Source organism: Bacteroidales bacterium, from assembly GCA_035342335.1.
In the GTDB taxonomy this organism is placed as follows: domain Bacteria; phylum Bacteroidota; class Bacteroidia; order Bacteroidales; family JAGONC01; genus JAGONC01.
In genome coordinates this window covers 59,932-117,602 of sequence record DAOQWY010000001.1, presented here as the reverse complement: position 1 = coordinate 117,602, position 57,671 = coordinate 59,932, and the positions used below count along the sequence as shown (strand labels likewise).

The window sequence follows — 57,671 nt, the reverse complement described above, 5'->3', positions numbered from 1 at the left end:
CCATTATTATTTCACTTGCCCTGATCGGTCTGGCAGGCATCCAGGTCTACTGGATCAACAACGCGATAAAGGTCAGGCAGACCGGATTTGACCGCAGTGTGAATGAAGCCGTCACAAAGGTCATTCATAAGCTTGAAAAAAATGAAATGACCGAACAGATCCGTCAGAAGGAGAGCTTTTATAAGCGGGGATCAGATATTTTCCGGAGCATTGATTCGATCAATCTGATTTATTACCAGGAACTGGAGTTGCTTCAGCATAAGGGCCAGGATCAGTCACTTCCCCCCGACAGTGCCGCAAGGCAACGTTTGATCAGGTTGCTTCAGAACAAATCTTCCCTGTTCAACGACGTCTTTGAAGATATGTACACCTTCAGGCATTATATGGATATTGAGCAACGGATCGATTTACACAGGCTTGACTCCATGATCCGGACGGAACTCAGGCAGACCGGGATCCGGACAGAATTTGAACTTGGCGTTTACAGCACATCCAGGAACCGCCTGGTCATCGAAAAAACAGGGAATTACAGCAGGGAATTGCTGGAAAAAAGCATCGGATTCACCCTTTTCCCAGGCGATGCTTCCTTCACACCTGATTATCTGCTGATCTATTTTCCCAGGGAAAAACAGTTCCTGCTCAATCAGATGGCCGGTATGCTAAGCATTTCCGTATTCCTCATCCTGGTCATCATCATTGCGTTCGTCCTGACGATAAAATCGGTGATCCAGGAGAAGAAACTCGCCAGCATGAAAACGGATTTCATCAACAACATGACCCACGAATTCAAAACACCCATTTCAACGATCTCTCTTGCCTGTGAGGCATTGGCCGATAACGACATAAAAAACATGGAAGGCATCTCTGAAAATTATATCAACATCATAAATGAAGAGAACAAACGTTTGGGTATTATGGCGGAAAAGATACTGCAGACTGCCGTTCTGGAAAAGGGAAAATTAAAGCTCTCGCTTGAAGAGGTGAACATCCACAAAATTCTGGTGGATGTAATCAACAACATTGCCATTCAGGTCGAGATCAATGATGGGACCATTGTAAAGGATTTCCGGGCAACTTCTCCGGACCTACAGGCTGATAAGATCCATTTATCCAATGTATGTTATAACTTGCTGGAAAATGCCAATAAATATTCGCCCAAAAAACCCCATATCGTAGTTACCACAATGAATGTCGAAGGGGGTATCGAAATAGCGATCAAAGACAATGGCATCGGGATCAGCAAGTCGGATCAGAAAAAAGTCTTTGATAAACTCTACCGTGTGCCCCAGGGTGATCTTCATAACTTCAAAGGCTTCGGCCTGGGATTGAGTTATGTGAAGGCCATTGTGGAAAAACACAACGGTCATATCCACCTCGAAAGCGAAGAGGGAAAAGGAAGCGTCTTTACGGTGTTTTTACCGTTTGACCAGTAATGAAGCTGCCATCTGCCAGCAGCAAGACTGGCTGGAATAGTAAAAACTGACCATTAATAACTGATGAATGATCCTGGCTGATTGATATTAAAATTTTCATCCTACATACTTCATTCTTCATAAAACAACCATTATATGACCATCACCCCCATCAAAGTCCTGCTTGCTGAAGATGACCGTAATCTTGGCAATATCCTGAAGGCATATCTTGAGGCCAAAGGGTACCCTACCCGTCTGACCGTGAACGGGGAAGAGGCTTTCAAAGCCTATCAGCGGGAGGATTTCGACTTTTGTATCATTGATATCATGATGCCGGTCAAAGACGGATTTTCAGTTGTCAAGGAGATCCGGAGCATTGATAACAAGATCCCGATCCTGTTCCTGACGGCCAAATCGCTGCCCGAGGACAAGCTGAAAGGATTCGAGCTGGGAGCCGACGATTACATTTCCAAACCGTTCAGCATGGAAGAACTGCTGGCACGGATGCAGGCAATCCTCCGCAGATCCCGCCAGGATAAGGATATAGCTTCAGGTGCATCCGTGTACTCCATCGGAGACTATCAGTTTGATTATCCCCGGCAGATCCTGACCTGGAAAGAGTCGGAGCAAAAACTCACCAGCAAGGAAGCTGAACTGTTAAAACTACTGTGTGAAGCAAAGAATGAAGTGCTGGACCGCCGGTATGCCCTGAATAAAATCTGGTTCGACGACAGCTATTTCAATGCGCGAAGCATGGATGTCTATATTGCCAAACTCCGAAAATACCTCAGGGAAGATCCGCGGGTGGAATTACTGAACGTTCACGGGATAGGATTCCGGCTGCTGAAGCCCTGATGCCAGTACCTTAAAAAAGGCAACCGGTTTGTACCCGGTTGCCTTCCTTGCTTACAACCAAAAAATAACCATGAAAAAGTTTACTGCTAATTGACAAGTGTCTTTCCTATAATATCTCTTGCGGCTATGGTCAATAAAAACAAAACAACAATCAGGATCAGGACCATGACTTTCGAATGAATAAGCCGGGGGAGTATCTTTTTAATGTTTAATGTCAATGACTTCACGTCGCCTTGTTTAGTTTAGCACTTAATTTTTTACTTAGAACATTCCTAAGATGCACTTATTTGGGGAAAGGTTGCGTGGGCTCAAAAATAATTCGATTTTTTTATTAAAAAACCTGTCGCACAACGCAACGAATGGATGCCTGATTTCATCTATACAACGTTGTCCGTTCTTTGAATCGTTGAGGAAAATCGCTACTTTTGTTTTCATTAGCGCTGAATCATTATCCTGTGGACGAAAGAACCCTTGAGGAAATCATAAACGGGTGTAAAGCCGGAAATGTCAAGGATCAGGAAAGACTTTTCAACCTTTACTCCGAAACGATGTTCGGCGTTTGCCTCTATTATTCGCGGGATACATCCGAGGCTGAAGATTTGTTGCATGACGGATTTCTTAAAATCTTTCAGCATATCCATACATTTCGCTATCAGGGATCCTTTGAAGGGTGGATGCGCAGGATCATGGTCAACACCTCCCTGGAGCGCTTCCGGAAGGAACGTCATCTGTATTCGCTGAGTGATGTGGAGAATACGTTGGAAGACGTCATGGAAGAAAACATCATTGGCCAGATCTCCACCAAAGATCTGGTTAAGTTGATACAGGATCTTTCACCGCGATACCGGATGGTATTCAACCTTTATGCCGTGGAAGGATACTCGCACAAAGAGATCAGCAGGATGATGGGGATCACCGAGGGTACCTCAAAATCCAACCTGGCAAGGGCCAGGGCGATATTGCAGCGGAATGTAAAGCATTTTTTCCTTACGGACAGCAAAACGATCAAATGAACAATGCAGTACGATCCTAAAAATCTGGACCAGTATTTTGCGGAATCACTGAACGGATTCCGGCAGAAACCGCCCGATGGTACCTGGCAAAGGCTGGAAGCGGATCTGCTGGCCGCCCGCCGTCACAGACGCCTGATCTTATACCGTTGGACCGCCGCGGCCGCGATGCTGCTCATCGCCCTGGCTGCCGCATTTTACTTTACAACCATCACCCCGGATCATCAGCCCGGCGATCAGCCGCTCTCCCAGGTGCAGGCTCCTGCCACCTGCCAGCCACCCATTCCGGCTGCTCCCGAAAATGACATTCTACAAAACATCACGCAAGAATCAACGCCAACCATTCCTTCTCCTTCCACCGGACAAACCGCTGAAATGATCACCAGAACCACAGGCCAGTCTGATGTTCCGTCCGTTCCCGTTCCGACCGGTGAGCCGGAAATCGCTGAAACCCTGGTGACGGATGAAATCCAAAAGGAGGTGACTCCATCGGAGGATGCTGAAATTGATGCCGCTCAACCATCACCGGGGGACAACCACGTTCCTGACATCCCGGAACCGGAACAGAAGAATATCCTGACCAAGCCACTGACCGATTTCACCTTTCAGGATCAGCCGGAAGTCATTAAAACCAACTCCAGATGGAGCATCGGCGGCAGTTTTGCACCCGTCTACGCTTACCGGAGCATCCGGATCGATGCCGAAGAGCTGCCCCCTGACGTGAATCCCGACATCAACTACTACAACAGCTCCGAAGAACCCGTTTACTCGTACTCGGGAGGCGTGGATGTTGCGGTGAATATGAGCGATAAATGGCAGTTCCGGACCGGGTTGTACCTTTCCAGCCTGGGGCACAGCAATCAGGAGGTGACCGCTTACGAAGCGGAAGGAGTGAAAGACCTGCTGAAGGTCTCTTCCTCCACCGGCGTGATCCGGATCACTACGTCCAAACTTCCCGAAGACTTTGTGGATAACTCCGTCCGACGCGACTCCATTACCGATGCAGTCTATATCAATTCCAGTATACGCCAGTCGTTCACCTACCTGGAACTGCCCCTGCTGGTGCGGTATGCACTCCTTGACAGGCGCTTTGGCCTGAACCTCACCGGAGGATTCAGCCCCGGAATCATGACCAACTATCAGGCTCAGTTTACATACGAAGGTGAACGCATTGACCTGGACAATGAAAGCGATTTTTACAGCATGATCCTGAACAGCCAGGTCGGCCTCGGCATCAACTACAAAATCACCGGATCCCTTACCCTCAGCCTGGATCCTGCATTCAAATATTCACTGAATTCCATCCGAAAGGACCACTCCATTGAGTATCATCCGTATTCCATTTCAGTATTCACTGGAATAAGGTACTCCTTCTGAATAACCAACATACAAACATACGAGGTAGAAGGAGAAGTTAGAATTCTGTAATCTATTCTTCATTTGCCCTCACTTGGATTCGGGATAGCCTCCATTGATCAGGAAATCAATGAGCTTCTCCCGTTCTTCAGTTTTAGTCAAGGTTCGGTCAAACATACCCAGACACTCCCTGATGAAAAGGTGAACAAATAAGTGGGCAGTTTGTCCGCTTTATGCCGTTCATCATCGAAAGTCAGCAATCAGCAGTCAGCGGGCGGCGGTCAATGGGAAGTTCGTGAAGAATTAGAACAATGTAACAGGATGCCGATATACCAATTGACAATTTGACAATTTTAACAATGGATCAAAATACAACAAAAAGGGGATTGCCCAAGCTGCGATTTCCCCCTATCTTTGCTCCATGCCGGATCAAACCGAAATAATATACGTTGTCATCGTCGAAGATGACAAAGAGATGCGGGAAGGGCTCGAATCCATCGTTAAATGGCATCAGGGGCTGGAATGTCTGGCTGCCTACGCCTCGGCCGAAGCAGCCCTTGACCATATCTACGAAAATATTCCCGATATCGTGCTGATGGATATCCACCTGCCCGGGATCTCCGGCATCGAGTGCGTGAAACGGCTGAAACCTCTGCTCACATCAACGCAGTTCATGATGTGTACAGTGTACGAGGACAGTGAAAATGTGTTCGACTCGCTTTGTGCCGGTGCTACCGGATACCTGCTGAAGAACAGCCCGCCCGGCAAAATCGCCGAAGCAATCATCGAGCTCCATCAGGGGGGATCTCCCATGTCGTCAATCATCGCACGGAAGGTGATCAATACATTTAAACCGGCTCCGGAACAATCAGCGGACCTGGACAAGCTGACTAAAAGGGAGCATGAGATGCTTGAACTGCTGGCCAAGGGTTACCGGTACAAAGAGATTGCCGACCAGCTTTTCATTAGTTTCGAAACCGTCCGAACCCATATCCACCATATCTACGAAAAACTTCAGGTCCAGTCCCGAACCGAGGCGGTGAACAAGTTATTCCCGAGGTAGTGCTGAGGGTTAAGTGCGCGAATTCTTTATCTTTACCCCGTAAACCAAACCTTTCCCGCCTTGAACGCTGTCAGTCGTTTTATGAAAACCGTTCCGCCCTGGGCATTTTTGCTTGTCCTGTTCGTAATCTTTGTATTATCTGCCAACATGTACCATGTCGGCCGGATACCGGTCAGCGGGGAAAGGGAAAACTGGTACGACGGCCACTGGATCATCGATTATGTCAAATCCGGAAGTCCGGCGGATAAAGCAGGGTTAAAGGTAGGAGATACGATCGTTTCCTGTAACCATTATACGCTGGAAGAATGGTTTGCGAAGGACCATGGCCAGAAAGCCGGAGATATGCTGATTTTTGGTATACTCATGAATAATATTGAGGTTGGCTATCCTGTTGTTACTACTTCGTATCTATCCACTAATCCAGGCATATACTGGTCTTCCTACTTATTTTTTATCCTGGTAAGCAGCATCAGCCTGTATATCTTATTCAAAAAGCCAAAAGAAAAGGCGGCAAAATTGTATTTTATTTATATACAGGGCTATTGCCTGGCCTCAATTGGAGGAATGTATCTTTTACAGGATCCACTGCAAATGTTGATTGCTTGGTCTTTCCTTCTCTCCGCTACATTCCAGCCTGCGGTTCTGTTCCACTTTCACCTGGTTTTCCCCAGGCCTGCCAGGTATTTCAGCCAGTTTAGTAAATTACCGTTTATCTTCTATGGAATAGCCATTGCCTTTTTTCTGTTTCAGGTCATCTGCATGGCTTACCAGCAGAGGTTCGGGTTATTCAACCTACCTTTCCTGGATCATTATCTGGAGGTAGGCCTCTGGTGGACTTTTATCGCATCGCTCAGTGCTATAGCACTTGCCATCTACCAGTTTGTGACCATAAAAGAAACCCTGGCCCGTGGCCAGTTAAGGATCATAGTGATCGGGACGGTGATCGGGACTGCCTTCAGTATATTTTTTGCTGCATTTTATGATTATGTCATGGGACTCTGGATGATCTATCCGAACCTAATCCAGTTTGCGACAAAGGCAAGCGGGCTGGTCGTAACGATCTGCCTGCTTATAGCTATATTCAGGTACCGGATCTGGGAGATGGAAATCGTCCTGAAAAAGGTTTTACTCTATCTTCTTGCTACCGCAATCATCATCTTTTCCTACCTGGCTCTTCTTTATCTGGTAGATTTATTTACCGTGGAAGAAACAAAGACAACCCGGTTTATCGTACTGGCGGTATCGGTATTTATTTTCCTGATCCTGAGAGACCGGATGCAGAGGCTTATTGAGCGGATCTTTCACCGGGAAAGTTATGATTCGGCGGCGGTTGTGGCGGAGTTTGAGGAAGGGATGGCGGGGGCATATAGGATTGAGGATTTAGGATATAGGATCTTGGATCGGATGGGTGATATTTTCCATTTCAAATCGGTCATCTTATGTTTGAACAAAGAAAAGACGACCTATGAAACGGGTTTTGCTGGAGGAAACGTTGACAAACAACTGTACCTTGAATTTCAGATCACCAATTAATTTGAGTATAAGCTTTTGAAGTCGAAGGTGTTTTCACCGGGAGAATTATCAAAGGATACGATTTTGCCTGGTCCGGAAAGGATTGACCTGGTGGTTCCAATGGTCAAAGATGGCAGGCCGTTCGGATTTTTTCTCTGCGGGCCGAAGAAATCAGAAAAGAGCTATTCGATGCAGGATATCCGGGTGCTTTCCCTGATTGCCAGGCGGGTTATCGCTTTGTTTCAAACGGCCAGCCTCTACCAGAGTGACCTTGACCGACAGCTCATGCTGGAACGGGAGCGGGCGCGGATCTCGCAGGACATGCACGACGATATCGGCGCAGGGCTGACGAAGATCGCGATGATGAGCGAAGCTTTTACAGGAGAAGAGATCCTTCGTCCCACTCTGAGGGACTCAGGACAAGCCCGGAACCAGGAACCTGGAACCAAGGACCGGGAAAAAATGCAGAAGGTCGCAACAACCGCCCGCGAAATGATCAACCGGCTGAACGTGATCGTGTGGGCGCTGAATCCCCGGTATGACAATCTGGAAAGCCTTGTCTCCTATGCCCGGAGATATTTTGGGGAATACCTCGAGAATTTCGGCATTGGTTTCCGAATGGAAGTGCCGGACGATATCCCGGATATGCCGGTCACCCCTGATTTCCGGAGGAATGCCTTCTATGCGTGGCAGGAAGCGGTGCACAATGTTGTAAAGCATGGCAAATGCTCCGAAATTAAGTTTGACATCAGGATCGACGGCCAGAAGCTCTTTATCACCATCGCCGACAACGGCAAAGGCTTTGACCACGCTTTGCGCGGATCGGGCGGAAACGGGCTGCTGAACATGAAAAAGCGGGCGGAAGAGATAGGAGGTACATTTGAGATCACCAGCGGCGTTGGCAAAGGAACGAAGGTATCTTTTATTCTAAACCTGGCTTGAAATTCAATTAAATGATATTAAGCAGTTCACAGTACTTCGAACTGGTGCTTAACCCGGACATATTTTCTTTTTTTGCTTTCCGTCTGTTTTTCATGTTTTTCCATTCCCGACTCCAGGAAGTCAACCGTGGTTCCGGTGGAAATTTTATCCAAAATTTCCGGTTCACTAATGACTTTTTCTGCAAAATCAAATGCGGTCGAAATATCCATTTTTATTTTTTCCCTGTTTGTCATTTCTTTAACTTCTTTAAAAATTGTTCTTTATACCACTCCCATTTGTCTTCTAAATCCTGTCGTGCGAAAAGAAGTGCATAATTTAAATCAGGAACATCTATAACTTTCTTTTCCTTTGATCCATCCGGCAATACGATATCGCGATGAAAAAATCCATGGGAACAATCATAGCGGACAACAGCTTTCCATTTACCTTCAACCAGTATTTCAAACTGAACAACAAGATCAACAATCTTCCCTTTGTCTTTTTTAAACCTGAATCTGAGTCGATCCGTCCTGTGAATTCCCAACTCAACAAAATATTCAACCTTATTCATAAAACAAATCGTGATAGTACAAAGATACATTAATTTTCACAGACTCCTGCTTACCATGGAAAGGAGGAAGTGTTACAAGATAAAAATCAACAAAATAATCTTTCCGAAACTTTGCGTAAAAGATCCATGGCTATTACCCGAAGGTCCAGGAAGAAGTCATGAAGGTCAGTTTTAATTTTTTAGTTATTTTGGATTTTGGAATTTGTTTGGAATTTGGTGCTTGGAATTTAGAGTTTCGCCCAATATCCCCCAAAATGCGTATTGATTTCACTTTCAGGCTGAAGTACATTTGAACCTCAAACCAATTCAAATCCTTTAGCAATGAAAACATTTACTATTTCATTTTTTATTTTTTATTTTTCATTTTTCATTTTTCATTTGAATGGTGAAGCCCAGATCATCCATGTACCGGCCGATTACTCAACGATCGAGGAAGGAATCATAGGTGCTGAACCTGGCGATACCGTGTTGGTGTCCGATGGGCTCTATTATGAAAACATAAGCTTCCTTGGTAAAAAGCCGCTGCTGGTAACCAGCTTGTATGCGATGGACGGCGACACTAACCACATCAATAACACCATCATCGACGGCAGCCAGTTTTCCGATATTGACAACGCGTCAGTGGTGGCTTTCAAATCAGGGGAAGATACCACTTCGATTCTCTGTGGATTTACGATCCGCGGAGGCAGGGGTACCTGGGACTTCGTCCGGAATAACCGCTGCGGTGGAGGAGTATATATTTCCGGATCAGGGGCCAGGGTCATTTATAACAAGGTCACTGAAAACACGGTTGATGATACGCAGGAAGGCAACGGCCAGGGGACCTATGGCGGAGGGATCGGGACCAGCAATGAAGATGCTGATTATTGGATTGTCATTTCTCACAACGCAATTTACGATAATACTGCCGTTACGAAATACGGCCAGGCCGCCGGGGGAGGTATTTATGATTCCTACAACGCCCGTGTCGAAGGAAATGTCATCGCAGGCAATTACAGCCTTGCCACGACAGATGGCTGGGGTTCCGGCGGTGGATTTTCAAGCAACGGTTTTGACGGAGGAGACCCTGTTACCCTGATCATCCGGAACAACAGATTTCAGAAAAATAAGGCGGAATCAGTATTATTTCTTGGGGTGGACGGTGCTGCAACCACTGTGAATGCTCACCTTATATTCACCGGTAACGAGGTGATCGATAACACCGGCATTACCGGTGTTGACTGGGGAGGAGGGCTCGGCGGCCTGTCGGTCATCAACCCGGCATCAGGCTGTAGAGTAACCGGTAACATGTTCCGTGAAAACCAGGGAACGATAGACGGAGGAGCAATTATTCTTGAAAATAATGAGCAAGCAACCGATCCTGAAATGGTTATTGTCTCTGATAACTATTTCCTTTTTAATGAAGGAACTTATGGCGGAGCGTTAAGGAGCAATGATATTCCAGTCCTTTTGGAAAACAATGTATTTAACGGGAACAAGGCAGCAAAGTCGGGAGGGGCCATTTATGTGGAAAGATGGTACGATCATTCTGACGACCATCTGTTTACGCTGATCAACAATTCCTTTTCCGGAAATTTTGCTCAGAACTATGGCGGAGCAATATGTTCAAACAAATCTATGCCCATGATCCTCAACTGCGTGTTCTATCGTGACAGCACCACCAGTGGCATCTGGGAGGAAATTTACCAGCATAATAACCTGGACACTGTCGACCTGGCCTATTGCAACATTGACCAGTCCCAGATAAATGGAAAGATCTATGATGGCGGGGGAAATATCTATAAAGATCCGGTGTTTCATGACCAAGAGCTGTTGACACCCGAAAACGGATCTTCCTGCAGGGATGCCGGAACCACCTCTTATGTCTGTCATCATGGATACACTCATTCCAGCCCTGATCATGACCTCCTCGGGGCCAAACGTCCCCAGGGCGGGACAGTTGACATAGGAGCCTATGAATTGATGCCGCTGGCAGTTGAGGATCCTTCATCTGAGGAGCTCTCAAATTGGCTGCAGATCAGTCCCAATCCGACCACGGGTATTGTCGATTGTCGATTGTCGATTGTCGATGTTCGAGATGTGACTTTAAAGATATATGATGGCCTGGGCAGGGAAGTGGCTACGGTGCTGGATGGCCCGTGCACGGGTAACCAGGTGGTTAGGTGGGATGCGACTGGCCTGCCGGCGGGGATGTATCTGGTGCGGCTGGAGACGGGGGAGGCAACTGAAACAACGAAGATGATCGTATTAAAATAAGCTGACTTACCCCCGGCTTAATGGGGCTTGAAAGAACACAAGCTGACTCACCCAGGATTTGAAGGAAGTTGAAAGAACACCAGCTGACTTACCCCTGGCTTCAGCCCGGGGATTAGCGACACTGAAACCGAACGGGGCTTTAGCCCAAAACCTGATAAGAAAATGAGAAACCCGAATACGCCGGTTCACTTTAGGGCTAAAGCCCGGGTTTCGTTGATTGGCCTTAATCCCCGCGCTAAAGCGCAGGGTAAGTCAATTAACCGGGTAAAGGATTACTTTCCTGTTCAAAAGCAGAGTTCAAGTTTCAGATCGGCAGTCAGTAGTCTCGTGTTAGTTTAACGGCAGGCATCTATTTCTATCGACAATCGGCAATCGACAAGCGACAACATCGTAAAGTACCTAAAAAAATCAACCATCAAGCAGCCATTTGAAAACAGGCATGATTTTGATTCGTCTACCCTGGATTTCAAGGTCCTTTTCGGCCTCATCAGTCAGGATCAGCCCTTCAGCAAGGTCATAGGTAACCATGGCTTCAAGCAGTCCATTGATTTCCCTTGTTTTTGTATCCGTGTCTTCCAGGTTATAGCATACCTGAACCGCACCGGTGATTTTATTTCCTTCCCTCAGGATAAAATCACATTCCCTCTTTCCCCTGTAATAAAATATTTCCCGACCTCTTCTCCGTAGTTCGATGAACACGATATTTTCAAGCATACTCCCTTTATCCTCTGAAAACATGAATCCAAGCCTGCGGATCAACGCATTGTCAATGAAATAGATCTTCCTGGCATTTTGCAGTTGCTTCCTGGCAGAGTAATCAAATTTATTCACGGCAAACAGCAGGTACGTGTCCTGGATATAGTCAAGATAATTTTTGACAGTCGTGGCATTCTTCAGTCCGATGGACGCCGCAAGCCGGTTGTTGGAATAAGGGCGCGCCACATTACTGGCCAGCAGGTAGATCAACTCTTTCAGTTCCCTTTCACTGGACAGGTTATGTTTTGCCATGATATCCCGGTAAAGAATGCTTTCATACAACGATTTCAGGTAATTATCATCTTTGTATTTAAGGTAATAGGGAAATCCTCCTGATCTGAAATACTCATTGTACAGCCGCCTGATTTCAGCTTTTTCTCCGGTGGAATAAATATCTTTCATTCCAGTCTTAAAATGACTGAAATCCACAAATTCCCTGAATGAAAATGGAAAAAGCTCATGTCTCACAAATCGTCCGGTCAGGTGAGTACCCAGGTCCTTGCTGAGCATGGTCGCATTCGAACCGGTTATAAATACCTTGTTTCCATAATCATACAGCCGCCTTACAAACCGTTCCCACCCTATGATGTTCTGAATCTCATCAAACCAGAACGTCTTTTGCTGCCCGAACAGTTCAATAAACGTTTCATGGAGCAGTTGAAAATGGTCCACCTTAAAATTCAAAAGCCGTTCGTCGTCAAAATTCAGGAAATAATCCTTCTCACTACTTTCTGACCTGATCTGGTGAAGCAAGGTGGATTTGCCGCAACGCCTGATACCTGAAATAACCACGATATCTTCTCCTTTCAGCAATGTTTCCGGTATTTCCCTCCTGTTGAATGACTCATTCCAGGTAAGCACAAGCTGGTCAGCGACAATCGTTTTAATCAGATCCTTCATAAAGAAGAAATTATTGTACAAAATTAAATAGTTTCTATTTATAATGCAAACTATTGATAAAATTTTTCCATTATTAATAGAAAAAAATCCATCCTGAAGGCAAAGCCCGAAGGATCGGCCATTGGCTATCGGCAATCGGCTGTCGGTAATTGACAATCGGCAATTGACAATCGGCAATCGACAATCGATAAAATCGTGCAACTTTAATAATCGATCGATCGCCTGTGGTTAAACCGTAACGCCAGCGCTGTGCCTCCCGCAAGATAAAATTCCCTCAGATAAGGCCTATTTTGCAAGGATCTTATGAGTTCCAGTGTTGAGGCATCGACTGCTTTAGGCGGTAGCATTTAAATGATGTAATAGAAAAACATGCCAATAGGGAGGTTAGAATAATTCTTATTTTTACTATCGAATCCAATCTCTTCACCTTGAAATCCTTCAGACGGTTCATAAGTACTGTGCCTCCATGGGCATTGTCATTCGTGCTTGTGGTGGTTGCTGTGAATTCCCTGTACTTATATTACCGCAGGGACTCAGAGGTTTTATGGCTTTTGATTGGGATGTATTTAATAACCCTGCTTTTCAGTTTGGGGAGTACCTATATTCTGTATAAAAAGCCAGGTGATCCTGCCGCCAGGGTGTTTTTTGTCTATCTCCAGCTATTCGCAATGGCTTCAAATGCAGGGAGAATAGAATTGCAGGAGCCCATAGCCACATTTATCAGCGTCGCATTCATAGCCGGCACAGTGGTCTCTGTTTCAGCACTTATACATTTTCACCTTATCTTCCCAAAACCATCTTTGCTTATTAAACGATATTCCTGGCTTCCCTGGATATTTTATTCGGTCGGTTTTCTCGAATTGGTCATCCACTCAAGATACTGGATCATTTCTTTATATAATCCTTCAGAAATAACATCTTCGACCTATATGATTTCCGAACGGCTATCACTGATCTGGGTGAATGTAGCAGTCTTAATTGCAGTCGGCATCGCATTCTATCAGTTGTATACCATTAAAAGCACCCTTGCCCGTAATCAGGTCCGAATTGTAATCATCGGTTCCCTGGTCGGTTTTATGACACCGATGCTGGATGGGCTATTTTTTAATTATATCGAGACACTTATTCCAAAAAATCCATGGGTCTTTCATATAGTCCACGGTCCCGCCATCCTCATCATGGCCTCATGCTTCATGGTTGCGATATTCCGCTACAAGATCTGGGGCACTGAGGTATTTATTAGGAAGGCATTGTTATACTTAAGCGCAACCTTTATAATCATCTGCACCTACCTTATTTTGATATTCCTTATTGACCGGCTGACCTCCGGTGAAACCGCTGCAACCCGTTTCATCAGCCTTGCACTCTCCGTCCTGATCTTCATGGTATTGAGGGATAATATTCAGCACCTGATCGAGCGAATGTTCCACAGAGAACCTTATGACTCAGCAACGGTGGTCTCAGATTTTGAAGCCAGGCTGTCAAGTATTTACCATATCGATGAGTTGAGTTCCGGGATTGTTTCCGGTCTTGATGAGATTTTCCATTTCAAGTCGTTCATTTTCAGCTTAAGGAAAAGCAATAATATCTACCAGCCCGCAGGTAGGATTGGACATGACCGGGAGGAAATCCGCAACGGCTTTTCAGCGACCTCCGAATTTGAAAACAAGCTTGTGAAAGCAACCGTTTTTTCGCCGGAAGAACTGGCTAAAATACCTGCCTTTTTTGAGCATGCTGACGGCGAACTTATCATTCCACTTTTGCAGGATGGCCGGCCATTCGGGTTTTTCCTCTGTGGGCCCAAGAGATCGGAACGAAGCTATTCCCTTCAGGATATCCGGATTCTTTCACTGCTGGCTCAGAGATCCGTAGCCTTATTCCATACTGCCGGTCTTTACCAGAAAGACCTCGACCGGCAGCTTATGTTGGAACGGGAGCGGGCAAGGATATCACAGGACATGCACGATGATGTCGGGGCAAGTCTTACCCGGATTTCCATGATGAGCGACCTGGTGAAGAACATGACCGGTATCAGGGAAGATGCCAGGCAATGGCTCGGGCAGATCAGTGGCACATCGAGGGAGGTGACGGAGGAAATGGACCAGATCATCTGGGCACTGAACCCAAAGAACGATAACCTCGAAGGGCTTGCCAGCTATATCCGGCGCTTCGCTTTTGAATACCTGGAACCTACGCCGGTCGAATGTGTTTTCGGCTTTCCGGAAGAGATGCCCGACATACCTTTGAGCGTGGAGATGCGGAGAAACATCTACCTGGTGATCAGGGAAGCGCTTCATAACGTGGCCAAGCACTCCGGGGCGACAAGAGTGGAGATAAGTTTGTCGGTTGCCGGTTGTCGATTTTCGATTTTAATCAAGGATGATGGGAAAGGATTTGAGCCGGAAAAGATTGAATTTCCAGGAAACGGGCTTGTGAATATGAAGAAGAGGATGAATGACATCGGGGGAGAACTAGAGATAATATCCACAACTGGTTCAGGCACAGGGATTTTATTGGTAATCTCTTAGTAATAAAATTTGGGCAAGCAGATTCCCGCTTGCGCGGGAATGACGACGACTGGCGATTATATGAAAGGAAAAGAGCGGTGCGGCGTGAAAGCGGATTCTACAATTCACACGGATCTTGAATGCCGCGCCGCTCTTTTCCTTTTTCAACCACGAACGCCGTCATTCCTGCGAAAGCAGGAATCCGTTTCTGCAATGTGGTGATGTAGCGATGTAGGGATGTAACGGTGTAGCGATGTGACGATGTAGCGATGTAGCGATGTAGCGATGTAGCGAAGTAAATATCGAATATCGTTACATCGTTACTTCGCCACATCAATATCCCTATAATGGGGGATATTTTTCCCATATGTTTTCATCGTAACTTAGCTTGACCATACGAACACCTCCATGACCTATTCTGAAATTCCCGTTAAGCCTCCTCTCCGCGTCGCGGTGGTAGAAGACGACCATACCGTCAGGGCCGTGCTGGAGATCCTGCTCAACGGCTCTCCCGGGTTTACCTGCGCCGCAGCCTACAGCAACGGCGAAGACGCTGTTACAAGGCTCCCTGAAGTGAATCCCGACGTGGTGCTGATGGACATCAACCTGCCCGGCATTAGCGGCATTGAATGCATCATCCGGCTCAGGGAAAAGGGCTTCTCGTCGCTGTTCATCATGCTCACCGTGTTCGAGAATTCCGAAGCTGTTTTTCAGTCATTATCGGCCGGCGCATCAGGATACCTCTTGAAGAATACTCCACCTGCAAAACTGCTCGACGCCATCCTGGACGTCTATCATGGCGGATCGCCCATGTCGCGGGAGATTGCCCGTAAGGTGGTTCAGTCATTTCAGCAGCCTGCTGCGAATCCTGCCACTGAAAACGGCCTCACCGGCCGGGAAGAGGAAATCCTTTCATGCCTTACCAAAGGCCTGCTTTATAAGGAAATTGCAGGCAAATTGTTCATTGATGTGGAAACCGTCAAAACCCACATCCGCCACATCTACGAAAAGCTACAGGTGCACACGCGCAGCGAGGCGATCGTGAAGTACCTCGGGAAATGACCTCACCCCCTGACTCCCTCTCCTTGAGGAGAGGGGGAATAGGGGGCAGGGGGTAAAGGGGGTGAGGTAAACGCTGACTGCCGACCGCCGACTAAATATCCCCCTTTTTCGGGATTGACTCTTCCCTGTGCTGTGGTGTAAATTTGTAAGAAATAAGGAGGCTACTATGAAAAAACTCATCATTTCAATGATCATATTGCTATGCATATTTTTCATTTCACATAAAGGGCTGGCCCAGGGATGCCTGCCAGAAGGGATAACATTTGGATCACAGGCGCAGATAGATAATTTTAAATCAGATTATCCTGGCTGTACGCAAATTGAAGGTGATGTATCAATCACCAAAGGATCGTGGGGGAACAATGCATATAATCTTGACAGTTTGAATATCTTGACCTATATCGGTGGAGATCTTACGATTACTAACACCGGGCTCATTAGTTTAAAAGGTCTTGAAAACCTTCAGATGATCAGCGGTACTATCACGATCACGGGTAACAGTATGCTTACCAGTTTGTCAGGGCTTGAGAATATCGATAAAAGTGCTGTCAGAGATTTAGTTATTCATAACAATGCCAGTCTGGCTGTTTGCGATATGGGATGGGTCTGCGAATACCTGTCCAGCCCGAATGGAAGTGTCAATATTTATCAAAATGCGCCCGGGTGTAATAATCCGCCAGAACTGGCTTCAAATTGCGGAATACAGCTTCCTTGCTTACCTTATGGCAACTATTATTTTTTCTCCCAGGCGGAAGTCGACAGTTTCCAGGCCAATTATCAGGAGTGCTCAGATGTGCAGGGGTCTGTTTCAATTACCGGCAGCGATATTGCGGACCTGTCCGGACTCAGCCAGGTTACCTCAATAAGTGGCAGTTTGAATATAGGCAGCTACTATGAGCAAACTGCCGTGGGAAATCCTTTGCTGTCCAGTCTGACGGGCCTCGAAAACCTCACGGAAATAGGAGGAACACTCATGATTATCCGGAGGAATGAAAGTCTGTCAAATCTTACCGGCCTTGACAACCTTACCACCATAGGCGGTGATTTGCTGATCGGAATCTCATATAGTTCTACTCCAAAAGGTCGAATAGATATAACAAGGCAAGAATGTGATTTGCTGAGAGGAATCTCATATGGTTTTACTGGCCGTAACAGGGTGGCCCTGACAAGTATCAGCGCTCTCAGCAATCTCACTTCGATCGGTGGTACACTCTATATCAGCAGCACCTGGCTTACAAATCTGGAAGGCCTTGAAAACCTTTCGTCCATCGGAGGTTCTTTTGAGATATGGGTTAATGGCTATCTAGGCAACTTTGCAGGCCTTGAGAACCTGACATCCATCGGAGGTGAGATGAATATTCATTTTAATCCAAACCTGACTAGTCTGACAGGTCTGGATAACCTTGGGGCAAACTCTATTTCATACCTTCACATAACCCACAATTATTCCTTATCCGCCTGCGATGTGCAAAGCATCTGCGAGTACCTGGCCGGACCGTACGGCCCGGAAGAGATTGAAGACAATGCCTCGGGTTGCAACAGCCAGGAACAGGTGAAAGCAGAATGTGCAGAAGGAGTTGATGAGTCGGCAGTCGGCGGTTGGCGGCCGGCGGTCAGTGTGGTGCCGAATCCCACCTATTCAAGATCAGAGATCAGGTATCAGGTCGGCGGTCGGCAGTCGGCGGTCGGCGGGAATGTTAAGCTCACATTGCATGATATTACGGGAAAACAGATTCGTATCCTCGCGGATGAAGTGCAGGCACCGGGGGAGCATGTTGTTCATTTTGACGTTTCCGGGCTTCCGGCGGGGATCTACCTGGTGCAGCTGCAGGCGGGAGAAGCGTTTGCGACGGAGAAGATGGTGGTAATAAGGTGACCTGTTTCGAATTATATAGAGCCCGGAGGGCTCAGATATGGGTAGAAGGCAGATGGGCAAACGTATTATTCCGTCCCGTACGGGACGGAATACGGATCGCGGATCAATATTTTCTACCCATATTTTATGCCTGACGGCACATCATGAAAAACGATTACCGATTACCCAGATAGCCTGTCCTGATGTAAATCAGGAAAATAGAGGTGGAAGGCGAGGCAGAGATATGAAAGGAAAGATGATATCAGTACTAAAATAAACTGACTTACCCCGTTCTTCAGCCCGGGTGCCGGAAAGAAAACAAGCTGACCTACCCCGGGCTTCAGCCCGGGTGCCGGAAAGAAAACAAGCTGACTTACCCCGGGCTTCAGCCCGGGTGATGGAAAGAACACTAGCTGCCAATCCCCGGGCTGAAGCCCGGGGATTGGCAGCACCCAAACCAAACAGGGCTTTAGCCCTAAACCTGAAAAACAAATGAGACACCAAGCAACTCCGGTTCAATTTGGGGCTAAAGCCCGGGTTTCATTGAGTGGCCTGAGTCCCCGCGCTAAAGCGCTGGGTAAGTCAAGAGTTTCGTTGAGTGGCATTAGCCCCCGGCAGAATTTGATAATACTCATGTACAGTTTTGGAGTCAACCCCACAATCACGGGCAATATTGGAATAATTCACCAGTTCGCCGTGAGTATATCCTATCGCATCATAAAATCTTGAGTCTGTACTTCATCCATGATCAAAGGATGCGATTGAATGGTTATTCACGGAGTCCTTTCACCCGCGGTATGCCGGGAATGAATTCCTTGAGGTAGAAGGGTTCAAAATAGGCCACATCCACGAACTGGCTTGTCCGGAAATGATCTTCTGCCAGCGGAACAAGATGAGCAGCAGATGAAAGGAAGGTTTCACGAAAGACAGCATTGGGATGCTTTTCGAGTACCGGCCTGCATTTTGCCGCACCGTCGCCGAAAAAGACCACCTTATGATCTTTTAAATGCTCCGAAAAGGAATTCTCTGTAATAATCTCAGCCCGTATTTCCCTTGTCTCCTGGTTATCCATGTCATACAGAGCAGTGTAAACTTCCATCCGGCGTGCATCAATCATGGGGCAGAAAAGAAGATCCCGGGATGAAATCCCTTGTTGAAGAATGTAATCCCTCATCCCCCAGGCCAGCGCCTGCAGGGAACCGACCGCAATCAAGGGCCGTTCCAGTGCATAGCATAACCCTTTGGCCGTGCTCACGCCGATGCGTAGCCCGGTATAAGAGCCGGGACCCCTGCTTACAGCAATGGCATCGACCGTTGGCAACCTTATGCCAGCCGTTGCCACGACCTCTTCAATGAAGGATATGATCAGCGATGAATGAGCGTTGGGGAGGTGGGATTCTTTCATCTGCCACAGCACGCCATCCCGTCCCAATGCGACGGAACATACCGCCGTGGCAGTGTCAAGGCATAAAACAGTTGCCATCAGGGATCACTCTTCCGTGAACAACTCAGATTTATCCACCTTATTGACTTTGTCACCATTTTTTAACATCTTGGTGATCGCCCGGTAAGGGGCAGTGATGACTTCTATCCCGGGCTCCAGACCTTCCACGATCTGAATATAGGTGTTATCCTGTATGCTGGTCTTGACTTTTTGCAATCTGGCCACCCCGTCATCATAAACAAAGACATACTCCTGGAATTCTTCTGCGGGTTTTGCTTTCTTTTGATCATCTTCCGCAGATCCGGGAGGAGGACCCCCGGGACCACCCTGTCGATTTGCTTCTTTCTTTTCAACGACCTTGCCCGTTGTATCTGAACGGGTAGTAACGGCCTGAATGGGAATCGTCAACACATCCGTCGCCCTTTCAGTCTGTATGTCAACCGTAGCCGACATACCGGGACGGAAAGGCGAAAATCCACTGGTGTCACTGGAGAGCAGATCTGCATAGGATTCAGGTAAAACGCGGATCTTGACCTCAAAGTTGGTCACCTGGTCAACACTGGATCCGGTAACATTGGCGGAGGTGGCAATTTCACTCACGATGCCCTTGAACTTGCGGTTCAGGTAGGCATCCACCTCTATGAGGGCCGTGTCCGATAAATTCACCCGCACGATATCGTTCTCATTCACTTCCACGTTGACTTCCATCAGATTCAGATTGGCAATCCGCATCAGCTCCGTTCCTGCCGAAAACTGAGATGCTCCGGCCACCCGTTCTCCTTTTTCCACGCTGAGCTTGGATACGGTACCATTGGTGGGAGCATAAATGGCTGTCTTTGTCAGGTTTTCCCTGGCCTCTTTCACGGAAGCGGCAGCACTTTTTACTCCAAAGTCGGACGCGGCAACGTTCTGTTCCGCAGCACTGACCTCTGCCCGGGCAACGTCATAGTTCGACCGTGCAGCATCCCATTCTGCATCTGAAATCACTTTCTGCTCCCAGAGCGTCTTGCTTCGGTTATACGACAGCTCGGCATTGACAAACTGAGCCCTGACCTGCTCCAGCCTGGCCTTGGCATTGGCTAGCCCTGCCTGCTGAGAATTGTAATTAGCCACCGTGCGTTCGTAATTCGACTGATACAGCTCCGGATCGATCATGGCCAGGAGATCCCCCTGTTTTACGTCCTCTCCTTCCCTGACAGTCAGTTCGACAACCTCTCCGGAGATGTACGGTGTGATCTTGACTTCTGTCTCAGGCTGGATCTTTCCATTTGCCGAAACTGTTTCGATGATCGTGCGGCTCTCGGTAAGCTCGGTGCTTACCTTGAGGGAATCATCGCCGCCAAGCAATCCCTTTTTCCTGGCAATGACCAGGGCAACAAGAAGCACCAGTGCAGCAAGGATGATGATGCGTATAACGGTCTTTTTCTTCATTTTAGAAACTATTTATTTCAGATCATAAAAATAGACAAATCCGTGGAAACCAGCCCTTGAAAATTTAAAAATAGGATCAGGGATGACAGGCAACCTATCGTTTCAGCGTCAGGGGCTTGCCCATATAGAAGTCAAGAGTGGTCAATTTGAAGACATAATCATATTTGGCCTGGATCAACTCCGCCTGAGCCTTGGTCAGCTCCTTCTTGGCCTCGTTGTACTCCACTGAATTAATCATCCCGACATTGAACTTCTGGTCAGCGTATTTAAAGGATTCCGTGGTGGCTACAACCATTTTTTCCGCTGCCGTATGGGTCTTCATCGCTGCCAGCACATCGGCATAGGCCTGCTGTATGACTTTTCGCAAGAGCAATTTTGTATTTTCCAGGGTGTAAGTTGCATTGCTGATACCAATCTTTGCCTTGGCAATATTCGACCTGACGCTCCATCCGTTGAAAATCGGGATGTACATATTCACCATGATGGATCGGTTCATGTTATCGCTGACCTGGCTCTTGAAGGATTTGATCTCATAGTCCTTATACTGTACGTAAGGGATGCTGTACACTGCCATTGGTTCCGTAGAAGCTGTATAACCGATCAACTGGGGCGGGACGTCGAAGGGATCAATCCCGAGTTCATAATCTTTAGCGGCGCCGGAATATCCAGTTCCCCAGGAGCCAGAGAATTCAAAAACGGGACTCTGGGCACCCCGGGCGATGGAAAGGCTTTTTTCATTGCTCTGCAGGTTGAGTTCTGCGCTTTTTATATCCGGCCTGGTATCCAGGGCGATTTCATAAATGGCCTCAGCGCCGATTGGGGCTTCCGGTGACTGGACATGGTCCAGATCGGGCTCTTCAATGACAAAACCTTCAGTCGTGGGCAGATCCAGCAGCTGAATCAGCGTAAGGTAAGCAATGTCAAGGTTATTCTGAACATTGATCAGGTTCAGCTCTTCTGTGGCCAGCTGAGCCTCGATCAGCAACAATTCTCCTTTTGCAAGTGTTCCGGCTTCCACCATCTTTTTGGTCCGGTCAACCTGTTGCTGGGTGATGTCCAGCTGCGCGTCAGCAACACGCTTTAACTCCGCGTAATACAGGATTTGCAGGTAAGCAGCAGCAATGCTCATGGACACATCATCCATGAACTTATCCACCGAATATTTGGTGGCCAGCAGGTCCAGCTGATTCTTCCTGACCTGGTTCATCTGCTGCAGTCCGTTGAAAACAGTGAACTGGCTTGAAATATAAAAGTTGTTCGATCGCACGCGTTCCGTGGCAAATTCGTTGGTGTACTGGTCAATGGTCTGCCCCCAGTTGTACCCGTGCGAAGCGTAACCATTCAGATCCGGAAGCATACCCAGCTTGCTTTGCAGAAGCGTCTGATCGCCATAGTCGATGTTGAGCATCTGCTGCTTGATTTCAATATTGTTCGACAATGCGTAATTGATGCAATCCTCCAGGGACCATACCTTTTGTGCGTGGCTGGCGACGATGCCGGTTAAGAATAACAAAATACCCAAAATGATCTTTTTCATTGTCATGGGGTTAGGATTTGACAAAAAGAGTGCAACGAAGGTATAAAAATTATGCCATATTCTAACCAGGTGTATTTATGGCAGTTAAGGCGCATGATTCGTGGGTGAATGTCCAGATCCGTTCAACCACAGTTCGATTCTGAACAGATGGAACCTGCAAAGGTACGGGAAGATCCCACCTGAACCAAACTGTTGAATGACGGGATCACTGAAAAAAATTGTCGGGATGAATCGAAAACTTCCTAATATTGTAATCCTATTAACACAAGCACCATGAAATCTGTTCTCAGTACGCTGCTCGTCATCCTTTCCCTGATGGCAGGGGCCCAGACCAGTGATGGCTATATGGGCGTTATGATGGGTGTGGCAATTCCGACGGGAGATTTTGCCAGCGGTGACTCCCTCAATCCCCAGGCAGGATATGCCACCACAAGCTTTAACCTGACCATGGATGGTGCCTACTACATCAACCCATATGTAGGATTTGGGGGCGCTGTCTCTTTTTCCAACAATTCACTGAATACGGGCGACTTAAAAAGGTCGCTGGAATGGTATATCCATAAAAATTATCCTGATGCAGAACTTCCTGAAGATCTGACCCTGATCAGTTACGACCTGGGGGTATGGAATCATGTCAATCTGATGGTTGGTCCTTATTTTTCCATTCCTGTCAACCAGTTCCATTTTGATTTCAGGGCACTGGGCGGACTGGCCTTTGTTTTTTCACCCGACAGCGAAATGTATTTCATGACTGCGGATGATGAATTTCGTACCTACCGTGAAAACAAGAATCCGGTATCACTGGGCTACATGGTGGGAGGCGGGATTCGTTATGTCTCACGCAGCAACGCGATCATCCGCCTGATGTGCGACTACTCCTCCACCAAAACGACCATTGAAATCACCGACTACTTCATTGAGAATGAATCTCCTTTACATAACCCGCCAACAGAACACACGCAGCCCATGAATACAATCCATGTGGGTCTGGGCATCGGGTATGCTTTTTAGAATGCCGACCGGAACTGACGCAGAAACCTTACATCATTCTCAAAGAAGAGGCGAATGTCATTGATCTGATAACGCAGCATTGCTGTGCGTTCAATGCCCATTCCAAATGCAAATCCCGTATATTCCGAGCTATCGATCCCGCAGTTTTCAAACACGGCAGGATCGACCATGCCACATCCAAGGATCTCGACCCATCCGGTGTTCTTACAGATCCTGCAACCCTTTCCCCCGCAGATGAAACAGGATATATCCATTTCCGCCGACGGCTCTGTAAACGGGAAATACGAAGGCCTGAGACGAATCCCGGTATTTTCACCGAACATTTCCCGGGCAAAATAGAGCAAGGTTTGTTTGAGATCGGCAAAAGAAACATTCCTGTCAACATACAGCCCTTCCACCTGATGAAAAAGGCAATGTGCACGGGCTGAAATGGCTTCGTTGCGGTATACCCTGCCCGGAAACAAAGCGCGGATGGGGGGGGTGGTTTTCTCCATCATCCGGATCTGGACAGAGGAAGTATGGGTCCGCAACAGAAACGGCGGTCGCCCCTGGACAAAGAATGTATCCTGCATATCCCTGGCAGGATGCTCTTCCTCAAAATTCAGGGCTGAGAAATTATGCCAGTCATCTTCAATGTCAGGTCCTTCGGCGACATTAAAACCAATACGGGAAAAAATCGTAATGATCTGATCCTGAACAATGGACAAAGGATGCCGGGAGCCGATGTCCATAAAATCGGCTGGCAACGTGAGATCAGGCACAGGTTTTTGCTCTGTCACCGAAGCTTCCAGGTGTTGCCGGATGTCGTCGAACGTCAACTGGGCCGCATTTTTCAGCTCATTCAGCAAAAGTCCCAACTCTCGCCGCTGATCTGGTGCAACGGTCTTGAATTCATCGAATAAACCGGTAATGATGCCTTTCTTGCTTAAGAAACGGATACGGAATTGTTCCAGCTCTTCCCTGTCGGTTGTATTGAAATTTTGTATCTCCCCGAGATGGTATCGGATTTTTTCGCGCATGATGTCCTATTTCAAAATCTTTATGGAAAAGGTGACCGGTGTGAGCGGGACATTGCCCTGGGGGGAAGTGGGCACGGCAGCGATCTTTTCCACAACGTCAAGTCCCTGTACCACCTCGCCAAAAACGGTGTAGGCTCCATCGAGATGCGGCGTACCGCCAATGGTTTTGTAGGCCTGGCGCTGCTGTTCAGTGAATTTCCTTCCCATGCGCGCTTCCATTTCATTCAGCTGCTGGTCGGTGAATACTTCGCCCTGAACGATATAAAACTGGCACCCCGACGATGCTTTCTGCGGGTTTACCTGGTCGCCCTGACGGGCAGCGGCCAGTGCTCCTTTTTTATGAAAAAACTGAGCCCTGAATTCAGCAGGGACCGTATAACCCGGATCCTGTGTTCCATCGTTCCTGTGTCCGCCCTGGATCATGAACTTATTGATCACCCTGTGAAAATTGGATTCTTCATACCAGCCCTGGTTGATCAGTTTGATAAAATTATCCCTGTGCTGAGGTGTTTCATTGTATAAAACCACCGTAATGTTGCCCATACTGGTCGTGATCTGAACCCTGGTCTGCTGAGACACTGTTTGGCCAAACGACATTGCTGCGTACATCATCATCGTAATTAATAAAATTGGTTTTCTCATGGTGTATCTGTTGAATTCTTTACTGACCGCCGGGATCATCGTTCAAGCCAGTGTGTTTCCCGGCGGTTCGGTTACCTTAAATCAGCACAAAAATATAAAAGAGTGGGGAATAATCTGTTGAATTAAGAAAATCCGTTCACAATTTCCTGTTCTTCATGGCCTCACGAAAACAGGAACGGCAGAGTGGTTCATAACTTTCCCGTTCGCCCAGCACCACCCGTTTGTTATCGTCAATGGTCCGGTAGGAATAATGTGCAAGATTTCCGCAACGGATGCAGATCGCGTGGACCTTGGTCACAAATTCAGCAGTGGCCATTAAGTCGGGCAACGGCCCAAAAGGCTTCCCAAGGTAATCAATGTCCAGTCCCGCCACGATCACCCTGATTCCATTATCAGCCAGATGATTGCAAACATTGACAAGCTCTGCATCAAAGAACTGGGCTTCATCAATACCCACGACATCCACGTCATTAGTCAGCAGAAGGATCTGTGATGCTGACTGAACGGGAGTGGATTGAATGGATTTGGCGTCGTGTGATACAACTTTTTCATCATCATACCGTTTATCTACTTCAGGTTTAAAAATCTCCACCCGCTGCCTGGCGATCTTTGCGCGGTTCAGCCGGCGGATCAATTCCTCGGTCTTGCCGGAGAACATTGAACCACAGATCACTTCAATATAACCGGTCCGGGGGGCACCTGAAGGAGATTTTTCCAGAAACATACGCAGAGCAATAAACTATTCTTTATATCTTTAAACCCTCTTTAGGAAACACAAATTTAAAGAATTCCCAGGCGTTTCATCAACCCAACAGGAAAAAGTCATGAGAAAAAAAGAGCTTGTTCTGGAAGTCATTACAGAAACATTGGAGTCACTCAACGAAGAAAACGAGATCATCCGGTCGCATCCATCCACCATTCCACAGATTGAACTGGATATGATCCTGGAAAATATCCGGAAATTATACGCCAATTACAGGTTACTTGACAAATATAATCAGGAAGAAACTGAAATCGCTTCGGGATACGGGGTTTCCGACAGGATCATTACCATTGGCTTTGAAAAGAAAAAGGACTTACCGGAAAGAGAACCGGAAAATGAAACGATAGCTAAACCTCAACCTGAACCGGAACCCGAAGCTGAGACTCAATTTGAAGACAAACCTGAATTCGAATCCGGGTCTCAATTTGAACCTGAACCTGAACCTGAAGTTGAAGCTGAAGCTGAATCCGAATCTGAACCGGAACCTCAGTATGTACCCTGGCCTGAACCGGCCTCAGAAACAGCTGCCCACCCGGTGAAACAGCCCGAAGAGGGTGTCCCGGCAGTGAAGGAAACAGAAACGGTATCCGAATCAGAGGACAGGCACGCTGAAAAAACGGTCGATTTCACGTTTGACCTCTTTTCAACCCCGCCGGCGACCATTGCCGACAAATACCGCAAGGAGGAAAAAACCATTAACGAACAGATCAGCAGCCAGGAATCCAGGGAAAACATTGCATCCCAAATACAGCACACCCCGATTACTGAGCTCAAAGCGGTCATAGGCCTCAATGATAAGTTCATTTTCATCAATGAATTGTTCCACGGCAACATGAAGGCCTACCAGGAAACCATCCATTCGCTTGATCAACTTACAACGCTTAACGACGCTATCCGGTATTTCACCGAAGTTAAGGACACGTTCGACATGAATGAAGACCTGGACTCCTTTCGGAGGCTGGCAGAAATGATCCAGCGTAAGTTCAGGGGAGAGGAGCGGCAATAACATGCCCCATGGCTAAACTAACTCTTGTCCCAACGCCCATCGGCAACCTGGAAGACATCACCTTGCGCGCTATCCGGATTCTCAAGGAATCTGACCTGATCCTGGCAGAGGACACCCGAACTACTTCCGTGCTCCTGAAACGTTATGGCGTTACCACCCGGATGACTTCCCATCATAAATTCAATGAGCATCAGGCGGTGGAAGCCTTTGCGCAACGCATTCTAAAGGGAGAAAACATCGCCCTGGTGAGCGATGCAGGCACACCCGGTATTTCAGACCCCGGTTTCCTCCTCATCAGGGCGTGCCTTAAACTGGGCGTGGAGGTGGAAACCCTGCCCGGCCCTTCGGCATTCATACCGGCCCTGCTGAATTCAGGCCTGCCTGCCGAACCTTTCTATTTTGAAGGCTTCCTTCCCCATAAAAAAGGAAGACAGACCCGGCTGAAATTTCTCTCCGGCCTGCCCTGTACATTGATCATCTATGAATCACCCCACCGGCTGGTCAAAACGCTCGAAAGCCTTGCCCTGAACTTGGGCGAACACCGGATGGCATCCGTCTCACGTGAACTGTCCAAAAAATTCGAGGAAACCCGGCGCGGAACGATCCGTGAACTGATCCGGCACTTCTGCACCGGACCGGTGAAAGGAGAAATCGTCATCGTTGTCCAGGGAAAGGATTGATAAATACCGTCTTAAGAACTGCGAACGGCAAACGGCAAACGGCGAACAGGTTCGTTATTCTCAGTTTACAGTTTGCAGTTCGCAGTTTGCAGTTTTTTTGTCCGCCTCTGGACAATTCTGAACTTATTCGAACACTTTTCCAGTGTATGACATGCATTTATTTTAATATAACTTAATGAAATACAATTAATTAGTAAGTTTGGCATACATCATGCTTTTATAGATCATCCAAAAACGAAAAAAATTACTGGCACCATGAAAAAACTTGCTTCACTCCTGTCGGTGCTCCTGATCCCTGCTCTCTCCGTTTTAGCCAGCACCCCAAATGATCCTGCTCCCTCTTGTAACACTGCTTCAGGGGGGTCTTCGCTTTCTCTGGCCGCCTTCAACCTCGAGGAAGAACCTTATGTAGATGATATCCCATTCAACACGAAGAAGATTTACAGACGAGCCTGTTGTTTTTACAAACATTACGGGCGTTACGCGGCCGAAATCAGCCTTCCTGATGAAGATTACATCGAGGACATACCATTCAATACAGAATACATAGCAAGTACAGTTATGGAAGACATTCCGTCAACGCAATCCTGTCAGCATTCCTTTTTACTGGTGGAAGAATCCTACATCGATGACATTCCTTTTGACACAGAGCAATTTGTCAAAGATACGCTTGGGGATGTCGAGCCGGAAAAGGAACAATACACCATCACCTCCTTCAATCTCAGCGACGAGGAATATATCGATGATATTCCCTGGGATACACGGGAAGTGTTTGCGGAAGTGATTCATTATCCTGAGCAGGCGAGAAAACTGAACCTGGAGGGCGCCGTCCTGGTGACTTTCCATTACAATGAAGACGGGTATATTGAAGTTGACACTGCTGAAAGCAATTGCGAATATCTCAGGAATTACATAATTGAAAAACTGGAGGAAATCCGCTTGACGAAAGGGATTGTTACGGTCGGGAAAGACTACAATGCACGCTTCGACTTCATCCTGAAATAAGACGTCAGTCCTGCCTTTCTGAATTTCATTTATTGTTACATTTGGCCCACGATTGATCGTTGCCAGGTATTTCTCTATGACGGCCAAAAAGACAACCTTACGGATCCCCGATCCGTTTGAACTGTTCCTTCCGGAGCCTTCCTCCGTCAAGGAGTTGCCTTTTTTCGTACCCTCAATTTCCGCCGGATTTCCATCCCCTGCGGAGGACTTCATTGATAAAAAGCTTGACCTGAACGAGTACCTGATCCATAACCAGCCGGCTACGTTCCTTGTCAGGGTTCAGGGCAGTTCCATGGAGAATGCCGGCATCAGGGATGGTGACATCCTGGTGGTTGACCGGTCACTGGAACCCTCCGACGGTAAAATTGTCATTGGTGTGATCGACGGGGAATTTACTGTGAAACGGATCGTAAAAAAGTCGGGCAAATTCTTCCTTCAGCCCGAAAATGAAACCTTCAGGCCCATTGAGATCACACCGGATATGGACTTTAAAATCTGGGGAATTGTCACTTTCGCCATTCACAAGCTGCAATGACCCGGAAGGCGCTCGAAACCATGAACCGATGAACGGATTAAAAAACAGGAACATACCCATCCAAACCAAATGATTGTCGTTGAAAATGCGTTGGTCTCTGATGAGTTAGCCGGGTTGCGGTTCGCCTGCGATCTATCCTTTTGCCACGGAGCCTGCTGTGTGGAAGGCGATGCAGGTGCCCCGCTGGAAATGGAGGAAATAGCTCTTCTGGAGGACTATATAGATAAGGTGAAACCCTATATGACGGAGAACGGGATCAGGACCATTGACGAGCAGGGCGTATTTGATTATGATACAGCAGGAGCCTTCGTGACTCCCCTGGTTCACGGCAATGAGTGCGCATTCGTTTATTTTGAAGATCAGATCGCCCGCTGCAGCATCGAAAAAGCCTTTGAAGAAAAAAAAATCCCCTTTCGCAAACCGGTTTCCTGTCATCTGTACCCGGTCAGGATCTCCCGGTATAAACTTTACGATGCGGTGAATTACCATCGCTGGCATATCTGTGAAAAGGCCCTGGTCAAAGGGAAAAACGATGGTGTGTACCTCTGTCAGTTCCTGAAGGAGGCGCTGATCAGAAAATACGGAGATCGGTGGTATAAGGAATTATGCCGGAGCATCGGACGAAAGTGACGCAAACCGCGCACTTTCCTTCTTAAGCTTTGGCTGCATCAGGAGCACCCAGCGCTTCAAGTTCCTTGTCAATATGGAATATGCCTCCTTTATCGCTCCCCAACAGGTTCATCTTGTCAAGGATCCCACCCACCAGGCTCTCTTCTTCAATCTGCTCCATGATGAACCACTGCAAAAACTGACCGGTCGTGTAATCCTTTTCCTGCGTGGCCAGATGATAAAGGGCATTGATGCTTTCGGTCACGTGGACCTCGTGCTGGAGAACCTGTTCCAACAAGGATTTCAGGGATTTGTAATCGTTACCCGGATCTGCAAGCTGTTTAAGTAAGGCTTTCCCTCCACGTTCATTTACATAATGGATGATCTTGATCTGATGGAGCCTTTCCTCATCGGAATGTTTGTACAAAAACTTTGAGGCTCCCGGAAAGCCGTTACGCTCACACCAGGATGCCATAGCCATGTAAATCCTGGAGGATTCTTCTTCCAGCTTGATCTGCTCATTCAACGCATCTTCAACTTTCTTTTTTAACATACTGTATGATTTTTAAGTTGTTCTAATAATTTCTAAAACAAATAAAACGACTGATTGTTTGTGGAGGATGCTGATTTCTATCCTTTCAACGCCTCTGCACCGGTCACAATTTCCAGCAGTTCTTTGGTGATCGCCGCCTGCCTGGCTTTATTATAGGATAATTTGAGATCCTTCAGCAATTCAGAGGCATTGTCGGTTGCCTGATGCATGGCGGTCATGCGGGCTCCCATTTCAGAGGCATAGGAATCCAGCAGATCCTTGAAGAATTGTATCTTCAGTGATCGCGGGATCAGATCGGTGACGATGCGGTGTTTATCCGGTTCAAAAAGATAATCGGACTGAAATTTTTGTTTCTGATCGCTCACCGGGGGCAGAACGGGAAGGAATTGTTCCACCATCAATCGCTGCACGGCTGCGTTCTTGAACTGATGATAGATTACGTCCACGCGATCATATTCCCCGGCCGCAAATCGTTTCATCAGGCTCTCAGCGATGGGAGAGGCTGCATCGAAGGTCAGGGAATCCAGTACCCCATCATAGCTTTCAATAATAGGATAGTGGTTCTTCCGGAAGTATTCAGAAGCTTTCTTGCCGATGGTGATCAGGTTGATGGCGCCGTGATCGTTCAGTGAGGCGTAAGTGGTATGAATATGCCGCAATGCGGCCTTGATCGTATTGGAATTGAAGGCGCCGCACAGGCCCCTGTTCGAAGCCGCAACCACGATCAGTACACGTCTGACCTCCCTGGGTGAAGCGTAAATACTCTCCCCGGATCCTTCCAGACTTGCGGTGAGGTTCCGCAGGATCTCCTGTAATTTGTTCGCATAGGGCCGAAGTTGAAGGATGGCGTTCTGTCCCTTGCGCAGCTTGGAAGCAGCCACCATTTTCATTGCGTTGGTGATCTGCTGTGTTGACTGCACAGAGGCGATCCTGAGACGTACCTCTTTGAGATTGGGCATGCGGTGGCAGGTTTATTCGTTCGGTATATATTTCTTTGCCAGGTCCTTTGCCGTTTTCTCAAGCAATTTCACCGTTTCATCTGTCAGGATCCCCTTTTTAAGGGAGTCCATCTGCTCAGGGTAATGCAACTCAAAATAGTGTATGAATTCCATTTCAAAGTTTCGCACCTTTGTTACCGGGATATCCATCAGAAGGCCACGGGTTCCGCAGAAGATGATCGCGATCTGTTCTGCCACGTTCATCGGGCTGTACTGATCCTGCTTGAGGATTTCCACGTTGCGTACGCCCTTTTCAATGACGGCTTTGGTGGCAGGGTCGAGTTCAGAGCCAAACTTGGAGAAGGCTTCCAGCTCGCGGAACTGGGCCTGGTCGAGTTTGAGGGTGCCGGCCACCTTTTTCATGGATTTGATCTGTGCCTTGCCCCCGACTCTGGAAACAGAGATTCCAACGTTAATGGCCGGGCGTATGCCCGCATTGAACAGGTTTGTTTCCAGAAAGATTTGTCCGTCGGTGATGGAGATCACGTTGGTGGGAATATAGGCGGATATATCTCCGGCCTGGGTTTCGATGATCGGCAGGGCGGTTAGTGAACCGCCACCTTTCACCATGGACCGGATGGATTCAGGCAGGTCGTTCATTTTGGCGGCGACAATGTCCGATGAAATGACCCGGGCAGCTCGTTCCAGGAGGCGTGAGTGCAAATAGAAAATATCACCGGGATACGCTTCGCGGCCCGGGGGGCGGCGGAGCAACAGAGACACTTCCCGGTAGGCAACGGCCTGCTTGGAAAGGTCATCGAAGATCACCAGGGCCGGGCGGCCGGTATCCCTGAAAAACTCACCTATCGCGGCGCCGGCAAAAGGCGCATAGAACTGCATGGCTGCCGGATCGGAAGCGGTCGCCGAGATGATGACCGTATAGGGCATCGCTCCTTTATCCTCCAGGATTTTTTGGATGTTTGCCACCGAAGATCCTTTTTGTCCGACAGCGACATAGATGCAGTAAACGGGCTTGCCCATCTCGTGGTTCTCGCGCTGGTTGATGATCGTATCAATGGCAATGGCCGTTTTCCCTGTTTGCCGGTCGCCAATGATCAGTTCACGCTGGCCTCTGCCGATGGGAATCATCGCATCGATCGGCTTGATACCCGTTTGCAGGGGTTCATCCACCGGCTGACGGAAAATGACCCCGGGAGCCTTGCGCTCAAGGGGCATCTCGTAACGTTTACCCTTGATCTCCCCTTTTCCGTCAATCGGTTCCCCAAGAGTATTGATCACCCTGCCCAGCATCCCTTCACCCACCAGGATCGAGGCAATGCGCCGCGTCCTCCTGACCACATCGCCTTCTGAAATATCCTGAGAATCGCCCAGAAGCACCGCTCCCACATTGTCCTCTTCCAGGTTCAAAACGATCCCTTTCAGGGCATTTTTCTCAAATTCGATCAACTCACCCGACTGTACGTTATTTAAGCCATAAATACGGGCAATTCCGTCACCCACCTCCAGCACAGTTCCAACCTCCTGCAGTTCACGCTCGTCCTTGTATCCGGCAAGCTGCTGCCGTAAGATTGCTGTTACTTCCGCTGGTTTGATTTCTCCCATAATGATGATATTAAAATCCTCTGATGTAAATATTACCCTCAAATTCCCTCCTCAGAAGCAGGAGTTTTCGCTGTATACTTGTATCGTACTGCTGATCACCCACGTTGATGATGAACCCGCCGATCAGTTCCGGATCCACCTCTTCGTTCAGTTGGATACGGGCCCGTGTCTGTTCCTCGAGTAACGCAATGACCTTGCGGCGCAAAGGCTCGTCGAGCGGAACGGCTGTCCGGATCGTGGCAGACTTGATATTCTGATGTTCAAGATAGAGTTCAGTGAAGCAGACGGCAATATCCTGAATGTAATTTTCACGTGACTTCTTGGCAATGATCTGTAAATAGGTGAAGGTTTCAGTGGTGACATGCTCCTGGAAGATTCTCCGCAGAATGGCTGTTTTTTTGCGTTTGTGAACGATCGGGCTCTTCAAAACCAGCCTGAATTCCCTGTTTTGGGCGCAGACTTTCCCGATCAAGTCCATATCCGCATTCACCTTCTCCAGGATCTTTTCCTCGACTGCATAATCAAACAGTGCCTTTGCGTACCGGTATGCGATTTTTCTTTCTCTCATTGCCTTGATTTCGGTCGCCTTGCTAATTGATCTCTACTTCATCGATCAGCTTGTTGATCAATTGCTTCTGTTTATCTGTTTTGGATAATTCCTCTGTAAGTACTTTCTCAGCAATCTCAATGGAAAGCTGGGCCAGTTGATTCTTCAGATCGGTGATGGCAGCCATTTTTTCATACTGGATGCTGTCCTTTGCATTCTCAATGATCCGGTTGTATTCGGTGTTGGCCTCCGCACGGGCTTTTTCAATGATGGAATCCTTAATGACCTTGGCCTCGCGAAGCATTTTATCTTTCTCGTCCCTGGCCTCAGCAAGAAGCTGCAGGTGCTCTGATTTCAGATCCTTCATTTCCTGACGGGTTTGTTCAGCAGCCATCAGGGCGCTCTCAATATGATCCTCCCTGTTCTTCAGGGCCTTCATGATCGGCTTCCAGGCAAATTTGCCTAAAATGAACATCAGCAGCAGGAATGCGATGGTCATCCAGAAGATCAGACCTATACCGGGATTGATGAGTTCCATGTTCTCAAAGTGTTAAATGATTATACCAGCGAACCTTGCAGGATGACCAACCGTCACACTGCAAGAGTCGGCTCAATGGATTTGCTTTTAGATAAAGATGATCAGCAAACAAACCACAATGGCAAAAAAAGCAACTCCTTCGATCAAAGCAGCAGCCACGATCATATTTGACCGGATATCTCCTCCGGCTTCCGGCTGACGCGCAATGGATTCAACCGCGCCACGGCCGATCTGTCCGATGCCGATGCCCGCTCCGATGGCAGCCAATCCTGCTCCCAGACCAGCACCCATCTTTGCAATGGGAATCAGGTCAGCAGCAGCCTGTAATAAAACCGTTAAAATTGACATAATACTGAGTTTAAATGATTAATACTGATAGATAGCGTGTTGTTCATCCTGTTCCCGATCCTTTTGTCAATGGTGTTCCTCCTGAGCCATCCCAAAATAAAGGGCGGAAAGGAGGGTAAAGACATATGCCTGGATAAAAGCGACCAGCAGCTCAAGCAATCCCATGAATACCGCAAAAAGTATGGATACGACAGAGATACCATAACCCAGGGCGGCGTTCATCTGTCCAAAAATAAAAATAAGGCTGATAAATCCAAGAATGATGATATGACCTGCGGTTATGTTGGCAAAGAGACGTATCATCAGAATGAAGGGCTTTGTGAAGACACCCATGATCTCCACGACAGGCATCAGGGGCAGCGGAAATTTCAGCCACCAGGGCACACCGGGCGTGTTGACAATATGCTTCCAGTAGTCTTTATTCCCGCTGAAGATGGTAACGATGAACGTGATGATGGCCATCACCCCTGTCACCGCAATGTTCCCGGTTACATTGGCCCCCCCGGGAAAGAACGGGATGACCCCGATCAGGTTGTTCAGGAAAATAAAAAAGAACAGTGTAAGCAGATAAGGCATGAACCGTTCATATTTATGCTCTCCGATGGAGGATTTGGCCAGGTCCCTGACAAAAAGAATCACCGGTTCCAGAAGCGACTGCAGTCCTTTGGGTGCATGATGTTCCCTTTTCCTGTAGGCCCGTGCAACAGAGATAAAGATGACGCAGATCACGATGCAGCTGATGAAAAGGGCAAATACGTTTTTGGTGATCGAAAAGTCCAGGGGAAGCGGCGCCTGTTCATCCGTTTCCATGCCACCACCGGTCACCCTGACGATCTTTCCTTTGTTCTTCCCTTCCGTTTCAAGCTTAAATCCCCTGTAAGAAGCGGTCCCGTGATGAAATCCGGAGGACATAAAAACGTGCAGCTTCCCCTGATCAAGGAGAATGACGGGAAGGGGAATGGATACATCTTTCTTTCGTGTACTGATAATATGCCATTCGTGTGCATCGATCACGTGCTCGATGATCATGTTCCCGGCATTGAATTCCTCTTCCTGCTGCGCAGCAGGTTCTGAAGAGGAAACCGAATGCGCTTCCGGCTCTGAAAGTGCAATGGATGACAACGGGAAGACAAATAGTAAAAAGAAGAGCAAAAAAGACAAGACACTGAATGACCTCTTCCTTTTCATATGCTGCAACTAATGATCCATCGGCCTGCAAAAAATTCTTCCGATGACAGGGCAAATTTATAACTTTTACCGGAATGATGACTTTTTTTCCGAGAGTTTATAGCAGATGATCAGGTTTGTTTTCATTACTTTGTATGCTTGGAAAACTATTTGCGCGTGATCCCACACCCGGATGAATATTACATGAAGGAAGCGCTCAGGGAAGCCTATAAAGCCCTTGTAAGGGATGAAGTTCCCGTGGGTGCCGTCATTGTCTGGGGCGACAGGATCATTGCGCGTGCGCACAACCTTACCGAACGACTGAACGACGGGACAGCGCATGCTGAAATGCAGGCTTACACGGCTGCCTCGGACTATATTGGTTCCAAATACCTCCAGGAATGCACCCTTTACGTGACGATTGAGCCTTGCGCCATGTGTGCCGCTGCCTCCTTCTGGACCCGAATAGGCAGGATCGTTTATGGAGCAAAAGATGACAAACGGGGTTATTCACTGATTTCAAAAAACCTCCTTCACCCGGCTACGATGGTGAAAAGTGGCGTACTGGAGCAAGAGTGTGGTTCCCTGCTGAAAAATTTTTTTCTGAACAAACGACAATGATTTGATACTTTTACCTATGTAACTGTTTTAACCTCTGTTATCAACACCATGACCAGAACAATTTTTTTCTTTTTAGTCCTTCTGATCCCCTTTTTTCTGGCAGCAGGACCCATTGAGGATCAGATAAAAAATGCTGAGGCTGCCGATTACCCGGATGCCGACATGATCACCGTGTTCGACAGCACCCGCGTCGAGGTGCAGGAAAGCGGACTGAGCTATGTCACCATGCACCGTCTTTATAAAGTTTTTAATTTTAAGGGTGCCAAAAACCTCAGTGTCATTAAGATCGACTACGACCCTCAGTCAGCCTATGTTGAGATCAGGAAAGCAGTGATCCACAAAAAAGACGGTACGCGGAGGGAGCTCGGACCCGAACAGGTGATTGATTACCCTGCCCCAGCCAGGGCAATTTACTGGGGCGCACGGGAAAAAATGCTGGAAATAGGCCGCCTGGACCCGGGTGATGCGGTGGAGGTCTTTCTGTTCAGGAAAGGATTTACCTATGCTTTGCTTCAGCAGGAAGGAGAAGAGGAGCGGTACATCCCACCGATGAGAGGCCATTTCTATGACATTGTTGAGTTTTGGAGCAGCCAGCCGGTCAGGATCAAGTGCTATCAGGTGGTCATCCCAAAAGAAAAAACCCTGCAGTATGAATTTTACCACGGACAGGTTCAATCATCCGCCTGGCTGCGCGATAACAAAATGCATTATACCTTCACCATGAAGGAGATGCTCCCGGTGAAATCAGAGCCGGGAATGGTAGCTCTTTCCGACGTTGCTCCCAAGTTGTTGCTTTCTACCAGTCCCGACTGGAATGCCAAATCGCTCTGGTTCTACGGAGTCAATGAGGATTATGGAAGCTTTTTACCGACTCCGGAAATCCAGGCCAAAGTGGACCAGATCCTTGAGGGTGCCAAAACAGAGACTGATTCGATCAGCCTGCTGACCCACTGGGTGGCAGACGAGATCCGTTATTCAGGCATTTCCATGGGTGAAGGGGAAGGCTATACCCTGCATACAGGTCATATGACCTTTACCGACCGGTGTGGCGTGTGCAAGGACAAAGCCGGGATGCTGATCACCATGCTCCGTGCGGCCGGATTTGAATCCTATCCCGCAATGACCATGGCGGGATCACGTATCGAACTTATCCCGGCCGACCAGTTTAACCATTGTGTCACCTTGGTAAAACGTGCCCACGGGGAGTACGAACTCCTGGATCCAACCTGGGTTCCCTTTATCCGGGAGCTCTGGTCGAGTGCCGAACAGCAGCAGAATTACCTGATGGGAGTTCCCGAAAGCGCCGACCTTGCCATAACGCCCATCTCCCCGCCAGAGAACCATTCGATCCGGATCAGGGGTACAGCCGACCTGGACAAGGATGGCACCTACACGGGTTCTCTCGTCCTGACGGCTGAAGGTCAGTCCGACGCCGCAGTCCGAAGCATGTTTACCCGTTCTCGCCGGACTTACTGGAAAGAACTGGTGGAAACCGAGCTTCTGAAAGTGGCCCCACAGGCCGTTGTGCTCTCCTGCGACTTCGGTGACCCGTATCACTATCTGTCAGGGCCGATCACGCTGAAGATCTCCTACAAAATCCCGGACTATGCCCTCATTACTGACCAGGAGATTATTTTTCAGCCAGTGATTGCCTCCGGATTTTTTAAAAGGATCATGCCGCATCTGTATGCCAACACCGCATTGGAAGTCCGGAAGTTCCCGTTCCGAGACCGGTGTTCCCGCTGGGTTGAACTGGATGAAACGATTACCGTGCCTTCCGGATATGCTTCCTGTCCGTCCGTTTTTTCAAAAAATACGACCGGTGATGCATCTTCTTTTGACGGCATGGTCCAGAAGGATGGAAATACCCTCAGGATCACCGAAAAAATGGTTTTTGGAAAGCGCATCTATGAGCCGCAGGATTGGCCGGCCTACCGTGATGCCGTGAAAGCGCAGAATGAATTTGCGGAACGGGTGGTGGTGTTGAAAAAAGATTAATGGTCATAAAAAGTCATTCGTAGTCATTGGTAGTCATTTGTAGTCATTGGTAGTCATTGGTAGTCATTGGGTAGTTGTGGGTAGTTATTTGTGGTTATAGGTGGAATGGGGAATAACTAAAGCATTTATAATATGTTAACCGGAGGAAACATGAGGAAGTTCATTGTCATTGCATTGCTGGCCGGGTGCGGATTGCTGGCTGGTTTTCCTGGGCTGGCACAGGAACCGGATGCGGAATTTACACGTATCGTTAAAGAATACCGTCTGAACGATGACGGCAGCATGGAACACCGTGTGATCAAAGAGCTGAAGATCCTCTCTCACCTGGCTTTTCATTCACTGTACGGGGAGACATTTGTCATTTTTGATCCCCGTTATCAAAAACTTCAGATCAACGAGTCGTACACGATCATGGCTGATGGGGAAAAAGTCGTAACTCCCGCCAATGCATTTAACGAAGTCCTTCCGCGGTTTGCCACCAATTTCCCCGGGGCGGCTCACCTGAGGGAAATGGTCATCACCCATACCGCCCTGGAGGTTGGAGCCTCGATTTATCTGGACTATACCATTTTAACCGCTCCGGATTACTACCCCGCGCTGATGGGAAACGAGGTGCTGACCACCTCGTCACCTGTTGATGACCAAATTATAACAGTTGACATCCCTGAATCCGCCGAGTTGTATCATAAGATGCTCCATTTACGCACCGCACCAGAAGTTTTTCGGGAAAACGCGAGAAAACGATTTGTCTGGACTTTTTCCAATTTAAAGGCCAGAACACAGGAACCTTTTCAACCCGCGGAATCCGAATACCTGCCCACGCTAATCTTCTCGACGGGCCGGAATTTTGATGAGGTATTTGCCTCATTTGCCTCCCAGGATGCTTTTCTCTGGAAGGTGAACCAGGAAATGAAATCGAGGCTGGCCAACATAAAAAAAGAGCAATCCGATCCCCTCTTGCAGGTCTTTGCCATTCACAAGCTGGTTGTGGAAGAGTTCAACTTATTGAATGTGCCGATGGAATATACAGGATACCGGTTACGGACAGCCGAAGAAACCTGGCTAAGCAATGGAGGCACTGAAGCGGAAAAAAATGTGTTGCTGTGTACGTTGCTGAAGGAGGCTGGTTTCCGGGCCGGCTTGTATGCAGCCTTCCCGAACGATCTGATGGACAGATCCATTGGTTGCCTTCCTGCCGTGAAAGGTTTTGCGGTGGAAGTCAACCTTGACGACGGGGATCATTTGCTGCTTTCAGCAACGGGTATGGATGACCAGGCCCTGATGACGGCCGTGGGTGACCATTCGCTTGTTCAAATCGACCCTGTGGCTTCTTTCCTGAAAATAAACCGCACTCAGGGCCAGCCGGGCACACTGAAAGCGGAATTCAACATAAAAATGGATACGGCACACCGGCTGTCGGCAACAATTTCGGCCAGTTTGGGCAAACTGTTGAATCCCCATATGGCCATCCAAAGAAATAAGGATTACGCAAAAGGAGCCTGGACCTCATTTGCATCGGCTGGTTCAATCAAATCCTGCACGGAAAAACAATCCGATCCTGAGCAATCATTCCTGGTATGGGAGGCCGACTGTCAAACAGCCCTGAAAAAGCAGGATCATTATTATTTCCTTGAACTTCCTGTGTATCAAAACGGATTCGCCGCCTTCCAGATGAATTACCTGAATGCTTCGCGAATCGCACCGCTTAAGATCCCATTTCTGCTGGAAGAATCCTATGACTATATCCTGGAACTCCCCGCTGATCTGGACCTGATCACCGATTTTAAGGATACGGTCATTGAGAATCCGGTCGGTTCCGTTCATTTGAAAATAGCCTCCAAAAAACGAAATGTTCATTTGTCCCGTGAACTCCGGTTAGCCATACAAACCATCCCTCCGCAGCATTATGAGGAGTTCCGGATGCTGATCAATGCGTGGAACGATATGAACAAACGCCGGCTGATCTTTAAAATGAAAGAGTGATTCTTCCTTGTTCCGTTGACTAAAAAGTCCTGAGTTATTAACAATTGTTCATAACCCGTGTGTGTAAAATGTGAACACTGAGACCGGTTTAAATTTGCTTTCACACCTGATCCAGTTGTAATTTTACCAAACCAAGTGAGAGATAAAAGACTACCTGGACAAGCGAGGGAATCTCACATCAGTTCCTTGAAAAAGTGTAACACGGAGACACCGGTCATTCAGCCGGGATGTTCGCAAGGATATCAAGGCCGGATGACAACCCTAAAATCAAGTGGGTCGGAGGAGTAGCCTGAAAGGGTGAAAGCCCGTTCAGACACACAGGGTCGCAAGCAATTGCGTACAATGTCTGTCAGCTTGAAGGGTCGGCGGTCCGCAGGTATGTACCGCTCCACGGAGCGGGAAACAGCGGGCCGGATTTCCGCAAAGAGGGACTCCCCGGAGTCCAGGTCAACGGAAATCGCTCGAAAAGGAAGGGGGGCGGAGAAGGCAACAACCGAAAGGGCGTGTGCGGCCAATCCCAGGTCCAATAAAGAAGGGTCTACGGACCTAACCGAGGTGGATCAGTCAAAATAACAGTAACTTGGCTCATGCAACCGGCTATGGCTGCTGCGTGAGAAACGGGAAATTACTTCACAAGAGTGGTTTCCCGTTTGTGTTTTTATTACCTTGCACCCGTGCAGTTCATCGCCGACCTCCATATCCACTCGCATTTCTCCATTGCGACCAGCCAGGAACTCAAACCTGAATTTCTGGACTACTGGGCGCGTATAAAAGGAATCCAGGTCGTTGGTACGGGTGACTTCACCCACCCCGGATGGATCAACGAACTCAGGGAAAAGCTCCAGCCTGCTGAACCCGGTCTTTTCACCCTGAAACCTGATTGCAGGATGCCCATTCCTTTCTTATCAATGGAACAGGACAGTGAGCAAACCAGGTTTCTTCTTTCAGCTGAGATCAGTAATATCTATAAAAAAGCTGGCAAGGTCAGGAAGGTACATAATGTTATTCTTGCTCCTGATTTTCAGACGGTTGAACGAATACAGCAGACATTGCTCCGGTATAAATTCAACATCACATCCGACGGGCGTCCCATTCTTGGGATGGATTCGCGCGACCTGCTGGAATTGACCCTATCCTGCAGCGAGAATATCCTTTTCATTCCTGCCCATATCTGGACCCCCTGGTTCTCAGCCCTGGGTGCCCAGTCGGGCTTTGATTCCATTGAAGACTGCTATGCCGACCTGTCTCCCTTCATCTTTGCCGTTGAAACCGGCCTGTCGAGTGATCCACCCATGAACTGGCGCTGCAGTTTCCTTGACAAGTATACGCTGGTTTCGAATTCCGACGCGCATTCACCGGAAAAACTGGGCAGAAATGCGAACATCTTTGACACCCGGCTCGAATATGGATCCATCGTCCAGGCATTGAAAACCGGTGATTCCGGCCAATGCAGGGGTACGATCGATTTTTTTCCGCAGGAGGGAAAATACCATTATGCAGGACACCGGAAATGTGGCATCTGCTGGGATCCGGATGAAACGGACCGGCACGGCGGAGTATGCACCGTCTGCCACAAACCCGTCACGATGGGCGTCCTGAACCGGGTAAATGAACTGGCCGACAGAAAGAAGGGTTCCGAAAAGCCTAACCGGTTACCTTTTCATTCCCTGATCCCGTTGAAGGAGATCCTGTCGGAAATCCACGGTACAGGAACGGAAACAAAGCAGATCAAACTGGCCTATCAGAACCTCATCCAGAAGGCCGGCAGTGAATTTTCCATCCTTTTGCATGAGCCGCTCGACAACCTGGCCAACTATGCCGGAAGCGTGCTTGTGGAAGCCATTCGCCGGATGCGGGAGGGGAAAGTGATCATCAAACCCGGCTGCGACGGTGAATACGGCCAGATACGGGTATTCGAAAAAGGGGAAGCGGAGATGCTGCAACAGAATGGATCGTTGTTCGGGGAGGCGGATACCAGTCGGCAGCGGAGCGAAGCGGCGTCCCGACAAAAGTCGGGATCGGCAGCGGAGCGAAGCGACGTCCCGACGAAAGTCGGGATCAACAGTCAGCAATCAGCAGCCTGTCCCCGCTTCGTTTCACTCGCGGGGATCAGCAGCGGAGCGAAGCGACATCCCGACGAAAGTCGGGATCGGCAGGAGGCAGGTGACCATGATCAAGCCAAAATTGAAAATCGACAACTGGCAATCGATAATAAGACTGGATTCGGATTGAACGCTGAACAGCAAGAGGCCATCCTGCATCACACCGGCCCGGCGCTGGTCGTCGCGGGACCGGGTACGGGAAAGACCAGGGTCCTGACGCAACGGATTGCTTTCCTGATCAATCATCACCACATTGAACCGGGAAAAATACTCGGTATCACGTTCACCAACAAAGCGGCCGGGGAAATAAAGGAAAGAATGAAAACCCTGGTCAATGAAAACCTCTGCCGCGATCTGACCCTGTGCACTTTTCATCAGCTGGGCTATTCCATCCTGAAGGAAAATGTATCCAAAACAGGGAGGGAATGTCCGTTCTCGGTCATCAATGAAGAAGAGAAAGCTTATCTGCTGTCGACCAGGGTCAATGCGGATAAAAAAGTCATTCCGGATCTTTCTGATAAAATAACCTTTCTCAAGCAGGAAGTTACGCCCATTTCATCTGCCCGGGAGGATGCAGGGTACATCCGGGCCTATCAGTCCTGTCTTGAACAGAACAATCTCTTTGACCTGGACGACCTGATCTATGAATCCGTGATCCTGCTGCGCGATCACCCCGAAATAGCGGATGCCTGGCGCCAGCGATACCCGTGGATATTGATCGATGAGTACCAGGACATCAACCAGGCACAGTACGAACTGGTGAGGCTGCTGATGCAGGCAGAGGAACCGAACCTATTCGTCATTGGCGATCCCAACCAGGCCATTTACGGCTTCCGGGGAGCCAGTGTGAAATTCATCAACCGGTTCAGGAGTGATTTCCCGGCAGCATCCATCTATGGTCTGACGAGAAGTTACCGGTGCTCCGACCAGATCCTCCAGGCCTCCCGGCAGGTGATCGGTAATGACGTGGGAGAACCGCCCGTACTTTATGGTTTACGAAAAGATGTGAAAGTGAAGATCGTCAGCCATCCCACCGACCGGAGCGAAGCGGAATTTGTAGCACGTACCATTGAGAAAATGATGGGAGGGCTTCGGTTTTATTCGATGGACAGCCAGATCAGCTCCGGTGAGCAGGAAGAGGGGATCAGCAGCCTGTCGGACTTCGCCGTACTGTGCCGCATTGGCAGGCAGATGGATGTTCTGGAAAAAGCCTTTGCCGATCACAGCATCCCCTGTCAGAAAGTGGCAGAGGATCCCTTCTTCCGGCAAAAACCGGTCCGGACCCTCCTCGGCCTTTTGAAACTGGCCCATCACCCCAAAAACCAGCTGCTAGGCCATAAACTGATCCACGAAGCGGATGTCATCCCGTTTCATCCTGATCAGGTCCGGCAATTCGTCCAGGGACTCAGTGTTGAAACTGCCCTTGGTATGCTGTCGCAATCCTTTCTTAAAAACCGGCCTGATCCGGATGAAACGATCCTGAAAAAGCTGCTGGCGTTTGCGCGTAACTACGGTAATGACCATGAAGCCTTCCTCCAGTTCACCGAACTGGGAACAAGCGCCGACACCCTGGAGGCGGCAACCGAAGGCGTCCGCCTGATGACGCTGCATGCTTCAAAGGGCCTTGAGTTCAAATGTGTGTTTATTGTAGGCTGTGAAGAAGGGTTATTACCCTTTTCACTTTTTGAGGGAATGGAGTCAGATCCTGAAGAGGAAAAAAGGCTTATCTATGTGGGGATGACCCGGGCGATGAAGCATCTTTACCTGAGCCACGCCTTGCAACGTTCGATGATGGGGAAGGTTTTTCACCCCAGACGAAGTCCCTTTCTTGACCGGATCGAACAAAACCTGACCGAGATCTTACATTCGGAAAGAAAAAGAAATCCTCAACGGGATCAGTTATCGCTTTTTTAGAAGGTATTTATCCGGTAATTCCAAGGCTCCCCTGGATATTCCGCATCATTTGCTGATAGTTCATGAAGTTCTGTTCGGGGCTCCATATCTGAACGATGAAGAATCCCTTTTCAAACGGAAGGGCAGTGATGATCATTCGGATGGGTTTTTGTTTGATCAGACCGGATGCCTCAACTTCAAAAGCTTCTTTACCTTTGATGATCTTTTTCACAGGTTCACCTTTCGGCTTAAGCTGCTTCAAAAGCGCTAAATTTTTTACATAAGCCAGACCATCCTGGGACGTAACTCTATGAAAAACAATGACATGGATGGTGGTATCCAAGGAGACGAGCTCATAGATCGTCTGGTCTTCCGGATGAGGTATCTGCATCCAGTTAGGGGGTGCTTCAAACTGAATGTTCAGTGTAGGATGGTGATAAACCTGGGTGGGTTGTGCAAATGAAGTGCCCAGCATCAAAAACATTAATGCCGCCAGGCAGATTCCCTGAATAAAAAATGTTTTTTTCATAATGGTTCTAATTAGTTGGTTTTACGAGAACGGCCTCAAATTTATCAAAAATAATACCAATTCTATTTCTCCTCTCTCCTCTCTCCTCTCTCCTCTCTCCTTTCTCCTCTCCCCTCTCTCATTTTGTAACAATCCGCCCGAGCCTCGCATTGATCTCGCGGCTGATATTTTTCAGCCTGAGTTGCTCCTGCAAAAGCGCCAGGATCTCCTCCTCATCAGATGCAACCTTCAGATCCTTCTGGATTCGGGTGATCATCTGATCAACCTTTTTTGCCTTGAAGGCAAGTACAGCGGACAGTACAGCTTCCTTGAGGATCTCCTTTTCCATTTTTACCCTGATCAGGTTCTTTGACCAGCCTTCACTGAGCTCATACGGAGTGGATACCAGGCTTATGGCAACCTGTGCAACCGAGGTGTCGGGGTGGTTCACGAAGTCCTTTTCGGATGGGATCCTGTTTTTTTCCTGTTCCTTCCGGAAATCATCAAAAATGAACTGATAGTAGGAATTTTGAAAGGTAAGTTCATCAAGGGACAAATCATGGACAATGAACCTGGCCACCTGAGTCATCTCGGTGCTGTCGTCACCATTGGCCGGTATGACCTCTTCACCGTACAACAGCAGGATCCGGATGATATCCTTTTCCTGATATTCACTGATGTTGGGATCCGCTGAAATCTGTTTTTCGGCCGGATAAACGATTTCCTCCGGAAAAACTCCCGGATGAAGGGTGTCCATCTTTTTGCTGAAATTCATCCGGAGGATCTTATTCAGTTCATTCATCAGAGTCTGTTCCGGCATATTCATCACCGAAGCGCATTCCTTGACATACACGGTGCGGAAAATGGCATCCGGGATCAGGGCGATGGATTGTACGATCTCCTTGATCAGCGAAGCGCGTTTGATTGGATCATTGGCAGCTTCTTTCAGCAGAAGATTGGTTTTAAAAACGATAAAATCACTGGCACCTGACCGTATGAAATTTTCAACCTCAGAGGTGCGGTTTTTTCTGACAAAGGAATCAGGATCTTCGTTTTCGGGAAACAGAACGATCTTGACGTTCATCCCTTCTTCCAGGATCATGTCGATCCCCCTGAAAGAAGCTTTGATGCCTGCCGGATCACCATCATACAGAATGGTGATGTTGCGGGTGAAGCGCTTGATCAGCTTGATCTGATCGGTGGTCAGCGAGGTGCCTGATGAAGCGACCACATTTTCGATACCGGCCTGGTGGAGGGAGATCACGTCGGTGTATCCCTCCACCAGGTAGCAGTTATCCTGCCGGATGATGGCATTCTTGGCAAAAAAGATCCCGTAAAGTGCCTTGCTCTTGTTATAAATATCGGATTCAGGCGAGTTGATGTATTTCGGCTTATTTTCAGCGGTTGTCCTGATTCTGCCGCCAAAGCCGATCACCCTGCCGGTCAGGTTATGGATCGGAAAAATGACGCGTGAACGGAAACGGTCATAGAGCCTGCCATCCTCCGACCGTATGGTCAGCCCGGTCTTCAGGAGATAATCCAGCTTGTATCCGTTGTCCAGGGCGTTCTGGGTAAAATGATCCCATTTATCGGGGCTGTAGCCCAGTTCGAACTTTTTCACCGTATCCTCCCGGAATCCCCTTTCGCTGAAATATTTTAGTCCCAGCGCCCTTCCCTCCTCGGACTGGAACATGCTATCGCTGAAAAATTTCCGGGCAAACGTGTTGACGTGGTACAGACTCTCCTGTTCATTCAGGGCCTGCAGCTCTTCAGCGGTCTGTTCGTGCTCCTCGATCCGGATGTTGTATTTCTTTGCCAGGTATCGCAGGGCATCGGGGTACGAATAATGTTCGTGCTCCATGACAAAGTTGACCGCATTGCCCGCCTTTCCACAGCCAAAGCACTTGTAGATGCCGCGGGCGGGAGAGACATTGAAAGAAGGCGTTTTTTCATTATGGAACGGACAGAGGCCAACCAGGTTGGACCCCCGTTTGCGCAGGGTAACAAAATCAGCCACCACCTCTTCAATGCGGGCAGCTTCGATGATATCACGGATGATGTCGGGGCGGATCATAATGATACAAAGGTAGAGGATAACAGGATGTAAATCCCAAATTCCAGGATCCAAATTCCAGACAGATCACAAAATTCAAATTCCAACTCATGAAAAGTGGAAGAATCCGATTATATTTGGTGATGATTTAAAGGAAAAGTCTTGTATGGAAAAAGAAGTTCACCTCCTGAAAAAACTGATCGAAAAACTGGATGATAAAAATTTCAACCTGGAGGGTTGGAAAAGCTCTGCCTTGATCATCCTGGCCCGGATCTTCGGGGAGAATTCCCAGAAGCTGCGCCAGATCGAAAAAATCGAATACGATTACAGCAGCTGGTCGATGCGTGACACCTCCGGGATCCCGTATCTGCAGACCTGTAAAAAGCTCGGTCGTCAGATCCTCGAGACAGCCATCCTTGAACTGGAAACACTTGGCCTGCCTGCCTCAGAAGTGCGTATATCGGGCAGCCAGGATACGGAACCCATATCGCAGGCATTTGAGGAAGTCCTTGCTGCTTCGCAATTCCGGGAGATCAAAGCGATCCTTCAATCCAACGAGGACGATGAGGTGATCCGGCAGAACCTCATCGATAAGCTGAAGGTGCTGGGATTAGAGGTTTCACCGAAGATACTGGCGAATATTCTGATGAATAAGGAAGTACGGGAGAGGATGTGAGGGGAGTCATTCATGGTCATACATAGTCATTCATAGTCATTTATAGTCGTAATAACAATAAAGGACAATGAATGGCAATGAATAACACGAGGCGCGAAGCGCTGATCTATGACAATGAATGGCAATGAATAACGCCAGGCGCGAAGCGCCGAGTAAATGACAATGAATAACAACATGCCACTATGAACCATTCAATTCCAGACCAATCCACCCTTTCCCACGGTGACACCATTCGCCTGGTCATCGACTTCATTCACCGTACCGTGATGCACCACGTGCTGTGGTATGGCCAGGTACAGGAACGATTTGGCAGGGAGGAGGCCCTGAAGGTACTGAAAACGGTCTACGACCGGACGTATGAGATTCAGGTGAAGCGTTTGGCCAAAGTCCTTGGATTCGAATTTACCGGCAACCTTCCCGGTCCGATGATGAACCTGAGCGATGAAGAACTGCATGCATTGAAAGAAGGCCTGGCGGTCAACTGGCTTGCCAACGACGGGGTGTGGTTCCAGGCCGTGGAGTTTGTGCACGGCATGAAGGATGCAAAACGTTGCAATGATGCCTGCTGGGGGCAGTTTTCGCCTGTGGAGGCGTGGTCGGTAAAAAAATTCCTGAACCTGCCCGACAATCCGGGACTTGAAGGGCTGAAACAGGCGCTGAACTTCCGGCTGTATGCCACCATCAATACCCAGAGCTTCGCGGAGGAAACACCCGGAAGCTTCGTTTTTCGGATGAATGACTGCCGCGTGCAGTCGGCCCGGAAGCGAAAAGGGTTGGATGATTATCCCTGCAAATCCGGCGGGCTGGTGGAGTATACCACATTCGCCAGTGCCATCGATCCGCGGATCCGGACTGAGTGCATCGGCTGCCCCCCGGATGCACATCCGGAAGAATGGTACTGCGCCTGGAAATTCTCCCTGAATAACCATTAACGATTACCCAGATAATCTGTAATGGCTATTCAATAAACATCACCCCGCCTCCGTCGAACAGCGGCCCCTCATAAAGCTCAATGATGTCATAATGAAGATGTCGAATGAACTTCCTGATGCTGTCACCCTGCGGATGAAAGCGGAGGCTTCCGATGAAAAACACCTGGCTCAGGTATACGCCGCAGGTGCCTCCGATAAAGCCATGCGGCAATCCCGGGAGGAGTATGGGAGACGGGTCAATGTACAGCGAATGGAATCCCTGCCGGCTGAGAATCCTGTGTATCCCTGCATCGGAGGTGATATATCCATTGGGTGTCAGGGAGATAAGATTGCAACGGCAGTAACCCTGGTTCACGTGAATTTTGTTTTGTTGTTGCGCATGCTCAAGGATGATCGGATCGCTCAGGTCCAGGTTGTGGATAAGCATATCGTCAGAGAAAACCGCACAGTAACGGGCTGTATCCGGATACTGGCTTCCAACAGGCCACATACCCGTTTGAAAGATTACCTTTTCCCTGACCAGGAGATCCTGATATTCCAGGGGTAGATTGGGCGCAACGATCCATTCACGGCCGGTCAGGCAGAAAAAAATATCCGGATGGCCTGAAATGGCCTCATAGGTAATCCCCGAAGTTGTGAATCCGATCACTTCCCCGTGGATCTCCAGGCTCTTCTTTGCCTTTTCAGGAACTTTGTCATCCAGAATAATGAACATAAAAGTTCCTTCCTGTCAGTGATACATTATTAACAAATGTGACGCTTCTGAACCTTTCGAGGAGCATTTTCCTATTGCTTGCCCCATAACCGATCGCAACATTCAACTGGTCAGGAGCAACCTGAATTTGAATGGATTTCCCTGACTCACACAGGAATACTTCCCTGAGTTTCTCTTTCCACAGCGCAGTTTCCACCAGTTCCCGAAAGGAAGGATGGAATGGTCCGGCCAGGAGTTCTTTCCCGGAGACCAATCCTTCGGAGGGGTGAAGGCCCATGCGTATGATTGTTACACCCGCATTCTCAAATATCCCGCATATTGCTGCCGACCAGCGCACCGCTTCCTCCAGGGATAACGGAGCATATTCCCCTTTCCGGTACAGTTGAGCCAGGGGCGTGTTTTTAATGACCAGGGTCGGATAGATCCGTGTATTGTCGGCTCCCAGTTCAACGATCCGCCGGGCTGTATGCAGTGATCTGTCCAGCGTATCGCCGGGCAGTCCGATCATCATCTGCAGTCCCAGCTTAAAACCCTGGCTCAGGATCAGCACCGAGGCCCGTTCTGTATCCCTTGCTGTGTGCCCGCGGCCCGATTGCCGCAATACGTCATCATCCATGGATTGTGCACCGAGCTCGATGGTGGTCACACCGTATTCCTTCAGCAGGTACAGCCGTTCCTCGTCGATACAGTCAGGGCGGGTGGAAACGCGGATTCCCTGCGCGGCTGGAAGCAGGAAGCGGGAGGCGGGTCTTTGGGTCGGCAGGTCAACAGGTCGGCAGGGAGGCGGGGAGGCGGAAGGCAGGTAGGGGGAGACAATGGATAAATAATGCTTCTGTAGCGAAGGAGTAATGCAGGTGAAACTGCCTCCGAAGAAGCCAATCTCGATATGGGTATTTTCGCGGGGAATGGTGTCCAGGTGCTTTTGAATGATGACCTCCACCTCCGCGGCATCCGGAACGCGCAGGGCACCCGAGATCTTCCGCTGATTGCAGAACACGCACTGATGCGGACAGCCGAGCTGGGGGATGAAGATCGGGATCGTATAGTGCTTGACGGAAGACATTTTTTAAGCAGTGATAGGACAAAGATAAGCAGGCGACAGGATAAAATTCCAAATCCCAGGCACCAAATTCCAAACAAATTCCAACCTCCAGGATCCAACCTGCCGGACGCAGAACCTGAAGACCTGAGAACCCGAAGACCTGAGAACCCGAAGACCCGAGAACCCGAAGACCCGAGAACCCGAAGACCCGAGAACCTGAGGACCCACCACCAGGCTTGAAGCTTGCGGCTCCCTCTCCTCCATTTCTTTCACATTTTCCGCTGGTTATCATATTTTTATTAATTTTGCAGACTTTTTAAAGGCAATGACCAAAATCCGCTGGCGGATGAAGGAAAAATACAGGGAATACAAACAGTTAAATCTTCCTGAAATCGGGAAAGAGATCCGGGAATACTGGCAGGAACATGGCATTTTTCACAAGAGCATGGATCAGCGGAAGCACCATGAACCATTCATCTTTTATGAAGGACCTCCTTCTGCCAACGGTATCCCGGGTATCCACCACGTGATGGCCCGCGCTATCAAGGATATTTTCTGCCGGTACAAAACCATGAAGGGCTTCTATGTGAAGCGCAAAGCCGGCTGGGACACCCACGGGCTTCCCATCGAAATTGCAGTGGAAAAAACCCTCGGCATCACCAAGGAAGATATCGGCAACAAAATCTCAGTGGATGAATTCAACAAGGCCTGCCGCCGGGAGGTGATGCGTTACAAGCATCACTGGGACGACATCACCCTGAAGATCGGTTACTGGGTCGACCTGGATGATCCCTACATCACGTTTGAAAATAAGTATATCGAAACGGTCTGGCATCTTCTTGCACGGCTCTTTGAGAAAGGATTGCTTTACAAGGGTTATTCCATCCAGCCCTATTCACCCGCTGCCGGAACCGGCATCAGCAACCACGAGCTCAATCAGCCCGGATCCTACCGCGACGTAAAAGACAATACGGTCACTGCTCAGTTCAAGGTGATCCGTGATCAGAAATCGGATTTCCTGTATCCCGGGGTGCACGGAGAAGTGTTCATCCTGGCCTGGACCACCACGGCCTGGACGCTTCCCTCCAATACCGCGCTGGCTGTCGGCCCTGCGATTGAGTACCTGATCGTCAACACCTTCAATCCGTACACTTACCGGCCCATTGCTGTCATCCTTGCCAGGGATCTGTTCGTCAATTTCTTCCCTGAAAAAAATGCAGGCCTGAATATAAATGAATATGAGCCGGGACAGAAAAACATACCCTTTGAAGTCGCCGGAAAGTGCAAGGGAACTGACCTGGTCGGCATCCGATATGAACAGCTGCTTCCCTATGCACAGCCGATAGATGGCGACGCATTCAGGGTGATCCCGGGCAACTTTGTGACCACCGAGGATGGTACGGGGATCGTTCACATTGCGCCCAGCTTTGGAGCCGACGACTTTAAGGCAGGCAAGGAAAACGGGATAGGCTCCCTTACCCTGGTCGACAAACAGGGAAAATTTGTCGAAACCATGGGAGAATTCGCCGGAAGGTTTGTGAAAAATGAATATTACCCGGACTATGATCCCGAAAAACCGGAATACCAGGATAGTGTGGACGTGGATATCATTGTCAAACTGAAAAGGGAGAACAAAGCCTTTAAAACAGAGAAATACGTCCACTCGTACCCTCATTGCTGGCGTACGGACAAACCCATTCTGTATTATCCGCTCGATGCGTGGTTCATCCGCTCGACAGCCTACCGTGAAGAAATGATCGCCCTGAACAATACGATCAACTGGAAACCGAAAGCAACCGGCGAGGGACGATTTGGCAACTGGCTTGAAAACCTCGTTGACTGGAACCTTTCACGTTCACGCTTCTGGGGCACCCCTCTTCCGATCTGGATGACCGAAGATGGTAAAGAAACGATCTGCATCGGTTCGGTCGCCCAGCTGAAAACGGAAGTTGACAAAGCGATCAGAGCAGGATTCATGACTTCAAATCCCTATGAAAAATATATTCCAGGCGAAGTTTCGGAGGAAAATTATCAAAGCTTCGACCTGCACCGGCCCTTTGTGGATGAGATCATACTGATGTCACCTGCCGGCAGGAAAATGTTCCGCGAACCCGACCTGATCGACGTCTGGTTTGATTCGGGCGCCATGCCCTATGCCCAGTATCATTATCCATTCGAGTCTGCTGAGAAGCTGGAAGAGTACTTCCCTGCCGATTTCATTGCCGAAGGTGTTGACCAGACGCGCGGATGGTTTTTCACGCTTCACGCCATCGCTGTCATGCTTTTCAATTCAGTGTCTTACAAGACCTGTGTTTCTAACGGCCTCGTTCTGGACAAGAATGGGAATAAGATGTCGAAAAAACTGGGGAACGCTGCCGATCCGTTCGAAATGGTTGAAAAATACGGTCCTGATGCGCTGCGCTGGTACCTGCTGACGAATGCGCAGCCGTGGGACAACCTCAAATTTGACGAGGAAGGGATGGTGGAAGCCCAACGGAAATTCTTCGGCACTTTCTACAACACCTATGCTTTTTTTGCGCTCTACGCCAACATCGATGGGTTTGACTTTTCCATGGCAGAGGTACCCGCTGCCAGGCGGCCTGAAATTGACCGGTGGATCCTTTCGGAGCTGAATACGCTGGTGCGGTATGTGGACGAATGTTACAACGACTATGAGCCCACCAAAGCAGGCAGAGCCATACAGGATTTTGTGCTGGACCATCTGAGCAACTGGTACGTGAGGCTCAGCCGCCGCAGATTCTGGAAGGGAGAGATGACGGAAGACAAGATTGCCGCATACCAGACCCTTTATGCGTGCCTGGTTACCACAGCTCAGCTGGCAGCTCCCCTGGCACCTTTCTTTACGGATAAGATCTTCCTGGACCTGAATCAGGTCACCGGTAAACTGGCAGCGGATTCGGTCCACCTGACCGATTTCCCGGTTGCCCGGCAGGATCTGATCGACAAGGACCTGGAACAGCGGATGGAGCTGGCCCAGAACATCTCATCCATGGTGCTGTCGCTTCGCAAACGCTCCATGATCCGCGTGCGCCAGCCCCTGAACAAAATCATGATCCCTGTGCTGACCTCTCAGTTCAGAAAGCAGATCGATGCTGTTAAAAACCTGATCCTGACGGAGGTGAACGTCAAAGACATTCAATATATTTCTGATACGTCAGACATCCTGATCAAAAAGATCAAGCCTAATTTTAAGGTCCTGGGGCCAAAGTACGGAAAGCTGATGAAACAGATCGCTGCCAGTCTGGATCAGTTCGACCAGAAGGCCATCAGCCAGCTCGAACAAACCGGAAGCATATTCCTGCAGCTGGATGGGGCCCACGTGGAGATCCTTGCCGGGGATGTCGAGATCCTGACCGAGGATATCCCTGGCTGGATGGTATCCAGCCAGGATAATCTTACGGTGGCGCTGGATCTGAACATAACGGATGAACTCCGAGAGGAGGGACTTGCCCGCGAACTGGTCAACCGTATCCAGAACCTTCGCAAAGAGCGTGACCTGGAAGTGACCGATAAGATCCGGGTGGAGGTGGAAAAAAAACCTGTGCTGGAAACAGCCATTCAACATAATTATCATTATATTTGTTCTGAGACGCTGGCTCTTTCGTTGCATATGCCTGACAGGATCGTGGCCGATTCAAAACAACGGGTCGAAATTACCGAGGACATACAGGTGGATATATGCATTGAAAAAGCCGGTTGACCGGACGCACAGTTATTTTTATTGTCGGATTACCTAATAACGTGAGCCCATGAAAAACGAAAAAGAAGAAGTTATCAGAACCCGCTATTCTGACGAGGAACTGGAAGAATTCCGCGCCATCATTCTGGAGAAACTTGAAAAGGCACGCCGGGATCTTGAATTATTGACCGAAGCCTATACGAACAGCAATGAAAACGATATAACGGATACATCGCCCACCTTTAAGGTTCTGGAAGAAGGCTATAATGTTCTCTCAAAGGAAGAAAACAGTCGTTTGGCCGCCCGACAGCAAAAATTCATCAATGCACTGGAAAATGCACTCATCCGCATTGAAAACAAGACTTACGGCATTTGCCGCGCTACCGGTAAACTGATCTCAAAAGAACGCCTGAGAAGTGTACCGCATGCCACCCTCTGCATCGATGCGAAACTGAGCATGCAGAACGAAAAACGTTAGACCGGGCAAAAAGGACTGCAACCATCCCTGACCCTTGAAAAAGCCATTGATCATCATTTTTGTCGTCCTTTTTTTCGACCAGCTTTTAAAAATCTGGATCAAAACCCATATGTTTATCGGGGAGGAGATCCAGGTTTTCGGGAACTGGTTTATCCTGCATTTCACCGAAAACAATGGAATGGCCTTTGGAATGGAGCTCGCCGGCGAATCCGGGAAATTGATCCTGAGCATTTTCCGGATCGTAGCCATCATCCTGATCGCTTTCTATCTTGCAAAAATCATAAAAGAAAAGGTCCATCCCGGCCTTGTCATCAGCATCTCCCTGATCCTGGCCGGAGCGCTGGGAAACCTGATCGACAGTGCTTTTTATGGACTGATCTTCAGCGAGAGTGCGTATTATCATCCTGCTGAAATCTTTCCCGAAGAGGGTGGGTACAGTTCGTTTTTGCACGGGAAAGTGGTGGATATGCTTTACTTTCCGGTCATTAATGGTCATTATCCCAGCTGGTTCCCCTTTGGTGCAGGGCAGGAATTCATTTTTTTCCGGCCGGTATTCAACATTGCTGACTCAGCCATCACCCTCGGCGTCTTTACCCTGATCATTTTCCAGCGCAAACTCTTACCAAAGAAATCCGATCTCAGAACATACAAAGTGGAAGGAGATGGGGATTCTGTTGGACATTTACAATAAATTGATATCTTTGAAGCCATCATTATAATTTCTTGTTATGGCAGGAAAAACCACTGGGAAAATCTCCCAGATCATCGGCCCCGTGATCGACGTGACCTTCAGCGACGATGCCACTCTCCCGCGAATCTATGATGCCCTTGAGGTACGCACAGCCGACGGACACGTGATTGTCCTGGAGTGCCAGCAGGATATCGGAGAAAACACCATCCGGACCATTGCCATGGATTCAACCGATGGACTTCAAAGGGGAACGGAGGTCGTTTCACTCGGGCATCCCATCTCCATGCCGGCCGGCGATGAGATCAAAGGACGTCTTTTCAACGTGATCGGCAATTCCATCGACGGCCTTAAAGAGGTCCACACTGAAAAACGCTATGAGATCCACCGGGATCCCCCGAAATTCGAGAACCTGACTACCCAAAATGAGGTGCTCTATACGGGGATAAAGGTCATTGACCTGATTGAGCCTTATGCCAAAGGAGGCAAGATCGGGCTGTTCGGAGGCGCAGGCGTCGGCAAGACCGTGATCATCATGGAACTGATCAACAACATTGCCAAGAAATATTCCGGACTGTCGGTCTTCGGCGGTGTGGGGGAACGCACCCGTGAGGGGAATGACCTGCTCAGGGAGATGATCGAATCCGGAGTCATCCGGTACGGAAAGGAATTTCTGGAAGATATGGAAAAAGGAGGATGGGATCTGACAAAAGTGGACTACGAAGAGCTGGCCAAATCCCAGGCCACGCTTGTTTTTGGTCAGATGAACGAGCCTCCGGGTGCCAGGGCCCGCGTTGCGCTGTCAGGACTTACGGTAGCGGAATATTTCCGCGACGGGGATGAAAAATCGGGCGGAAGGGATATTTTGTTCTTCATTGACAACATCTTCCGTTTTACGCAGGCAGGATCGGAGGTTTCGGCCCTGCTGGGCCGCATGCCGTCTGCTGTCGGGTATCAGCCCACCCTCGCCACGGAAATGGGAATCATGCAGGAACGGATCACCTCCACCAAACGGGGTTCGATCACTTCTGTCCAGGCAGTGTACGTCCCGGCCGACGACCTGACCGATCCCGCCCCGGCAACGACCTTTGCTCACCTTGACGCCACCACCGTGCTGAGCCGCAAGATCTCAGAACTCGGCATCTATCCCGCCGTTGATCCGCTCGACTCCACCAGCCGTATCCTTTCACTGGAGGTGGTAGGCGAGGAGCATTACCGGACTGCACAAAAAGTAAAAGAAATCCTGCAGCGTTATAAGGACCTGCAGGACATCATTGCCATCCTGGGTATGGATGAGCTGTCGGACGAAGATAAGCTGATCGTCCACCGCGCACGCAGGGTGCAGCGGTTCCTGTCGCAGCCGTTCCACGTGGCCGAAGCCTTCACGGGCCGCCCCGGCGTCTTCGTCCCCATTGAAGATACCATCAAGGGATTCAACATGATCATGGATGGTTCGATGGATGAATACCCTGAAGCCGCCTTCCACATGGTGGGAACTATTGAAGATGCGATCGAAACCGGAAAGAAAATCCTGGAAGAAAGCAGTTCGTAAAATGAAAGTTGAAATCATCACACCCGATAAAACCATCTTTTCCGGTGAAGCAATCCTCGTTCAGCTCCCCGGAGTCGACGGTTCCTTTGAGATCCTTAAAAACCATGCTCCCCTGATCACCATCCTGAAAACAGGAGAAATCAAGGTCCAGGGCAACGACGAAAAAATCCGGCTGTTCCAGATCAACGGAGGCGTTGTCGAAGTGCTGAAAAACAAGGTGCTGGTGCTGGCGGAGTGAAGATATCTGATTAACCGATTAACCGATATTTGATTTAAATCTGATATCAAATCAAATATCCGATATCGGTTAATCGGATATCGGTTAATCGGATATCGGTTAATCTGATATCACTTTCTTTGTTTTTGATACGACCTGTAGCAGTCCATTATGGCCAGATAGAAATCATAATCCGATGCCCACAGGATAAAGGGCAGTTCCAGGTTGCAATATTTCATCAGCCGGACGATCGCCGCCTCGCTTTTCAATCCCGTCAGACGGGACACCACATACGGATTGTAGCGCTGCACGATTTTCTCTTCCAGCGCTTCCCTGGTAAGTACGGCTCTCAGCTTACGTTGCTCCCTGGGCTGCTTTCCAAAGATCTGGTATAAAATACCCGCAGGGCCCGGCATACCCGGTGTAACCTCGAACAGCCAGGCAAGGTCATCTTTGATGTACAGCTTCGTCAGTGCGTCGACGGCATATTCCGGCAGGTCCAGCACCAGTTCGGTATCTTTGAATTGATCCCAGGTCACAGGCGGGGGAGTGATGGTCACCTCGCTCAGCAGAAGCGTGTCGGCAGTAAGGATCACCTTCAGCCAGTACCGCTCTGCCACCAGGGTGTCGGGGATCCGGATGCGGGAGGTCTTATACGAGACGGCTGAAAAGAGCAGGATGTCGCCAGGGATCACCGAAAGCCTGAATTTCCCGTACACATCGCTGGCACAGCCCTCGTTTCGTTCGGGCACCAGCACGTTGACGAAAGGAACCGGTGCGTACAGGGTGTCCCTGACCTCCCCTTCGATCAGGATACGGCGAGGCGCCTGGGCTGGCAGCAACATGGGCAATACCACGAGAAAAAAAATGACCACCTTCCTGACCATCGGCTGAGAACAAAATGTAAAGGTATAAAGGATCAGGAAGGGATGGCGTTAAGAAAAGTTAAATGATATCTGATTAACCGATTAACCGATATTTGATTTAAATCTGATATCAAATCAACTATCCGATATCGGTTAATCGGATATCGGTTAATCGGATATCGGTTAATCGGATATCGGTTAATCGGATATCGGTT

General features: G+C 48.7%; 49 protein-coding genes (1 of these 49 running past the window's edge). 28 read left to right on the top strand and 21 right to left on the bottom strand.

Features of this window, described 5'->3' with window-relative positions:
* The 7 genes from PKI34_00480 to PKI34_00450 form a co-directional block, all read left to right on the top strand.
* Positions 1–1,433: the 3' portion of a HAMP domain-containing sensor histidine kinase gene (locus tag PKI34_00480; protein HNS16279.1), read on the top strand. It extends 28 nt beyond the left edge of the window; only the last 1,433 of its 1,461 coding nucleotides appear in the window; the start codon falls outside the window, past its left edge; it ends in the stop codon at positions 1,431–1,433.
* Positions 1,434–1,568: 135 nt separating this feature from the next.
* Positions 1,569–2,267 (top strand): response regulator transcription factor, encoded by a 699-nt coding sequence (locus PKI34_00475; GenBank protein HNS16278.1) that lies wholly within the window; start codon positions 1,569–1,571, stop codon positions 2,265–2,267.
* Positions 2,268–2,722: 455 nt separating this feature from the next.
* Positions 2,723–3,280: a sigma-70 family RNA polymerase sigma factor gene (locus PKI34_00470; protein HNS16277.1), complete on the top strand. Its 558-nt coding sequence runs from the start codon at positions 2,723–2,725 to the stop codon at positions 3,278–3,280.
* Positions 3,281–3,283: 3 nt separating this feature from the next.
* Entirely contained in the window at positions 3,284–4,654 is a 1,371-nt protein-coding gene (locus PKI34_00465) for an outer membrane beta-barrel protein (protein HNS16276.1), read from the top strand.
* A gap of 400 nt (positions 4,655–5,054) precedes the next feature.
* A complete protein-coding gene (locus PKI34_00460) occupies positions 5,055–5,696 on the top strand; it encodes a response regulator transcription factor (protein ID HNS16275.1) in 642 nt (213 codons plus the stop codon).
* Between the two features lie 81 nt (positions 5,697–5,777).
* On the top strand, positions 5,778–7,229 hold the full coding sequence (locus PKI34_00455) for a PDZ domain-containing protein (GenBank protein HNS16274.1): 1,452 nt from the start codon (positions 5,778–5,780) through the stop codon (positions 7,227–7,229).
* Positions 7,230–7,244: 15 nt separating this feature from the next.
* On the top strand, positions 7,245–8,150 hold the full coding sequence (locus tag PKI34_00450) for a sensor histidine kinase (protein HNS16273.1): 906 nt from the start codon (positions 7,245–7,247) through the stop codon (positions 8,148–8,150).
* A 26-nt stretch (positions 8,151–8,176) separates the two neighbouring features.
* Here PKI34_00450 and PKI34_00445 read toward each other — a convergent pair whose 3' ends face one another.
* Both PKI34_00445 and PKI34_00440 read right to left on the bottom strand, forming a co-directional pair.
* Positions 8,177–8,383 carry a hypothetical protein gene (locus tag PKI34_00445; GenBank protein HNS16272.1) on the bottom strand — a complete coding sequence of 69 codons (207 nt, stop codon included), beginning with the start codon at positions 8,381–8,383 and terminating at the stop codon, positions 8,177–8,179.
* On the bottom strand, positions 8,380–8,700 hold the full coding sequence (locus PKI34_00440; protein ID HNS16271.1) for a hypothetical protein: 321 nt from the start codon (positions 8,698–8,700) through the stop codon (positions 8,380–8,382). The genes PKI34_00445 and PKI34_00440 overlap by 4 nt, the downstream gene beginning before the upstream one ends.
* 321 nt (positions 8,701–9,021) lie before the next feature.
* On the opposite strand from PKI34_00440, the gene PKI34_00435 reads away from it, so the two are divergent.
* On the top strand, positions 9,022–10,956 hold the full coding sequence (locus PKI34_00435) for a T9SS type A sorting domain-containing protein (protein ID HNS16270.1): 1,935 nt from the start codon (positions 9,022–9,024) through the stop codon (positions 10,954–10,956).
* Positions 10,957–11,364: 408 nt separating this feature from the next.
* On the opposite strand, the gene PKI34_00430 is transcribed toward PKI34_00435, so the two are convergent.
* Positions 11,365–12,612, bottom strand: a complete 1,248-nt coding sequence (locus PKI34_00430; protein HNS16269.1) for an ATP-binding protein — start codon at positions 12,610–12,612, stop codon at positions 11,365–11,367.
* Between the two features lie 428 nt (positions 12,613–13,040).
* Between PKI34_00430 and PKI34_00425 the strand changes: the two genes are divergently transcribed.
* The 3 genes from PKI34_00425 (at position 13,041) to PKI34_00415 (ending at position 18,057) form a co-directional block, all read left to right on the top strand.
* Positions 13,041–15,140 (top strand): histidine kinase, encoded by a 2,100-nt coding sequence (locus PKI34_00425; protein ID HNS16268.1) that lies wholly within the window; start codon positions 13,041–13,043, stop codon positions 15,138–15,140.
* A 387-nt stretch (positions 15,141–15,527) separates the two neighbouring features.
* Entirely contained in the window at positions 15,528–16,181 is a 654-nt protein-coding gene (locus tag PKI34_00420) for a response regulator transcription factor (protein ID HNS16267.1), read from the top strand.
* Between the two features lie 166 nt (positions 16,182–16,347).
* On the top strand, positions 16,348–18,057 hold the full coding sequence (locus tag PKI34_00415; protein HNS16266.1) for a T9SS type A sorting domain-containing protein: 1,710 nt from the start codon (positions 16,348–16,350) through the stop codon (positions 18,055–18,057).
* Between the two features lie 748 nt (positions 18,058–18,805).
* Here PKI34_00415 and tsaB read toward each other — a convergent pair.
* From tsaB to PKI34_00400, 3 genes are all read right to left on the bottom strand, one after another.
* Positions 18,806–19,519 (bottom strand): tRNA (adenosine(37)-N6)-threonylcarbamoyltransferase complex dimerization subunit type 1 TsaB, encoded by a 714-nt coding sequence (tsaB, locus tag PKI34_00410; protein HNS16265.1) that lies wholly within the window; start codon positions 19,517–19,519, stop codon positions 18,806–18,808.
* A gap of 6 nt (positions 19,520–19,525) precedes the next feature.
* Positions 19,526–20,911, bottom strand: coding sequence for an efflux RND transporter periplasmic adaptor subunit (locus tag PKI34_00405; GenBank protein ID HNS16264.1), 1,386 nt, complete (start codon positions 20,909–20,911; stop codon positions 19,526–19,528).
* A 94-nt stretch (positions 20,912–21,005) separates the two neighbouring features.
* On the bottom strand, positions 21,006–22,448 hold the full coding sequence (locus PKI34_00400; protein ID HNS16263.1) for a TolC family protein: 1,443 nt from the start codon (positions 22,446–22,448) through the stop codon (positions 21,006–21,008).
* Positions 22,449–22,721: 273 nt separating this feature from the next.
* Between PKI34_00400 and PKI34_00395 the strand changes: the two genes are divergently transcribed.
* Positions 22,722–23,459, top strand: a complete 738-nt coding sequence (locus tag PKI34_00395) for an outer membrane beta-barrel protein (protein HNS16262.1) — start codon at positions 22,722–22,724, stop codon at positions 23,457–23,459.
* Here PKI34_00395 and PKI34_00390 read toward each other — a convergent pair.
* From PKI34_00390 to PKI34_00380, 3 genes are all read right to left on the bottom strand, one after another.
* Positions 23,456–24,478 carry a phenylalanine--tRNA ligase subunit alpha gene (locus PKI34_00390; protein HNS16261.1) on the bottom strand — a complete coding sequence of 341 codons (1,023 nt, stop codon included), beginning with the start codon at positions 24,476–24,478 and terminating at the stop codon, positions 23,456–23,458. The genes PKI34_00395 and PKI34_00390 overlap by 4 nt on opposite strands.
* Before the next feature lie 6 nt (positions 24,479–24,484).
* On the bottom strand, positions 24,485–25,093 hold the full coding sequence (locus tag PKI34_00385; protein HNS16260.1) for a peptidylprolyl isomerase: 609 nt from the start codon (positions 25,091–25,093) through the stop codon (positions 24,485–24,487).
* A gap of 163 nt (positions 25,094–25,256) precedes the next feature.
* Entirely contained in the window at positions 25,257–25,844 is a 588-nt protein-coding gene (locus PKI34_00380; protein HNS16259.1) for a thymidine kinase, read from the bottom strand.
* Between the two features lie 100 nt (positions 25,845–25,944).
* Between PKI34_00380 and PKI34_00375 the strand changes: the two genes are divergently transcribed.
* The 5 genes from PKI34_00375 to PKI34_00355 all read left to right on the top strand — a co-directional run bounded on the left by PKI34_00375 (position 25,945) and on the right by PKI34_00355 (position 29,739).
* Positions 25,945–26,889 (top strand): hypothetical protein, encoded by a 945-nt coding sequence (locus tag PKI34_00375; protein ID HNS16258.1) that lies wholly within the window; start codon positions 25,945–25,947, stop codon positions 26,887–26,889.
* A gap of 8 nt (positions 26,890–26,897) precedes the next feature.
* Positions 26,898–27,569 (top strand): 16S rRNA (cytidine(1402)-2'-O)-methyltransferase, encoded by a 672-nt coding sequence (gene rsmI, locus PKI34_00370; GenBank protein ID HNS16257.1) that lies wholly within the window; start codon positions 26,898–26,900, stop codon positions 27,567–27,569.
* Between the two features lie 255 nt (positions 27,570–27,824).
* Positions 27,825–28,574, top strand: coding sequence for a hypothetical protein (locus PKI34_00365; protein ID HNS16256.1), 750 nt, complete (start codon positions 27,825–27,827; stop codon positions 28,572–28,574).
* 52 nt (positions 28,575–28,626) lie between these two features.
* Positions 28,627–29,109: a translesion error-prone DNA polymerase V autoproteolytic subunit gene (gene umuD, locus PKI34_00360; GenBank protein ID HNS16255.1), complete on the top strand. Its 483-nt coding sequence runs from the start codon at positions 28,627–28,629 to the stop codon at positions 29,107–29,109.
* Between the two features lie 69 nt (positions 29,110–29,178).
* Positions 29,179–29,739: a DUF3109 family protein gene (locus PKI34_00355; protein ID HNS16254.1), complete on the top strand. Its 561-nt coding sequence runs from the start codon at positions 29,179–29,181 to the stop codon at positions 29,737–29,739.
* Between the two features lie 22 nt (positions 29,740–29,761).
* Here the strand turns inward: PKI34_00355 and PKI34_00350 are convergent, their stop codons facing one another.
* The 7 genes from PKI34_00350 to atpB all read right to left on the bottom strand — a co-directional run bounded on the left by PKI34_00350 (position 29,762) and on the right by atpB (position 35,453).
* Positions 29,762–30,271: a ferritin gene (locus PKI34_00350; GenBank protein HNS16253.1), complete on the bottom strand. Its 510-nt coding sequence runs from the start codon at positions 30,269–30,271 to the stop codon at positions 29,762–29,764.
* 77 nt (positions 30,272–30,348) lie between these two features.
* The gene (gene atpG / locus PKI34_00345; GenBank protein ID HNS16252.1) at positions 30,349–31,230 is read right to left on the bottom strand and encodes an ATP synthase F1 subunit gamma; all 882 of its coding nucleotides are present in this window, start codon (positions 31,228–31,230) and stop codon (positions 30,349–30,351) included.
* Positions 31,231–31,242: 12 nt separating this feature from the next.
* A complete protein-coding gene (atpA, locus tag PKI34_00340) occupies positions 31,243–32,835 on the bottom strand; it encodes a F0F1 ATP synthase subunit alpha (GenBank protein HNS16251.1) in 1,593 nt (530 codons plus the stop codon).
* Between the two features lie 7 nt (positions 32,836–32,842).
* Positions 32,843–33,400: an ATP synthase F1 subunit delta gene (gene atpH / locus PKI34_00335; GenBank protein ID HNS16250.1), complete on the bottom strand. Its 558-nt coding sequence runs from the start codon at positions 33,398–33,400 to the stop codon at positions 32,843–32,845.
* A 22-nt stretch (positions 33,401–33,422) separates the two neighbouring features.
* Complete coding sequence (atpF, locus tag PKI34_00330) at positions 33,423–33,917, bottom strand: F0F1 ATP synthase subunit B (protein HNS16249.1); 495 nt, start codon at positions 33,915–33,917, stop codon at positions 33,423–33,425.
* 87 nt (positions 33,918–34,004) lie between these two features.
* Positions 34,005–34,265 (bottom strand): ATP synthase F0 subunit C, encoded by a 261-nt coding sequence (gene atpE / locus PKI34_00325; protein ID HNS16248.1) that lies wholly within the window; start codon positions 34,263–34,265, stop codon positions 34,005–34,007.
* Positions 34,266–34,331: 66 nt separating this feature from the next.
* Positions 34,332–35,453: a F0F1 ATP synthase subunit A gene (atpB, locus tag PKI34_00320; protein ID HNS16247.1), complete on the bottom strand. Its 1,122-nt coding sequence runs from the start codon at positions 35,451–35,453 to the stop codon at positions 34,332–34,334.
* Between the two features lie 159 nt (positions 35,454–35,612).
* Here atpB and PKI34_00315 point away from each other — a divergent pair, with 159 nt between their 5' ends.
* The 4 genes from PKI34_00315 (at position 35,613) to PKI34_00300 (ending at position 44,050) form a co-directional block, all read left to right on the top strand.
* A complete protein-coding gene (locus tag PKI34_00315) occupies positions 35,613–36,053 on the top strand; it encodes a nucleoside deaminase (GenBank protein HNS16246.1) in 441 nt (146 codons plus the stop codon).
* A gap of 48 nt (positions 36,054–36,101) precedes the next feature.
* Positions 36,102–38,051 (top strand): DUF3857 and transglutaminase domain-containing protein, encoded by a 1,950-nt coding sequence (locus PKI34_00310; GenBank protein HNS16245.1) that lies wholly within the window; start codon positions 36,102–36,104, stop codon positions 38,049–38,051.
* 150 nt (positions 38,052–38,201) lie between these two features.
* Positions 38,202–40,034 carry a DUF3857 domain-containing protein gene (locus PKI34_00305; GenBank protein ID HNS16244.1) on the top strand — a complete coding sequence of 611 codons (1,833 nt, stop codon included), beginning with the start codon at positions 38,202–38,204 and terminating at the stop codon, positions 40,032–40,034.
* Between the two features lie 638 nt (positions 40,035–40,672).
* Positions 40,673–44,050 (top strand): UvrD-helicase domain-containing protein, encoded by a 3,378-nt coding sequence (locus PKI34_00300; GenBank protein ID HNS16243.1) that lies wholly within the window; start codon positions 40,673–40,675, stop codon positions 44,048–44,050.
* 7 nt (positions 44,051–44,057) lie between these two features.
* Here PKI34_00300 and PKI34_00295 read toward each other — a convergent pair whose 3' ends face one another.
* Positions 44,058–44,558 (bottom strand): hypothetical protein, encoded by a 501-nt coding sequence (locus PKI34_00295; GenBank protein ID HNS16242.1) that lies wholly within the window; start codon positions 44,556–44,558, stop codon positions 44,058–44,060.
* 118 nt (positions 44,559–44,676) lie between these two features.
* Positions 44,677–46,611 (bottom strand): DNA primase, encoded by a 1,935-nt coding sequence (dnaG, locus tag PKI34_00290; protein ID HNS16241.1) that lies wholly within the window; start codon positions 46,609–46,611, stop codon positions 44,677–44,679.
* Positions 46,612–46,756: 145 nt separating this feature from the next.
* Between dnaG and PKI34_00285 the strand changes: the two genes are divergently transcribed.
* Entirely contained in the window at positions 46,757–47,266 is a 510-nt protein-coding gene (locus tag PKI34_00285) for a hypothetical protein (GenBank protein HNS16240.1), read from the top strand.
* 182 nt (positions 47,267–47,448) lie between these two features.
* Positions 47,449–48,198, top strand: a complete 750-nt coding sequence (locus PKI34_00280) for a DUF6125 family protein (GenBank protein HNS16239.1) — start codon at positions 47,449–47,451, stop codon at positions 48,196–48,198.
* Positions 48,199–48,223: 25 nt separating this feature from the next.
* Here the strand turns inward: PKI34_00280 and PKI34_00275 are convergent, their stop codons facing one another.
* Both PKI34_00275 and PKI34_00270 read right to left on the bottom strand, forming a co-directional pair.
* Positions 48,224–48,913, bottom strand: coding sequence for a hypothetical protein (locus PKI34_00275; GenBank protein HNS16238.1), 690 nt, complete (start codon positions 48,911–48,913; stop codon positions 48,224–48,226).
* Positions 48,894–49,976, bottom strand: coding sequence for a radical SAM protein (locus PKI34_00270; GenBank protein ID HNS16237.1), 1,083 nt, complete (start codon positions 49,974–49,976; stop codon positions 48,894–48,896). The genes PKI34_00275 and PKI34_00270 overlap by 20 nt, the downstream gene beginning before the upstream one ends.
* Positions 49,977–50,301: 325 nt before the next feature.
* Here PKI34_00270 and ileS point away from each other — a divergent pair, with 325 nt between their 5' ends.
* Genes ileS through atpC form a run of 5 tightly spaced genes read left to right on the top strand, consistent with a single transcriptional unit; the run spans position 50,302 to position 56,611 of the window.
* Positions 50,302–53,676 carry an isoleucine--tRNA ligase gene (gene ileS, locus PKI34_00265; protein ID HNS16236.1) on the top strand — a complete coding sequence of 1,125 codons (3,375 nt, stop codon included), beginning with the start codon at positions 50,302–50,304 and terminating at the stop codon, positions 53,674–53,676.
* Positions 53,677–53,725: 49 nt separating this feature from the next.
* Complete coding sequence (locus tag PKI34_00260; protein HNS16235.1) at positions 53,726–54,133, top strand: TraR/DksA C4-type zinc finger protein; 408 nt, start codon at positions 53,726–53,728, stop codon at positions 54,131–54,133.
* A gap of 34 nt (positions 54,134–54,167) precedes the next feature.
* A complete protein-coding gene (locus tag PKI34_00255; GenBank protein HNS16234.1) occupies positions 54,168–54,824 on the top strand; it encodes a lipoprotein signal peptidase in 657 nt (218 codons plus the stop codon).
* A 37-nt stretch (positions 54,825–54,861) separates the two neighbouring features.
* Complete coding sequence (gene atpD, locus PKI34_00250) at positions 54,862–56,373, top strand: F0F1 ATP synthase subunit beta (GenBank protein ID HNS16233.1); 1,512 nt, start codon at positions 54,862–54,864, stop codon at positions 56,371–56,373.
* 1 nt (position 56,374) lies between these two features.
* Positions 56,375–56,611, top strand: coding sequence for an ATP synthase F1 subunit epsilon (gene atpC, locus PKI34_00245; GenBank protein HNS16232.1), 237 nt, complete (start codon positions 56,375–56,377; stop codon positions 56,609–56,611).
* A 110-nt stretch (positions 56,612–56,721) separates the two neighbouring features.
* Here atpC and PKI34_00240 read toward each other — a convergent pair whose 3' ends face one another.
* Positions 56,722–57,477: a carboxypeptidase-like regulatory domain-containing protein gene (locus PKI34_00240; protein HNS16231.1), complete on the bottom strand. Its 756-nt coding sequence runs from the start codon at positions 57,475–57,477 to the stop codon at positions 56,722–56,724.
* Positions 57,478–57,671: the final 194 nt, after the last annotated feature.

Coding starts and splice junctions, on each gene's coding strand:
- PKI34_00475 (HNS16278.1), top strand. CDS start 1,569: ATGACCATCACCCCCATCAAAGTCCTGCTTGCTGAAGATGACCGTAAT.
- PKI34_00465 (HNS16276.1), top strand. CDS start 3,284: ATGCAGTACGATCCTAAAAATCTGGACCAGTATTTTGCGGAATCACTG.
- PKI34_00460 (HNS16275.1), top strand. CDS start 5,055: ATGCCGGATCAAACCGAAATAATATACGTTGTCATCGTCGAAGATGAC.
- PKI34_00455 (HNS16274.1), top strand. CDS start 5,778: ATGAAAACCGTTCCGCCCTGGGCATTTTTGCTTGTCCTGTTCGTAATC.
- PKI34_00445 (HNS16272.1), bottom strand. CDS start 8,383: ATGACAAACAGGGAAAAAATAAAAATGGATATTTCGACCGCATTTGAT.
- PKI34_00440 (HNS16271.1), bottom strand. CDS start 8,700: ATGAATAAGGTTGAATATTTTGTTGAGTTGGGAATTCACAGGACGGAT.
- PKI34_00435 (HNS16270.1), top strand. CDS start 9,022: ATGAAAACATTTACTATTTCATTTTTTATTTTTTATTTTTCATTTTTC.
- PKI34_00430 (HNS16269.1), bottom strand. CDS start 12,612: ATGAAGGATCTGATTAAAACGATTGTCGCTGACCAGCTTGTGCTTACC.
- PKI34_00420 (HNS16267.1), top strand. CDS start 15,528: ATGACCTATTCTGAAATTCCCGTTAAGCCTCCTCTCCGCGTCGCGGTG.
- PKI34_00415 (HNS16266.1), top strand. CDS start 16,348: ATGAAAAAACTCATCATTTCAATGATCATATTGCTATGCATATTTTTC.
- tsaB (HNS16265.1), bottom strand. CDS start 19,519: ATGGCAACTGTTTTATGCCTTGACACTGCCACGGCGGTATGTTCCGTC.
- PKI34_00405 (HNS16264.1), bottom strand. CDS start 20,911: ATGAAGAAAAAGACCGTTATACGCATCATCATCCTTGCTGCACTGGTG.
- PKI34_00400 (HNS16263.1), bottom strand. CDS start 22,448: ATGAAAAAGATCATTTTGGGTATTTTGTTATTCTTAACCGGCATCGTC.
- PKI34_00395 (HNS16262.1), top strand. CDS start 22,722: ATGAAATCTGTTCTCAGTACGCTGCTCGTCATCCTTTCCCTGATGGCA.
- PKI34_00390 (HNS16261.1), bottom strand. CDS start 24,478: ATGCGCGAAAAAATCCGATACCATCTCGGGGAGATACAAAATTTCAAT.
- PKI34_00385 (HNS16260.1), bottom strand. CDS start 25,093: ATGATGATGTACGCAGCAATGTCGTTTGGCCAAACAGTGTCTCAGCAG.
- PKI34_00380 (HNS16259.1), bottom strand. CDS start 25,844: ATGTTTCTGGAAAAATCTCCTTCAGGTGCCCCCCGGACCGGTTATATT.
- PKI34_00375 (HNS16258.1), top strand. CDS start 25,945: ATGAGAAAAAAAGAGCTTGTTCTGGAAGTCATTACAGAAACATTGGAG.
- rsmI (HNS16257.1), top strand. CDS start 26,898: ATGGCTAAACTAACTCTTGTCCCAACGCCCATCGGCAACCTGGAAGAC.
- PKI34_00365 (HNS16256.1), top strand. CDS start 27,825: ATGAAAAAACTTGCTTCACTCCTGTCGGTGCTCCTGATCCCTGCTCTC.
- PKI34_00355 (HNS16254.1), top strand. CDS start 29,179: ATGATTGTCGTTGAAAATGCGTTGGTCTCTGATGAGTTAGCCGGGTTG.
- PKI34_00350 (HNS16253.1), bottom strand. CDS start 30,271: ATGTTAAAAAAGAAAGTTGAAGATGCGTTGAATGAGCAGATCAAGCTG.
- atpG (HNS16252.1), bottom strand. CDS start 31,230: ATGCCCAATCTCAAAGAGGTACGTCTCAGGATCGCCTCTGTGCAGTCA.
- atpH (HNS16250.1), bottom strand. CDS start 33,400: ATGAGAGAAAGAAAAATCGCATACCGGTACGCAAAGGCACTGTTTGAT.
- atpF (HNS16249.1), bottom strand. CDS start 33,917: ATGGAACTCATCAATCCCGGTATAGGTCTGATCTTCTGGATGACCATC.
- atpE (HNS16248.1), bottom strand. CDS start 34,265: ATGTCAATTTTAACGGTTTTATTACAGGCTGCTGCTGACCTGATTCCC.
- atpB (HNS16247.1), bottom strand. CDS start 35,453: ATGAAAAGGAAGAGGTCATTCAGTGTCTTGTCTTTTTTGCTCTTCTTT.
- PKI34_00310 (HNS16245.1), top strand. CDS start 36,102: ATGACCAGAACAATTTTTTTCTTTTTAGTCCTTCTGATCCCCTTTTTT.
- PKI34_00305 (HNS16244.1), top strand. CDS start 38,202: ATGAGGAAGTTCATTGTCATTGCATTGCTGGCCGGGTGCGGATTGCTG.
- PKI34_00295 (HNS16242.1), bottom strand. CDS start 44,558: ATGAAAAAAACATTTTTTATTCAGGGAATCTGCCTGGCGGCATTAATG.
- dnaG (HNS16241.1), bottom strand. CDS start 46,611: ATGATCCGCCCCGACATCATCCGTGATATCATCGAAGCTGCCCGCATT.
- PKI34_00285 (HNS16240.1), top strand. CDS start 46,757: ATGGAAAAAGAAGTTCACCTCCTGAAAAAACTGATCGAAAAACTGGAT.
- PKI34_00280 (HNS16239.1), top strand. CDS start 47,449: ATGAACCATTCAATTCCAGACCAATCCACCCTTTCCCACGGTGACACC.
- PKI34_00275 (HNS16238.1), bottom strand. CDS start 48,913: ATGTTCATTATTCTGGATGACAAAGTTCCTGAAAAGGCAAAGAAGAGC.
- PKI34_00270 (HNS16237.1), bottom strand. CDS start 49,976: ATGTCTTCCGTCAAGCACTATACGATCCCGATCTTCATCCCCCAGCTC.
- ileS (HNS16236.1), top strand. CDS start 50,302: ATGAAGGAAAAATACAGGGAATACAAACAGTTAAATCTTCCTGAAATC.
- PKI34_00260 (HNS16235.1), top strand. CDS start 53,726: ATGAAAAACGAAAAAGAAGAAGTTATCAGAACCCGCTATTCTGACGAG.
- atpD (HNS16233.1), top strand. CDS start 54,862: ATGGCAGGAAAAACCACTGGGAAAATCTCCCAGATCATCGGCCCCGTG.
- atpC (HNS16232.1), top strand. CDS start 56,375: ATGAAAGTTGAAATCATCACACCCGATAAAACCATCTTTTCCGGTGAA.
- PKI34_00240 (HNS16231.1), bottom strand. CDS start 57,477: ATGGTCAGGAAGGTGGTCATTTTTTTTCTCGTGGTATTGCCCATGTTG.